Annotated in this window: 42 protein-coding genes (2 of these 42 cut by a window edge); 16 read left to right on the top strand and 26 right to left on the bottom strand. The window is 58.7% G+C overall.

Annotated elements, in window-relative coordinates:
* The 9 genes in view from hutH to V6L79_RS01185 are tightly spaced (at most 9 nt apart) and all read right to left on the bottom strand, a layout consistent with a single transcriptional unit that may run on beyond the window.
* Nucleotides 1-1,123 carry the 5' portion of a histidine ammonia-lyase gene (gene hutH / locus V6L79_RS01225; RefSeq protein ID WP_261740051.1) on the bottom strand. Its footprint begins 422 nt before the window's first position, so only the first 1,123 of its 1,545 coding nucleotides appear in the window; the start codon lies at nucleotides 1,121-1,123; its stop codon lies off the left edge, out of view.
* Nucleotides 1,104-2,042: a glycosyl transferase gene (locus V6L79_RS01220; RefSeq protein ID WP_261740050.1), complete on the bottom strand. Its 939-nt coding sequence runs from the start codon at nucleotides 2,040-2,042 to the stop codon at nucleotides 1,104-1,106. Before V6L79_RS01220 ends, hutH begins: the two co-directional genes overlap by 20 nt.
* Nucleotides 2,039-2,773, bottom strand: a complete 735-nt coding sequence (locus tag V6L79_RS01215) for a glycosyltransferase family 2 protein (RefSeq protein WP_338579708.1) — start codon at nucleotides 2,771-2,773, stop codon at nucleotides 2,039-2,041. The genes V6L79_RS01220 and V6L79_RS01215 overlap by 4 nt, the downstream gene beginning before the upstream one ends.
* Nucleotides 2,766-4,436: an AMP-binding protein gene (locus V6L79_RS01210; protein WP_338579707.1), complete on the bottom strand. Its 1,671-nt coding sequence runs from the start codon at nucleotides 4,434-4,436 to the stop codon at nucleotides 2,766-2,768. The genes V6L79_RS01215 and V6L79_RS01210 overlap by 8 nt, the downstream gene beginning before the upstream one ends.
* Entirely contained in the window at nucleotides 4,433-4,978 is a 546-nt protein-coding gene (locus tag V6L79_RS01205; protein WP_261740047.1) for a hypothetical protein, read from the bottom strand. Before V6L79_RS01205 ends, V6L79_RS01210 begins: the two co-directional genes overlap by 4 nt.
* Entirely contained in the window at nucleotides 4,975-5,229 is a 255-nt protein-coding gene (locus V6L79_RS01200; protein WP_133076715.1) for an acyl carrier protein, read from the bottom strand. Before V6L79_RS01200 ends, V6L79_RS01205 begins: the two co-directional genes overlap by 4 nt.
* A 9-nt stretch (nucleotides 5,230-5,238) precedes the next feature.
* The gene (locus V6L79_RS01195; protein ID WP_261740046.1) at nucleotides 5,239-5,499 is read right to left on the bottom strand and encodes a phosphopantetheine-binding protein; all 261 of its coding nucleotides are present in this window, start codon (nucleotides 5,497-5,499) and stop codon (nucleotides 5,239-5,241) included.
* A complete protein-coding gene (locus V6L79_RS01190) occupies nucleotides 5,474-6,283 on the bottom strand; it encodes a lysophospholipid acyltransferase family protein (protein WP_321836550.1) in 810 nt (269 codons plus the stop codon). The genes V6L79_RS01195 and V6L79_RS01190 overlap by 26 nt, the downstream gene beginning before the upstream one ends.
* Complete coding sequence (locus V6L79_RS01185; protein ID WP_338579706.1) at nucleotides 6,259-7,035, bottom strand: beta-ketoacyl synthase chain length factor; 777 nt, start codon at nucleotides 7,033-7,035, stop codon at nucleotides 6,259-6,261. The genes V6L79_RS01190 and V6L79_RS01185 overlap by 25 nt, the downstream gene beginning before the upstream one ends.
* A gap of 247 nt (nucleotides 7,036-7,282) precedes the next feature.
* On the opposite strand from V6L79_RS01185, the gene V6L79_RS01180 reads away from it, so the two are divergent.
* Nucleotides 7,283-8,056: a ParA family protein gene (locus tag V6L79_RS01180; protein ID WP_261740044.1), complete on the top strand. Its 774-nt coding sequence runs from the start codon at nucleotides 7,283-7,285 to the stop codon at nucleotides 8,054-8,056.
* Here V6L79_RS01180 and trxC read toward each other — a convergent pair.
* Together trxC and V6L79_RS01170 are read right to left on the bottom strand one after the other, a co-directional pair.
* Nucleotides 8,053-8,493, bottom strand: coding sequence for a thioredoxin TrxC (gene trxC, locus V6L79_RS01175; RefSeq protein ID WP_261740043.1), 441 nt, complete (start codon nucleotides 8,491-8,493; stop codon nucleotides 8,053-8,055). The two genes, V6L79_RS01180 and trxC, sit on opposite strands and share 4 nt — an antisense overlap.
* 152 nt (nucleotides 8,494-8,645) lie before the next feature.
* Nucleotides 8,646-10,442, bottom strand: a complete 1,797-nt coding sequence (locus V6L79_RS01170; RefSeq protein WP_261740042.1) for an SLC13 family permease — start codon at nucleotides 10,440-10,442, stop codon at nucleotides 8,646-8,648.
* A 306-nt stretch (nucleotides 10,443-10,748) separates the two neighbouring features.
* Between V6L79_RS01170 and V6L79_RS01165 the strand changes: the two genes are divergently transcribed.
* Both V6L79_RS01165 and V6L79_RS01160 read left to right on the top strand, forming a co-directional pair.
* Nucleotides 10,749-11,036, top strand: a complete 288-nt coding sequence (locus V6L79_RS01165) for a type II toxin-antitoxin system HigB family toxin (protein WP_261740041.1) — start codon at nucleotides 10,749-10,751, stop codon at nucleotides 11,034-11,036.
* Nucleotides 11,037-11,041: 5 nt separating this feature from the next.
* Nucleotides 11,042-11,443 (top strand): type II toxin-antitoxin system HigA family antitoxin, encoded by a 402-nt coding sequence (locus tag V6L79_RS01160; protein WP_261740040.1) that lies wholly within the window; start codon nucleotides 11,042-11,044, stop codon nucleotides 11,441-11,443.
* Here V6L79_RS01160 and V6L79_RS01155 read toward each other — a convergent pair.
* The 4 genes from V6L79_RS01155 to V6L79_RS01140 all read right to left on the bottom strand — a co-directional run bounded on the left by V6L79_RS01155 (nucleotide 11,436) and on the right by V6L79_RS01140 (nucleotide 18,924).
* A complete protein-coding gene (locus tag V6L79_RS01155) occupies nucleotides 11,436-11,711 on the bottom strand; it encodes a DUF3077 domain-containing protein (protein ID WP_261740039.1) in 276 nt (91 codons plus the stop codon). The two genes, V6L79_RS01160 and V6L79_RS01155, sit on opposite strands and share 8 nt — an antisense overlap.
* Before the next feature lie 478 nt (nucleotides 11,712-12,189).
* Nucleotides 12,190-13,653 carry a protein adenylyltransferase SelO gene (gene selO / locus V6L79_RS01150; protein ID WP_338579705.1) on the bottom strand — a complete coding sequence of 488 codons (1,464 nt, stop codon included), beginning with the start codon at nucleotides 13,651-13,653 and terminating at the stop codon, nucleotides 12,190-12,192.
* Between the two features lie 145 nt (nucleotides 13,654-13,798).
* Nucleotides 13,799-17,146, bottom strand: a complete 3,348-nt coding sequence (gene mscK, locus V6L79_RS01145; RefSeq protein WP_338579704.1) for a mechanosensitive channel MscK — start codon at nucleotides 17,144-17,146, stop codon at nucleotides 13,799-13,801.
* Between the two features lie 35 nt (nucleotides 17,147-17,181).
* Nucleotides 17,182-18,924, bottom strand: coding sequence for a potassium/proton antiporter (locus V6L79_RS01140; protein ID WP_321834918.1), 1,743 nt, complete (start codon nucleotides 18,922-18,924; stop codon nucleotides 17,182-17,184).
* A 246-nt stretch (nucleotides 18,925-19,170) separates the two neighbouring features.
* On the opposite strand from V6L79_RS01140, the gene V6L79_RS01135 reads away from it, so the two are divergent.
* Complete coding sequence (locus tag V6L79_RS01135) at nucleotides 19,171-19,752, top strand: hypothetical protein (protein ID WP_338579703.1); 582 nt, start codon at nucleotides 19,171-19,173, stop codon at nucleotides 19,750-19,752.
* A 66-nt stretch (nucleotides 19,753-19,818) separates the two neighbouring features.
* Here the strand turns inward: V6L79_RS01135 and putA are convergent, their stop codons facing one another.
* Nucleotides 19,819-23,772 carry a trifunctional transcriptional regulator/proline dehydrogenase/L-glutamate gamma-semialdehyde dehydrogenase gene (gene putA, locus V6L79_RS01130; protein WP_261740034.1) on the bottom strand — a complete coding sequence of 1,318 codons (3,954 nt, stop codon included), beginning with the start codon at nucleotides 23,770-23,772 and terminating at the stop codon, nucleotides 19,819-19,821.
* A 478-nt stretch (nucleotides 23,773-24,250) separates the two neighbouring features.
* Between putA and putP the strand changes: the two genes are divergently transcribed.
* Both putP and V6L79_RS01120 read left to right on the top strand, forming a co-directional pair.
* Nucleotides 24,251-25,738 (top strand): sodium/proline symporter PutP, encoded by a 1,488-nt coding sequence (putP, locus tag V6L79_RS01125; RefSeq protein WP_261740033.1) that lies wholly within the window; start codon nucleotides 24,251-24,253, stop codon nucleotides 25,736-25,738.
* Between the two features lie 169 nt (nucleotides 25,739-25,907).
* Nucleotides 25,908-26,744 (top strand): 23S rRNA (adenine(2030)-N(6))-methyltransferase RlmJ, encoded by an 837-nt coding sequence (locus V6L79_RS01120; RefSeq protein ID WP_016783239.1) that lies wholly within the window; start codon nucleotides 25,908-25,910, stop codon nucleotides 26,742-26,744.
* 162 nt (nucleotides 26,745-26,906) lie between these two features.
* On the opposite strand, the gene msrA is transcribed toward V6L79_RS01120, so the two are convergent.
* The 5 genes from msrA to aceE all read right to left on the bottom strand — a co-directional run bounded on the left by msrA (nucleotide 26,907) and on the right by aceE (nucleotide 36,454).
* Complete coding sequence (gene msrA, locus V6L79_RS01115) at nucleotides 26,907-27,554, bottom strand: peptide-methionine (S)-S-oxide reductase MsrA (RefSeq protein WP_261740032.1); 648 nt, start codon at nucleotides 27,552-27,554, stop codon at nucleotides 26,907-26,909.
* A 30-nt stretch (nucleotides 27,555-27,584) separates the two neighbouring features.
* Nucleotides 27,585-30,278, bottom strand: coding sequence for an EAL domain-containing protein (locus tag V6L79_RS01110; RefSeq protein WP_338579702.1), 2,694 nt, complete (start codon nucleotides 30,276-30,278; stop codon nucleotides 27,585-27,587).
* Between the two features lie 175 nt (nucleotides 30,279-30,453).
* A complete protein-coding gene (locus V6L79_RS01105; protein WP_338579701.1) occupies nucleotides 30,454-31,839 on the bottom strand; it encodes an alkaline phosphatase D family protein in 1,386 nt (461 codons plus the stop codon).
* A 323-nt stretch (nucleotides 31,840-32,162) separates the two neighbouring features.
* Nucleotides 32,163-33,800 (bottom strand): dihydrolipoyllysine-residue acetyltransferase, encoded by a 1,638-nt coding sequence (gene aceF, locus V6L79_RS01100; RefSeq protein WP_338579700.1) that lies wholly within the window; start codon nucleotides 33,798-33,800, stop codon nucleotides 32,163-32,165.
* An 11-nt stretch (nucleotides 33,801-33,811) separates the two neighbouring features.
* Complete coding sequence (gene aceE / locus V6L79_RS01095) at nucleotides 33,812-36,454, bottom strand: pyruvate dehydrogenase (acetyl-transferring), homodimeric type (RefSeq protein WP_261740028.1); 2,643 nt, start codon at nucleotides 36,452-36,454, stop codon at nucleotides 33,812-33,814.
* 383 nt (nucleotides 36,455-36,837) lie between these two features.
* Between aceE and glnE the strand changes: the two genes are divergently transcribed.
* From glnE to V6L79_RS01050, 9 genes are all read left to right on the top strand, one after another.
* Nucleotides 36,838-39,780: a bifunctional [glutamate--ammonia ligase]-adenylyl-L-tyrosine phosphorylase/[glutamate--ammonia-ligase] adenylyltransferase gene (gene glnE / locus V6L79_RS01090; RefSeq protein WP_261740027.1), complete on the top strand. Its 2,943-nt coding sequence runs from the start codon at nucleotides 36,838-36,840 to the stop codon at nucleotides 39,778-39,780.
* Between the two features lie 118 nt (nucleotides 39,781-39,898).
* A complete protein-coding gene (locus tag V6L79_RS01085) occupies nucleotides 39,899-40,822 on the top strand; it encodes a branched-chain amino acid transaminase (protein ID WP_261740026.1) in 924 nt (307 codons plus the stop codon).
* 58 nt (nucleotides 40,823-40,880) lie between these two features.
* Nucleotides 40,881-41,915, top strand: a complete 1,035-nt coding sequence (waaF, locus tag V6L79_RS01080) for a lipopolysaccharide heptosyltransferase II (protein WP_261740025.1) — start codon at nucleotides 40,881-40,883, stop codon at nucleotides 41,913-41,915.
* On the top strand, nucleotides 41,916-42,977 hold the full coding sequence (gene waaC, locus V6L79_RS01075) for a lipopolysaccharide heptosyltransferase I (RefSeq protein WP_261740024.1): 1,062 nt from the start codon (nucleotides 41,916-41,918) through the stop codon (nucleotides 42,975-42,977).
* Complete coding sequence (locus tag V6L79_RS01070; RefSeq protein WP_261740023.1) at nucleotides 42,977-44,098, top strand: glycosyltransferase family 4 protein; 1,122 nt, start codon at nucleotides 42,977-42,979, stop codon at nucleotides 44,096-44,098. The genes waaC and V6L79_RS01070 overlap by 1 nt, the downstream gene beginning before the upstream one ends.
* Nucleotides 44,098-44,904 carry a lipopolysaccharide core heptose(I) kinase RfaP gene (gene rfaP / locus V6L79_RS01065; protein WP_261740022.1) on the top strand — a complete coding sequence of 269 codons (807 nt, stop codon included), beginning with the start codon at nucleotides 44,098-44,100 and terminating at the stop codon, nucleotides 44,902-44,904. Before V6L79_RS01070 ends, rfaP begins: the two co-directional genes overlap by 1 nt.
* Nucleotides 44,904-45,638, top strand: a complete 735-nt coding sequence (locus V6L79_RS01060; protein WP_261740021.1) for a lipopolysaccharide kinase InaA family protein — start codon at nucleotides 44,904-44,906, stop codon at nucleotides 45,636-45,638. The genes rfaP and V6L79_RS01060 overlap by 1 nt, the downstream gene beginning before the upstream one ends.
* Entirely contained in the window at nucleotides 45,635-46,387 is a 753-nt protein-coding gene (locus V6L79_RS01055; protein WP_338579699.1) for a lipopolysaccharide kinase InaA family protein, read from the top strand. Before V6L79_RS01060 ends, V6L79_RS01055 begins: the two co-directional genes overlap by 4 nt.
* Nucleotides 46,387-47,835 (top strand): lipopolysaccharide kinase InaA family protein, encoded by a 1,449-nt coding sequence (locus V6L79_RS01050; protein WP_338579698.1) that lies wholly within the window; start codon nucleotides 46,387-46,389, stop codon nucleotides 47,833-47,835. Before V6L79_RS01055 ends, V6L79_RS01050 begins: the two co-directional genes overlap by 1 nt.
* 157 nt (nucleotides 47,836-47,992) lie before the next feature.
* Here the strand turns inward: V6L79_RS01050 and V6L79_RS01045 are convergent, their stop codons facing one another.
* The 5 genes from V6L79_RS01045 to V6L79_RS01025 all read right to left on the bottom strand — a co-directional run bounded on the left by V6L79_RS01045 (nucleotide 47,993) and on the right by V6L79_RS01025 (nucleotide 55,802).
* Nucleotides 47,993-48,715, bottom strand: a complete 723-nt coding sequence (locus tag V6L79_RS01045) for a membrane-targeted effector domain-containing toxin (RefSeq protein ID WP_338579697.1) — start codon at nucleotides 48,713-48,715, stop codon at nucleotides 47,993-47,995.
* The gene (locus tag V6L79_RS01040) at nucleotides 48,712-49,833 is read right to left on the bottom strand and encodes a hypothetical protein (RefSeq protein WP_338579696.1); all 1,122 of its coding nucleotides are present in this window, start codon (nucleotides 49,831-49,833) and stop codon (nucleotides 48,712-48,714) included. Before V6L79_RS01040 ends, V6L79_RS01045 begins: the two co-directional genes overlap by 4 nt.
* A 364-nt stretch (nucleotides 49,834-50,197) precedes the next feature.
* Nucleotides 50,198-52,276 carry a TonB-dependent receptor gene (locus V6L79_RS01035; RefSeq protein ID WP_338579695.1) on the bottom strand — a complete coding sequence of 693 codons (2,079 nt, stop codon included), beginning with the start codon at nucleotides 52,274-52,276 and terminating at the stop codon, nucleotides 50,198-50,200.
* A gap of 152 nt (nucleotides 52,277-52,428) precedes the next feature.
* The gene (locus tag V6L79_RS01030; protein ID WP_338579694.1) at nucleotides 52,429-52,878 is read right to left on the bottom strand and encodes a hypothetical protein; all 450 of its coding nucleotides are present in this window, start codon (nucleotides 52,876-52,878) and stop codon (nucleotides 52,429-52,431) included.
* Between the two features lie 32 nt (nucleotides 52,879-52,910).
* Complete coding sequence (locus tag V6L79_RS01025) at nucleotides 52,911-55,802, bottom strand: dermonecrotic toxin domain-containing protein (RefSeq protein ID WP_338579693.1); 2,892 nt, start codon at nucleotides 55,800-55,802, stop codon at nucleotides 52,911-52,913.
* A 281-nt stretch (nucleotides 55,803-56,083) separates the two neighbouring features.
* Here V6L79_RS01025 and V6L79_RS01020 point away from each other — a divergent pair, with 281 nt between their 5' ends.
* Nucleotides 56,084-57,671: the 5' portion of a carbamoyltransferase gene (locus V6L79_RS01020; RefSeq protein ID WP_261740013.1), read on the top strand. Its footprint extends 170 nt past the window's final position; the window shows 1,588 of its 1,758 coding nt (coding positions 1-1,588); the start codon lies at nucleotides 56,084-56,086; the stop codon falls past the right edge of the window.

Below are 57,671 nucleotides of genomic sequence, written 5' to 3'. Positions count from 1 at the left end.
TGCTCGGCAAGCCGTGGTTGTAGCGCACGTCCACCAGTAGCGCGAGTTGGCGGTCGAGCAGGTCGGCGACGTTGGCTACCAAGGTCTTGAGGCTGTCCATGGCAAAGGCGATATGCCCGCCGTAGAAGTGCCCGCCGTGGAGCACGCGTTCTTCTTCGGCGTCGATGATCGGATTGTCGTTGGCGCTGTTGAGTTCAATCTCGATAAACGAACGCAGCCAGTTCAGGCTGTCAGCCAGCACGCCGAGCACATGAGGCGCGCAGCGCAGCGAGTAGCGGTCTTGCAGGCGATGCAAGGGCGCGGTCGGGGCGTCGATGGCCAGGTCCTGGCGAATCCACGCGGCTACCTGCATTTGCCCCGGATGCGGTTTGGCGGCGAACAGGCGTTCGTCGAAGTGCTCGGGGTTGCCTTGCAGTGCCACCACATTGAGCGCGGTGATGCGGGTGGCAAGTTTGAGCAGGTAATCGGCGCGGGCATAGGCCAGGCACGCGAGGCCGGTCATCACGGCGGTGCCGTTCATCAGCGCCAGCGCTTCCTTGGGCCGCAATACCAGCGGGGTCCAGCCCAGTTCGCGGTGTACGTCGAGCGAAAAACGGCGCTCGCCCTTGAACAGTACTTCGCGCTCACCGGACAGGGTCGCTGCTACATAGGACAGCGGCGTCAGGTCGCCGCTGGCGCCGACCGAGCCTTCTTCGGGGATCAGCGGCAGGATGTCGTGGGCGATAAAAGCTTGCAGACGCTCCAGCAACTCGATGCGCACCCCGGACACGCCGTGGCACAGCGACTGCAAGCGGGCAGCGAGTACAGCCCGGGTGGCCTGGGCATCCAGCAGTTTGCCCAGCCCGCAACCGTGAAAGGTGTAGAGGTGACGCGGCAGGGCTTCGACGTGCTCCAGCGGCACCGCGACCACGCACGAGTCGCCGTAGCCGGTGGTCACGCCGTAGATCACGCCTTCCTTGTCCAGCAGCGAGTCGAGAAAACGGGCGCCCTTGGCGATACGTTCGCGGTACTCGGCGTCGTCCTGCAGTCGGGTCGGCGCTTGACGATTGGCCAAAGTCAGCACGTCTTCAATGCGCAATGGGGTTTGGCCGAAGGTTACTGGCTCATGCAGATGCGTCGTCATCGGTCTTCCAGAAAGGGTAAAAGTTAAACCATTGTTGCGGTGCCTGGAGGCAGTAATGCCCCAGTCGTTCGGCGTAGCGGGTGGCCCAATGGGCTATCACCTGCTCGCGGTCGCTGCGCCGCCAGAGTACGGCTTCGCAGAAGGGTTCGAGGGTGACTCGGTAGTGCCCTTCATGCTTGAGGCAAAACATCAGGTTGACCGGGCACTTGAGCAGCCCGGCCAGCAACCATGGCCCTTGCGGGAATGGCGCGGGGTGACCGAGGAAATCCACCAGCACATTGCGCCCGCCATGCAGCGGCACACGGTCACCGGCTATCGCCAGCCATTCGCCGTTTTCAAGGCGCTGATTGAGTTGCAGCATCACGGCCGGGTTGAGTTCGCTGACCTGAATCAGCCGCAAATGGCTGGCCCCGGCTTCACCCAGCAGGCGATTGAATTGTTCGGCGTGCTTGGTGTGAACCAGCACGTTCATGGTCACCTGTTCGCCCAGCTCTGCCAGCGCCCGGCACACTTCGAGGTTACCCAGGTGTGCGCCCACCAGCATCTGCCCGCGTTCCCCGCGCAACTGATTGCGCAGCAGGGCGGGGTCGACGATTTCAATGTCTTCGATCTTGAGGCGGCCATTCCACACATCGAGCTTGTCGAGCAGGGCATCGGCAAAGGCCATGAACTGTCCGAACACGCGCCAGCGGGAGGGGCGCAATTGGCTTTGCCCGCTCCAGTCGGCCAGCCGTTGCTGGTATTGCCAGATGCTGCGCCGGGCGCGGCCACCGAACAAAAAGAAGTACAACACGATGGCGTAAAGCACCGGGCTGAGCAGGCGTCGGCCCAGCAGTTTGACGCCGAAGGCGGTGAGCTTCATCAGCCGGAAACTGCCGCGCTCCTTATGGTCAGCCCAATGCTGTGGAGGCTCGCTCATGTTCGCCAGCGCCTCCACAGGATGCTCGGCAAGCGCAGCAACATGCCGAAAAACAGCTTGGTGTGCATACCGGAAATCAGCACGTTGTCGTGGAACAGACGAAAGTGCGAGAGGCCGTCCTGTGGGTAATGAACCTTGGTTGGCAGCCAGCGCATGGGCTGGTTGCGCCAGGCCAAACGCACCAGGATTTCGGGGTCGAAGTCCATGCGCTTGCCCAGCTTGACCGAGTTGATCAACGCCAGTGTCGGCCTCAGCGGGTAGACCCGGAAGCCGCACATCGAATCGGGAATTTGCAGTGACAGGCTGTTGATCCAGACCCAAACGTGGGTCAGGTAGCGCGCATACAAACGGCCCTTGGGCACGCTGGCGTCGTACTGTGGGTAACCGCAGATCAGCGCTTCTGGGTTTAGTTGTGAGACTTGCATGAACGTCGCGACATCACGCAGGTCGTGCTGGCCATCGGCGTCCACTTGCAGGGCGTGGGTGAAGCCCAGTTGTGAGGCTTCACGCAGACCGGCCATGACCGCGCCGCCCTTGCCTTGATTGACGGCGAGGCGGATGAGGAAAATGTTATCGCCCTGGGCAAGTTGTTCGAGCACCGCGCTGCATGCGGGGCTGCTGGCGTCGTCGACCAGCACACAAGGCAAACCAGCGGCGAGCAGGGCGTCGACCACGGCAGGCACGGCGGTTTCGTGGTTGTAGACGGGGATCACGGCGCAGGGGTTATGCATGAGCGGCCTCCAGCACGATGCGACCACTGGAGCAGGGCGCCGTGGCGTTGCGGTACGCGAAGTGCAGTTTGCTGCGTTCATGGTCAAAGCGCAGGGTCAGCTCAAGAACGTCGCCGGGGCGCACGAGTTGCTGGAACTTGAGCACTTCCATCCCGGCAAAGCGCGGCGGCAGGTCCAGCAGTTGCTGACTCAGTGCCATTGCCCACTCCACTTGCACCACGCCCGGCAACACCGGGGTTTTGGGGAAGTGGCCGCTAAAGTACGCCAGGTCCGGCGGGATCGACAGGCTAAGTATCCATTGGCCGTCATTTTCGATTTGGCTCAGCACTTCGGGCGTTTTCGGCCGGGGTGCCAGCAGTAACGCATCGACTTGGGTCTGTGGCAGCTTGCCCTGGCTGTTGAGCGGCAACTGGCGCAGCAAACGCCAGCGGCGCGGCAAGGCCAGCGCTTCGCAGTGCTGGCTCAAGTGCTGGCGCAGGATTTGGGTCAGGGCGCGTCTGCCGTGTTCACGCAGCGCAAACAGGCCGCTGTCACTGAGCACCAGCAAGGCGCCCAGCGAGGCGCGGTTTTCATTGACTACGCCCAAGCGGGCTTCGGCTACCCAGTAGTGGTTGACCAGCGCGTGCTCCAGCATTGGCAAGGAGATGCGTTTTTCTTCCAGCTTGACGATGCGGTCCAGGCGCCCGAGCAACTCGAAACGACCGTCGGCCTCGATGCGAGCGGCGTCAGCTGTATGTTCGATATGGCCCGTGGGCAAGTATGCCGAGGCGATGACTAGAGCGCCGTCTGCGCTCTGGCTCAGGTGTACATCGGCAAAGGGTTGCCACAGGTTTTGGCCCTGACGCCACGCGATACCACCGGTTTCCGAGCTGCCAAGGATTTCGGTCGGCCACTGGCCCAGACGTTCGAACAACGTTTGCGCCGCTTCGGCAGGCAAGGCCCCACCGGACGAAAACACCCGGCGTACGGGGCTTAAAGCGGGCCAGTCGAGGTTGTCGGCCATACGTTTTAGCAGGGCGGGACTGGCGACCCAAGCGAATGAACGGTGCTCGCGGCTGACGCGCTGCATGTCTTCGGGGAACGCCAGTTGCTTGCGCACAAAGGTGCGGCCCGCACACAGGGGCCACAACACGCGGAACAACAACCCATAAATGTGCTGCGCCGCGACGCTGGCGATGATGCACGCCTCGCCCAGATCAGCGCCCCACAGCTGTTCCAGCGCCAGAACTTCGTTGGCCATCTGGCGCAGGCTTTTGTCGATGCGCTTGGGTTCGCCGCTGGAGCCCGAAGTGCACAGACTGAGCTGGCACAGGTCCAGGTCCAGTTCACCGCCAGGCAGCGCGTCGCCGTACAAGGCTTGCAACTCGTCGCTTTGGGTTATCCACAGGTCAACCCGGTCATCCCAGCGCTGACGGGTTTGCGCTTGCAGGTCGGCGGGTAGCAGCACGCTGACCCCGGCCCGCCAGGCACCGAGTAAAGCCACGGCCAGTTCGCCAGCGTCTTCAAGGTGTACGGCAATGTGTTGCACGCCGCGCTGTTGAAGGCCGCCCGCCAGGCGCAGGGCCTGTTCGCTGAGGGTAGCGTGGCTCAGCGTGGGGTTAACCGTGACTCGGCGCTCTGCGTGCCCCTTGAGCAATAGCTGCTCAAGATTTATCCAATTCATGCCCGGCCTCTTACCTTTTGTCGTATCAGCCATTCAATGGCAAACAGCAGTCCCATCAGCCCGTAGGCGATCAGACCGTTGTACAACGTCCACCAGCTCAACGGCGCCCACAGCGTCAGACCGGCTGCGACTAACCCGTTGAACATAAAAAACAGGCACCAGACCTTGGTTACCTGTCGCGTGTAATGAATGGCAATGTCGGGTAGCACCGGCTCGCGCAAACGCGCCAGGCGTTCGATCATCGGCGGCCCGAACTTCAGGCTCAGGCCGAACAGGCTGAGCATGAGTGTACTGATCAGTACCGGGTACCAGCGTAATAATGCGGGGCTGTTGAACAGCGCCAGCAAGGCGCAAAACACCAGTGCGACCGCCGCCATCCACACACCGCCGGGGCGCCGCTCGCCGGTCAGGGCGCGGGCCAACCACAAGCTGCCCAGCAGTAGCGCGAACTGCCACGGGGCGAAATGGGCCATGCCGAAATGCACCGCGAAGGGGTACAGCAGGCCAGCCAGCAGCAGGCCAAGGCCAATCAGTCGACTCATGCGTCTGCGTGAACCAGACGGTAAACCGCCTCGACCACGTCATTTACGGTTCGCACCGATTTGAATTCTTCAGCGGCGATTCGCTTGCCGGTTTTGCGCTTGATGTGATCGATCAGGTCTACGGCATCGATGCTGTCGATTTCCAGGTCCTGATACAGGTTGGCGTCCAGGGTGACGCGCTCGGGTTCAAGTTCAAAGAGTTCAACCAGAGCGTCGCGCAGGGTATTGAAAATGTCGTCACGGGTTTGCATGGTTCGGTCTCAGGCGGCCTGTTTGGCGGTGACAAAAGCCGCAAGGCTGGCCACGTTGGAAAAGTGATTGCGAGTGTCTTTGGCGTCGGCGTCTATTTTGATGCCGTAGGTTTTTTGAATCGCCAGGCCCAACTCCAGTGCGTCGACTGAATCCAGCCCCAGACCTTCGCCAAACAGGGTCTGTTCGTCGCCGATGTCGCTGATGCTGATGTCTTCGAGGCCCAGGGCATCGATGATCAGCTGTTTAATGTCGCTTTTCAGATCGCTCATCTGTGGCGAGCTCCTTAATAAAATAGTCATGCACGAAGTCATTGAGCAGGCGCGAGGCTTTGGGCGGTGGGCCAAGCGCAGTAAAGGTATTTGGATCTATATCGGCCCCGACCCGAAAACTGAAGTGCACCCGCCGATTGGGTATGCGGTACCAGGGCTCGGCCTTGGTCAGCGTGGTGGGGCTGACCTTGATCACCACCGGGGTGAGGATCTTCGCACCCCGCAACGCTATCGAGGCGGCGCCGCGATGAAAGGCCGGGGGCTGGCCCGGCAGCGTGCGTGTGCCTTCCGGGAAAATAATCAGGGTCTGGCCTTCACGTAACGCTCCCGCGGCGCTCTCGAGCATGTCGACGCTGCCATCATTGCTGATGTACTGCGTGGCACGCACGGGGCTTCGGGTGAACGGGTTTTGCCAAAGGCTTTGTTTGACCACGCAATTGGCGTTTTTCACCAGCCCGATCAAAAAAACCACATCGATAAGCGACGGGTGGTTGGCGATGATCATCTGACCCGGGCGCCCCAGTCGTTCGGCCCCTTGCACGTCATAGGTCAGCACGCCCATGCGGGCCATCGTGCGGATAAACAGCCAGAACAATCGGCTTACGGTTGCTCGCACGCGCTCGCGGTGACGAACGGCGTCTCCTGGCAGACAACTGAGCACCGGGAAAATCACCAGGCGCAGGCACAGGCACCCCAGGCCGAACAGTGCAAAACTGATAGCTGTGGCGATCAGGCGCCAAATATAAGCATCGCGGCGGCTCACAGGCTGTGTTGCCAGTTCCAGACGCGGTTGTTCCAGACGTGTTGGAATGATGCCTGCCCATCGTGCAGGTGGCGTAACAGGTTCAGGGCATGGGGCCACGGGGCTTTTGCGCTGCCGGTGGCGGCGCTTGTGAGCGAAACCTGCCATTGCTTGCCCGGTGTCAGTAGCAAGCCGACGGCATAAGGGAAGGGCACATCATCGATCCAGCGCGCATAGGCTTGTGGCGGGTGTTCTTCTGTGATGATCAGCAGTACAGCGGGCGAGCCTTCATTCAACAGGGCGCAGGCCTCGATCAGGCCGTGTTCCAGGCCATCTCCGGCGGCGGCAAGTGCGGTCATCTCGCTGGTCTCGCCGCGCATGATCGACCACAGGCCAATCACCGCGTTATGCACCGAGAGGCTGAATTGTGTCGGAGACAAGGGCTGGTCGGCAGCCAGGTCGCTCAGGATGTCGAATGTGCGGGGGGTTTCACCGTGGCGCGAGGCAAAGACCAGCGGCAGGCCTTCATGGCCTTGTGCCAGTGGCCAGCCGACGCTGAACGCCATGCGCGCCATGCGGCTGAGCCGTCGGCGTTGCATCGCGGGTAAAAACGAGACGTCGGGTGCTGCGTCGCTGGCAGCGGGTACGCTGGGTTGCTGGCTCCAGGCTTGCCAATCGGCCACGCTGTCGAGGCCCGGAGCCCAGGCACGCCACGCGGCGATATTGAAATTGATCACTGGAGTTTCATCCCGCCCTTGCAGGCTTCCTTGATGCGAAAGTGGGCATCGATCCATGCCGCACCTAATACAGAATGACGACATTATCCCGGTGCAGTTGGCTGGTAGCAAATTTTGCTTACATTTCCAGTATGTTTCGTCTGTGATCTGAAAAAAATAGGGTCAATGCGCTTTAGGTGTGAGAGGTGTTTATTTGTTTTCTCAGATAAACGCCCAAAGGCTGTAGTTCATTTCGTAGCAAGGTAGCGAAGCCGCGCAAAGGCCATCTACACTCGGCTACTCATTGGTACACGGAGGTTTTGAAATGCGGCGCGTGGTGTTCAACCAAAAAGGCGGTGTGGGTAAATCCAGCATCGCGTGCAACCTGGCGGCAGTCAGTGCCAGCGAGGGTTACAGGACATTGCTGGTGGATCTGGACGCCCAAGCCAACTCCACTCAATACCTGACTGGCCTGACCGGCGACGATATCCCGATGGGGATTGCCGACTTCTTCAAGCACAGTTTGACGGCCGGAGTAGGTTCGAAGAAAAACCGGGTCGATATTTACGAAACGCCTTTCGAGAATTTGCACGTTGTTACCGCCACGAGCGAGCTGGCCGATTTGCAGCCCAAGCTTGAGGCCAAGCACAAGATCAACAAGCTGCGAAAACTGCTTGATGAATTGTCCGAAGACTATGATCGCATTTATGTCGATACTCCGCCCGCACTGAATTTTTACGCTGTATCGGCTCTGATCGCCTGTGATCGGGTATTGATTCCGTTTGATTGCGACAGTTTTTCACGTCAGGCACTGTATGGCTTGCTGGCGGAAATCGAAGAGCTAAAAGAAGACCACAACGAAGATCTGATGGTCGAAGGCATCGTGGTCAACCAGTTCCAGGCCCGGGCCAGCCTGCCGCAGCAAATGCTTGATGAGTTGATTGCCGAAGGGCTGCCGGTGCTGCCGATGTACCTCAGCAGCTCCGTGCGTATGCGCGAGTCACATCAGGCGTGTCAGCCTTTGATTCACTTCGACCCGCGGCACAAGCTGACCCAACAGTTTGTGGAGTTGCACGATTATCTGGATCAGAACGCTTAAGCGCTGATGCCCTGGCTGCGCAGCCAGGCGGTGAGTTGCTGCAAAGGTAACGCACCGCTCTGGCGAGCTACTTCACGGCCGTTTTTAAACAGTATCAGGCTGGGGATCGAGCGAATTCCCAATTGCCCGGCCAGTTGCTGATTGGCCTCGCTGTCGAGTTTGGCCAGTCGGCATTTGCCGATCAGCTGGCTGGCGGCTTGCTCAAATATCGGGCCAAAGGCTTTGCAGGGCCCGCACCACTCTGCCCAGACATCTACCAGCAATGGCAGGTCGCCTTTGATCTGGCTGGCATAGTCGGTTTGTTTCAAATCGAAGGGTAAGGCCAGTAGCACAGCATTTTTGCAGCGCCCGCATTTGGGGTGCTCGCCGATGCGTTCGGCGGGGATACGGTTAAGGCCGTTGCAGTGAGGGCAAGGGATCAGCAGCGGTTCGGTCATGGGTAAATACTCCACAAAGAGGGCTCTGTGTAGCCGCTGCCGCAGGCTGCGATAAGGGCCGAAGGCCCTTTGAAATCAGGAATGCTGCGCAATCCATCGCCGCCTGCCCCAGCGACTGCAGGTTCAGGGTGTGCAGTTCAGCAGACAATCCCTCAACCCGCCACCGGCGTCAGTGGCCAGATCCACGGGATCACCAGCATCGCCACGATCAGCATCAGCACATTCAATGGGATGCCGATGCGCATAAAGTCGCTGAACTTGTAACCGCCCGCGTTATACACAAAGGTGTTGGTCTGGTAGCCAATCGGCGTGGCGAAGCTGGCACTGGCGGCAAACATCACGGCCACCACGAATGGCCGCGGGTCGACGCCCAGTTGCTGCGCCACACCAATTCCGATCGGCGTCAGCAATACCGCCACGGCATTGTTGGAGAGGATCTCGGTGAGGATGCTGGTCAACAAATAGATAAACCCCAGCATCAGCAGCGGCCCGGCATGAGGGAGGGCGGCCATGGTCTGGTTGACCACCAGATTGATCAGGCCGACTTTATCCATCGCAATGCTGATGGCCAGCATGCCGAAAATCAGACTGAGGATTTTCCAGTCCACCGCCTTGTAGGCGTCCTGCACGTCCAGGCAACGGGTGGCGACCACGGTTACGGCGGCGATCAACGCCAAGCCTTCGATGGGCATGATCTCGAGTGCTGCGAGCAGCATCACCGCCAGCGTGGAAATGATTGCAATCGGCGCCTTGTCGCGGCGATATGCACGCTCAAGGACAGTATTGAGGCTGATCAAGTCGCCATTTTCGGCAAAACGACGAATTTGCGAAGGTGTGCCTTCGACCAGAATCACATCGCCAAATTGCAGGTGCAGGTCGTCGAGATTGCCTTGAATGTTTTCGTCCTGACGATGCACCGCGAGCACCGCAATGCCATATCGCGCTGTCAGGTCGAGGTCGCGCATGGGGCGGTGGCTGTAGCGGGAATTTCGCCCCACGATGGCCTCGGCGAGGATCACATCGTGGTTGCTGATGGTTTCGAACGCGTCGCCACGGTTAAAGGCCAGCACGCCGCTTTCGCGCAGTTCGACCACATTTTGTACTTGCCCGTGCAGCACCAGGCGGTCGCCGCTGCGCAACTGGGTGGTAGGTTCAGGCGTGGAAAGCTCTTGCTCGTCGCGAAAAATCTTCAGTACTTGCAGGCCGCTGCCACCATTCAGATCGGCTTCAGCCAGGGTCTTGCCGATCACGGGGGAATCGTGGGGCACCAGCAATTCGCTCATGAAGGTGCGCGTCAATTCCGGGCGCAGTTGCTTGGACAGGCTGTCGCGATCAGGCAGCAGGCGGTTGCTGAAAATCATTAGGTACACAAAACCCACGGCGGCAAACATCAGCCCGGCCTGAGTGATTTCGAACATGCCAAAAGGCGCGAGCCCGGCTTTGCGCGCGACCCCGTCCACCAGAATATTGGTCGAGGTGCCGATCATCGTCAGCATCCCGCCCAATACCGTGGCGTAAGACAGCGGGATCAGCAGCTTGGAAGGTGAACTGTGGGCGCGCTTGGCCAAGGCAATTGCCACTGGGGTCAAAATGGCCACCACGGGGGTGTTGTTCAAAAAAGCCGAAATCACCAGCGCGGTAATCATCAACCCGCCCAGAACCCGCAGCGGTTGGTCGCCCACCAGATTGCCCAGCCAGTTGCCCAGAGCATCAATGCAGCCGGTGCGTTCCAACGCGGCCGAGAGCACAAACATGCAGGCAATCGTGGCGGGGGCCGAGTTGCTGAGCACGCTCAACACTTCGTGGGGCGTGAGAATTTGCGTGACCAGCAGGGCGGCGACGGCAATGGCAGCCACCACATCGGCGCTCCACTTCTCGCGCACAAACGACACCAACAGCCAGACCAGCAAAGCGGCAACAAACAGCAGGGGGAGCGAGTCCCAGGACATGGGTCTTCCTTAATGCAACGAATCTCGTATGAGGTATCGGGCAGGCCAGAGCCGCCGCGCGGGCGTCACGATAATCAGGGTGGGTTAGTTCGTCTAAGACTGTTTGGGCAGGTTGTTATGCGATTTGGTTATGCCAGTGTCCAGGCGAAGTATTTGCACACACAGTGCTGAGCCAGTGGCGCATCCCCTTATCTAGGCTTAGACGCGAGACACCGACAGCACCATTAGTCAGAGAGGCGTTATCGCACATTGCGATTTGCTGATCTCTGGCTTAGCCTCCATAGCAAGATGCGATAGGGACGTTGCATGCGAGTGATAACAGCCAAGCGTATTTGGGAAGCGAAAGAACAATGGCCGCAATCGGCGAACGCTCTTGATGAGTGGTATCGCAAGATCAAGGTCCTCAACCCTGAAGACTTTGCCGCGTTAAGGTCGTTTTTCCCAGCCACCGACAAGGTAGGTTCGTTTCACGTTTTCAATATGGGAGGTAACAAGCTGCGGCTGATTGCCCTGGTGCGTTATCGGGTACAGCGCCTCTACATTCGTCATGTGCTGGATCACCGTGACTATGACAAGGGCAACTGGAAGGAGTAAGCACAATGAATGCATTGGTCGAACAGGCGGTAGAGCACTGGCAGTTTGTGTCACCCCTGCTGCGCAAACCAAAAAACGAAGCAGATTACGACGCGTTGGTTGCAGCCCTTGATCAACTGAGCGACTTGATCGGCGACGATGAAAGTCACCCCTTGATGAGCCTGGTGGACATCATCGGCGACTGGGTTGAGGCCTATGACCTTGAGCATCGACCGATGCCCAAGGCCAGCGGTGTCGATGTATTGCGCTCGGTGATGCAAGAGCACGGGCTGACCCAAAGCGATTTGCCGGGGGTTGGCACCCAGTCGGTGGTGTCCGAAATCCTCAGCGGCAAGCGCCAGCTCAACGTGCGACAGATTCGCTGGCTGGCGGATTACTTCAAAGTGCCTGTGGACATGTTTATCTGAGGCTTTGTGCCTGCGCCACGCGGTCTAGCGTGGCGTCAATCAACCCTTTACTCATTTCAATCAGTTGCAGGCTGGCGAACGTCAGGCTGTGGCTGGTTTGTGGGCTGGTGACCTGGCTTTCCGCACATAGAACGGTGGCACTGCCGAGCAATTGGGCGGCCAGTTCCAGCGCGAGGTTGATCGGGATGCCGGGGTTTACGGTGAACAGGGTTTCACCGCTAAAGCTGTGGCCGAAGGGGGTTGGGGTTTGGGTGATGATTTGGGGCATTGGAAAACTCCACTATGAGGTAAGAGTTACCACCGCTCGCCGTCAAACTTAAGGTGGCAACTGTGTGCAGGTTGACGGACCGGTCATAGTGGGACCCGGCGCACCCGAAGGTGCCCCACACACAGTCGCCATAACATTCATGCGGGCACGAGTGTGCCGAACGAATTTCTAGACTATGCGTTCCACTATGAAGAGCCCGACCGTCAAACCGGATCACGAATGTGTCGTGACGTTGGCGAGGATAGGGGCTGGTGGGGTAGGGGTCAATCGGGAGCGAGCCACAATCTCTGTGAGAGTAAATACTACGATTTGTAGCAGCTGCCGAGGAACGAGGCTGCGTTCGAGTGCGAAGCGCTCGCAAACCCGGAGTATCGGTGTTGCTTGACACACCGACGAGCCTGATTTTACGACGACTGCGCCGGAATGCCGTATCACGCCGAACGTAGCCTCGTTCCTACGGCAACTGCTACGCAGCGAGTTACGACGAACAACTGATTTCCAGATGCTTGCCCCACTCCGGTGGCCGCTCGGCATAGCTTTCCATACCCGCTTGCTCGGTAAATGGCTGGGTCAGCACCTTGTGCAAGCGCTGCACTTCGCTGTAATCCCCGGCCTGTGCCGCATCGATGGCCTTTTGTGCCAGGTAGTTGCGCAGGATGTACAGCGGGTTGACCGCGTGCATACGTTCGCGGCGGGCGCTTTCATCACTCACACCTTCACGGGCAACCCGGGCTACGTACTGCGCGGCCCATTCATCAAAGCCCTTGAGGTCGACAAATTCGTCACGCAGCTGCGCCACAGCCTGTTCGGCTGGCAAATCCCCCAAGCGACGGAAGAACAAGGTGTAGTCGATGCTGCTGCCTTGCATTTTTTGCAGCAGTGTTTCGATCAATTGTTGATCAGCGTCTTCGCCGGTGGTCAGGCCCAGACGGCGGCGCATCAGGTCGGTGTAGTGGGCCTGGTACAGCGGCAAGAACAACCCCAGGGTTTCACGCAGGGCTTCAACGCTGATAAACGGCGTTAACGCCTGGGCCAGTGCGCTGAGGTTCCACTGGCCGATAGGCACCTGGTTGCTGAAGGAATAGCGCCCTTCGTGGTCGGAGTGGTTGCAGATGAAGTTGGCGTCGAAGTCGTCGAGGAAGGCAAAAGGCCCGAAGTCGAAGGTGATGCCCAGAATAGACATGTTGTCGGTGTTCATCACACCGTGGCAAAAGCCGTAAGCCTGCCATTTGGCAATCAGCTCGGCATTGCGCTCGACGATCTCGCGGAACATCGCCAGATACGGCTCGGGTTGCTCCAGGCACTCGGCAAAGTGCATCGCCAGTACGTGCTCGCCCAGTTGCTTTTGCTGCTCGGGGCGCTTGGTGTAATAGAAATATTCGAAATGCCCGAAGCGCACATGGCTCGGTGCCAGGCGCAGGACCATGGCGGCGCGTTCCTGGGTCTCGCGCCATACCGGGGTGTCTGAGCCGATCACGCACAGGGCGCGGCTGCTGGGGATGCCCAGCGCATGCAGCGCTTCGCTGGCAAGGAACTCGCGGATCGATGAACGCAGCACCGCGCGGCCATCGCCCATGCGCGAGTAAGGGGTCATGCCGGCGCCTTTGAGGTGCAAGTCCCAATGCTCGCCCGCATCGTTGTAGACCTCGCCCAGCAATAGCCCGCGGCCATCGCCCAGTTGCGGGTTGTAGGAGCCGAACTGATGGCCGGAGTAGACCGTGGCGCGAGGTTCGGCATCGGCCCACAGGGTGTGGCCGCCAAACAGTTGGGCGAATACCGGGTCCTGGGCAACAGACGGGTCGAGATCCAGTATTGCCAGAGCGGCCTCGCTCGCGACTACCAGCCGCGGTGCGTCGATAGGCTCGGGCAGTACGTGGGTTGAAAACGCGTCACCCAGCCGAGCAAAGCGGTTATCAAAAGTCAGTTCGTCGAGGGCTTTCAATGACCGTCTCCAGTAAAGGGTTAAAGCGTGTGCAAAACCTGTAGCCGCTGCCGCAGGCTGCGATGGGCATCGAAGCAGCCTTCAAAAAACTGAAGGTCCTGCGGCCCTTATCGCAGCCTGCGGCAGCGGCTACAAGGTGTATGTATTAATCGAGCTTGCCCAGTTGCGGCTTTTGCTGCGGTGGTGTGGGTTCCACCGGCGCTTCTGGCCCAACGGGCACCAGCTTGTATTCCTGGCCCTGCAAGTTCTTGAGGTACACCTCCATCTGCTGGAACGAGATGTTGATGTGGTGGTTCTTGAATTCGCGGTTGATAAAGCGGTTAACTTCGTCGATCACCGGGTTACGGTCACCCAGATCACGAACGTGCATGCGCAATTCGTGGTCCAGGGTGCTGGCGCCAAAGTTCAGGAAGTACACGTGGGGCTCAGGGTCTTTGAGCACTCGCGGGTTTTCTTGCGCGGCCTTGAGCAGCAAGTGTTTGACCAGGTCCAGGTCGGAGCCGTAGTCGACCCCCAGCTTCAGGGTGACGCGGGTGATGGTGTCGGTCAGCGACCAGTTGATCAGTTGCCCGGTAATAAAGGTTTTGTTCGGGACGATGATGTCTTTGCGGTCGAAGTCGGTGATGGTGGTCGCACGGATGCGGATCTTGCTCACGGTGCCCGACAGGTTGCCGATGGTGATGGTGTCGCCAATCCGTACCGGGCGTTCGAACAGGATCATGATCCCGGAAATAAAGTTGGCGAAGATTTCTTGCATCCCGAAGCCCAGGCCCACCGACAGTGCGGCCACCAGCCATTGTAACTTGTCCCAGCTCACGCCCAGGGTCGAGAGGGTCGAGACAAAGCCGATGCCGATGATCACGTAGGTCAGCAAGGTGGTAGTGGCATAGGCGCTGCCCTGGCCCAGGTCAAGGCGCGATAGCACCAGCACCTCCAGCAGACCGGGCAGGTTGCGCGCCAGCGCGATGCTGATGCCGATGATGACCAGCGCACCGATCACGTCGCCGATGCTGATGGGCACCATGCTCATGTTGGCGCCGCTGCCGCTGGTGTACTCGTACAGGGTGATGTTGTCCAGGTAGGAAAATACCGAGATCAAGTCGGCCCACACCCAATACAGAATGCCAATAAAGCCCGCCAGCAGGGCCAGACGGATCAAACGCAGAGACTGTTGGTTGACCTGTTCGATGTCTAGCGTCGGCTCTTCGATGACGATGTCGTTGCCTTCGCCTGCTTCCTTGGCAGCTTGGCGCTTGGCCAGTGCACGCTGGTAGGCCAGGCGCCGTGCGGCTACCGCCAGGCCACGGACAAAGGCGGCTTCGACCACCAGCCAGAGCATCAGCAGGTAGAGGGTGTTGATCAGGCGGTCGCTGAGCTTGAGCGCGGTGTAGTAGTAGCCAAAGCACACGGCAACAAACAGCGCGAGCGGCAACAGCGCGAAAGCAAAACCGAGCAGCTTGCGCAGGCGATAGGCTTTGGTCGCCGTCTCAAAGTCGTTGAGCAACAGGCGGCACAGCAACCAGGCCATAGCGGCATAGCAGCTCAGTACCACGAGGATGCCCAGTACATCGTCTGCCAGCGCCGCCGGTTGCTGCTCGGCAAAGGCGACCACGGCCACCAGGGCCAGCACTACAAAGCCGAGCTTGCGGATCCAGTTCTGGAGGAACGCAACCAGTGGTTTTTCCCAGCGAAAATGCAACTCGGCCACGCCACCGGGTGCCAGGATCCGGTACGCGGTGTAGAACACCAGCCAGGCTTCGGCCATCTGGACCAGCGCCGCGCCGGTATTGGCGTTCATGCCGCGGGCATCGGTTTGCAGGGCATAACCGCACAGGGCCAGCGCCAGGGAAAGGGGCATTGCCAGCAGGATGTTGATCAGGATCGCCAACGGCGTGTGCCATTGGCTGTCACGCTTGAAGTGGCCAATGTCCTGATGGATTTTGTTCAACTTGCTGTAGAGGTATTTGCGCTTCCACAGCAGGGCCGCTACCACCAGCAAAAACGGTAGAAACAATAGCGGCCGTTCCACCAGGCCTTCTGCCAGCTCGGTGACGCTGGAACCCCAAGGCAGGATGGTAATTTGCTGTACCAGTTGGCTCGGGGCGGTTTCCAGCCATTCCAGGTCCAGCGGCTTATTGCTGGGGATCCAGAACATTTGCTCGTCCAGCGTGGCGCGCAGGCTTTGGGCGGTGCTGAGCAGTTGCTTCTGGTTCAGTTGCAGGGTGATCGATTCGTTGAGCACCGAGCTTAACTCGCGATTCAGGCGGTCCAGCAGATCGCTGCGGGTGTTGACCAGTTCGAGCAGGGTTTTACGCAGCTGCGGAGTGACTTGATCGGCGGGCTGGGTCGACAGCAGGTTATCGACGTAGGTCGTGGGGTTGCTGATCAGCTCGCGCTGCTGGTTGATTTCAAACTGGTATAGACGAATGTCGGCGATTTCGTCTGCCAGATTCTTATCCATTTTTTGCAGGCGCGGCAGGGCTTGCTTCTGCTTATAGAGAATCTTGGACAGCAACAAACTGCCCTTGAGCACGTTGATTTGCTCATCCAGTGCTTGATCGCTTTGAGTGACGTTGTCCAGTTGTTGCTTGGTTTCGAGGTTCTGCTGGGTGACTTCGTTGAGGCGGTCGGTACTGCGCAGCAAGTAGTCAGAAAGCTTGAGGTTGATTGCGCTTTCGGTTGCCAGCAGGCTGCTGCTGCCGGATTTTTTTGCCTCAAGGGATTGCTCGGTGACGGTTTGTTGCGACTGCGCCAGACGCTTTTGGTTGATCAGGGTTTGCAGGTCCTGGATTTCTTGATCCTGGCGCGTGGTTTTTTCCAGCAGCAGATCATGCTGGCTGCCGCTCAGGTCTTGCAGCAGGCTGTTACCGGCCAGCTCCTGGCGACGCAGTGCTATCAGTACGGTGAGCGAGGCGGCTTCAGCATTGAGCTGGTTGCGTTGATCGGGGGTGAGCAGCTTGCCGTTGTCGCGCCCTGTTTTCAGGGTGGTGCTGATCTGCTGGATGCGCGTCTGGCTGGCGCTGATTTCGGCCTGCGCCCGCTCTGGCCGGGTTTGCGCGGCAATGCTCTGGCTGTTGGCAATGGCCAGTGCTTTTTGCAACTCGCCCTGTTGCGTGGTGCGTTCAGCCAGCAGTTGTTCCAACTGTGGTACGGGCAGGTCACTGTAACGCTGCGCCACGGGTATGGCTTTGCTGGCCTTGAGGCGGGATAGTTCACGCTGGTTTTCGCTGGTCTGGCGAGGTGCACTGCTGAGCAGTTGTTTCACGTCGTTCAGGCGCTGCTCGTAATCGGCTTTGTTGGCCAGCAGGGCAAGGGTCTGCTGGAGCACTGCTTGCAGCGCTTTAAGGTCGGCGTCCGGCAGCTTGCGATCAGCAATTTTGTCGAGGCTTTGCTGTACCGCTTCTGCGGTAGGCGGTTCGGCCGCGTGTAGCGTGCCGACACAAAGGCTCAGACCGAGCAGGACGGTTGCGAAAAACGTGCGCAGAGTTGGCATAGATACCGGTCAGACAAAGGTCAGAAAGTTGGAGTTTAGAGGAACAGCCCGGGCCCCGGTGCACTTCCTTCGGGGAATCTGACGCCTACTTTGGCGATCTTGTTCCCGTCCATGACGGCGACGGTCCAAATGGTGTTGTTCCATTCCACCTGGTCGCCGACGACCGGAGCGCCGCCAACTTTCTGAGCAATAAAGCTGCTGAGTGGAATGTTGGGGTCGATGCCGTCCAGCTTCAGGCCGTACAAGGCCGATACAGCACCCAGTTGGGCGTCGCCTTCGAGCACAAAGTCGCCGAAGAAACGCAAATCCAGGCCGCGGCTCGGCGGCTGGCTGAACAGTTTGCCCAAGGCTGGCAAGTTGTGTTCGTGGCCGATCACGCAAAGCAGATCGCCAATTTCCAGCGTCGTACTACCCGACGGATGGAGCAGTTTTTGATCGCGAAACAGGGCTGCGATGCGGGTGCCATCGGGCATTTTCAGTTCCCGCAGGGCCGCGCCGATGCACCAGTTTTGTGCGTCGAGACGGTAAACAAACAATTCCCACTCGCTGGTGACATGCACTTCAAGGGCCGAACGGGAGACGGGGGCCAGGTCTGGCGGTACGGTCACCTTCAGCAGCTTGGCAACCCACGGCAGGCTGGTGCCTTGCACCAGAAGGGACACCAGCACGATAAAGAACGCCAGGTTGAAATACAGTTGCGCATTGGGCAGCCCGGCCATCAACGGGAATACCGCCAGAATGATCGGCACCGCGCCACGCAGGCCTACCCACGCGATAAAGGCTTTTTCACGGCCGTGGAAGGCCTTGAAGGGCAGCAGGCCCACCATCACCGACAGCGGACGGGCGAACAGGATCATCCACAGCGCCAGCGCCAGTGCCGGAATCGCGATAGGCAGCAGGTCGTGCGGCGTCACCAGCAAGCCAAGGACCAGGAACATGCCGATCTGTGCCAGCCAGGCCATGCCGTCGAGCATGTGCAAAATGCCGTGACGGCTGCGAATCGGGCTGTTGCCGATCACTAGCCCGCACAGGTAAACCGCCAGGAAGCCGCTACCGTGCAGGGCGTTGGTCAGGGAAAAGACCACCAGCCCGCCTGCGATCACCAGAATCGGGTACAGGCCGTTGGCCAGGTTGATCCGGTTGACCATTTGCAGCATCAGCCAGCCACCTGCCAGCCCGACTGCGCCGCCGATACCGAACTCACGCAGCAGATTTAGCAACAGGCTCCAGTGCAGACCGGTTTCGCCGCTGGCCAGCATGTCGATCAAGGTCACGGTGAGGAACACCGCCATCGGGTCGTTGCTGCCGGATTCGATCTCGAGGCTGGCGGAAACCCGCTCGTTCAAGCCCTTGCCACCCAGCAACGAGAACACCGCCGCCGCATCGGTCGAGCCGACAATGGCGCCGACCAGCAGGCCCTGGATCAGGTTGAGGTTGAACAGCCAGGCGGCCATCAGGCCGGTGAGCCCGGTGGTGATCATCACCCCCACCGTGGCTAGCGACAGCGCCGGCCATAACGCCACGCGGAAACTGGAGACCCGCGTGCGCAAGCCGCCATCGAGCAAAATCACCGCCAGGGCGAGGTTGCCCACCAGATAAGCGGTGGGGTAGTTGTCAAAAATAATGCCGCCGCCATCGACACCCGCCGTCATGCCCACCGCAAGGATGATGACCAAAATCGGGATGCCCAGACGCGAGGACAGGGAACTTACCAGGATGCTTGCACCTACCAGCAACGCGCCGATCAAGAACAGGCTGTTGATGGTCGTCGCATTCAAAGGCAGTACTCCAGGAAACTCAAAAAGACAGGGCGCAAACCAAACATGCAGTCTGCGTGCCAGCGATTCTAACCTGCGTTATTGGCGGGCTGTCAAAAAGGTTTTGAATGAATTTCAGCATGTGCTTTTTTGGTGCCACGCAGTTGATGATTTGGTTTTTTCTTACAGGGTAATGGGAATCTGACTGCATTTTTATGTTGGGCAAATTGTGTCTACTGCGACCTCCCACTTGTGCATGGATGTGATATGAACCCTGCAACTGCGGCTGACGGTACGTTAGTGGACAAAAAATCGCGGCCTGATGACGAGCGAAGCACGCTGTATGTCGTGTCTGTCACCAAGTTTATTTTGCTGTATGCGCTGACGGCGGGCGGGTACGTATTTTATTGGTCGTACCGTAACTGGGCGTCATATAAAGAAGTGAGCGGAGCACCGATCATGCCGTTGATGCGTGCCGTGTTCTGGCCGTTCTTTATTCTTTCGCTGTTTGACAAGGTTCAGAACGGCCTGGACATGACGGGGCGCTCATACTTCTGGCACCCGGAGACCCGGGGCTTATTGATCATGCTGCTGGTCATGTTCGCGGTGCTGGTGTCGCTGTTCTTTAACCGGCCTACGGATACGGTGTTTGTGTTTGTCGCCAACGTTGTGTTGATAGCCAGCTGCTGTGCGATGTTTGTCGAGGCTCAGCGTGCGATCAATATGCTGGGTGGCGACCCGCAGGGCAGCCACAACAGCGCGTTCACTTGCTCCAATGTTGTGTGGATGGTTGTGGGTGTGCTGTACATGGCCTTCGTTGCCTATCTCGTGTTTATGTTCGAAGGCTGATTTTTTGATGTAAAAAAACCGGGCAACCTTTTCAGGTGCCCGGTTTTTTATTGCCCGTTCAAACCATCAACCGATGGTCATCAAGCTCGCGTTACCGCCAGCAGCAGCAGTGTTGACGCTGAGTGCGCGCTCGATCACCAGACGTTCCAGAGCGATGTTGGTTTCGCCTTGGGACAGACCTTGCACGCCCACAATGGCGCCGGTGCGCTGGGCCACTTGCTGGCACACGTCGCGCAACTGATCGCAGTCGCCGTGGTGCAGTACGGCGTCGAAGATCACTTCGTCCTTGGTCCAGTCAGCCACCAGAGTGATGCGTGCTTGCACCTCTTTTGGCAAACGGGTGACCAAGGCCTTGGCCAGCTCGCTTTGCGGCAGTACAGCGGTGCTACCCACGGCCAGTACGGCAGCCAGTTGGGTCAGCAGGTCGCTTTCGACTTCAGCCAGGCACAGCACGTGTTCACGCGGCAAGATTGCGTAGCTGTTGCGCTCGCCGGTCGGGCCGTTGAGCAGGCGCGTAATGCCGCTTTGCGAGTGCGTAGCGTACTCGGTGCACAGTTCGGCCAGTGCTGGTTGCTGGTTGCTGGTGGCCCAGGCTTGCAGCGCGCTGAGCGGTTTGCTCATGGCGTCGCGGGCCTGGGTGTCCGGTGCGGTAATGGCGTCGACCTTGGCGAACGACTGCTCGATCGCATTGCTTGGGCGGGTCGACAGCAGACGGTACATGTACAGCGGACCACCGGCTTTAGGGCCGGTGCCCGACAGGCCTTCGCCGCCGAACGGTTGTACACCGACCACGGCACCTACGATGTTGCGGTTAACGTAGACGTTACCGGCATTGACGTTATTGACCACTTTGGCAATGGTTTCGTCGATGCGGGTGTGTACGCCCAGCGTCAGGCCATAACCCGAAGCGTTGATCTGTGCGATCAGTTGGTCGATGTCTTTGCGCTTGTAGCGCACCACGTGCAGCACGGGCCCGAAGATTTCACGTTCCAGCTCGTCGAAGCTTTCCAGTTCAATCAGGGTCGGCATGACGAAGGTGCCGCGTTTGCTCTCTTCGATATCGGCAATGGCCATCTGGTAAACAGTGCGCCCTTTATCGCGCATGCCCTGGATGTGTTGCTCGATCCCGGCCTTGGCTTCGGCATCGATCACCGGACCAATGTCCACGTTCAGACGTTCCGGGTTGCCCATGCGCGATTCGGCCATGGCACCTTTGAGCATTTCGATTACGCGGTCTGCAGAATCTTCCTGCAGGCACAGTACGCGCAGCGCCGAGCAGCGCTGGCCGGCGCTGTCGAAGGCCGAGGACACCACATCGATAACCACTTGTTCGGTCAGTGCCGAGGAGTCAACGATCATGGCGTTCTGGCCGCCGGTTTCGGCGATCAGCGGGATAGGACGGCCTTGAGCATCCAGGCGGCCTGCCACGTTGCGTTGCAGCAAGCGTGCAACTTCGGTGGAGCCGGTGAACATCACGCCTTTGACCCGATCGTCGCCGACCAGGCGTGCGCCCACGGTTTCGCCACGGCCCGGCAGCAATTGCAGCACGCCCTGCGGGATGCCTGCTTCGAGCAGGATGCGCACAGCCTGAGCGGCAACCAGCGGAGTTTGTTCCGCCGGTTTGGCCAGTACCGGGTTACCGGCAGCCAAGGCAGCAGCGACCTGGCCGCTGAAGATTGCCAGCGGGAAGTTCCATGGGCTGATGCAGACCACCGGGCCCAATGGGCGGTGGGCATCGTTGGTGAAGTCGTTGCGCGCCTGCACTGCGTAGTAACGCAGGAAGTCGACGGCTTCGCGCACTTCGGCAATGGCGTTGGCGAAGGTCTTGCCGGCTTCACGGGCCAGCAGGCCCATCAGTGGCTGGATCTCGGCTTCCATCAGGTCGGCGGCACGCTCCAGGATCGCAGCGCGTTCAGCGGGCGGGGTGGCCTGCCAGATCGGTGCGGCACTCAGCGCGCACTGGATGGCCTTGTCGGCGTCTTCAACAGTGGCTTCTTGTACATGACCGACCACGTCACGCAGGTCGGCCGGGTTGAGTACCGGTGCAGAGGCTTCGTTGCTGGAGTCGCAACCGAGCATCGGCGCGGCTTTCCAATCGTTGTGGGCAGTGGCCAGCAATGCACAGGACAACGACGCCAGGCGGTGTTCGTTGGACATGTCGATGCCGCTGGAGTTGGCGCGTTCGCTGCCATACAGGTCACGCGGCAGCGGGATACGCGGGTGCGGCAAACCGAAGCCGCCTTCCGTTGTAGCCATCTGCTCGATCTGGCTCACCGGGTCGGCCACCAACTGGTGGATCGCGATGGTGTGGTCGGCAATGCGGTTAACGAACGAGGTGTTGGCGCCGTTTTCCAGCAAGCGACGAACGAGGTAGGCCAGCAATGTTTCGTGGGTGCCAACCGGGGCGTACACACGGCACGGACGGTTCAGTTTGCCGTCGGAAATCTTGCCTACAACCTGTTCGTAAAGCGGTTCGCCCATGCCGTGCAGGCACTGGAACTCGTACTGGCCGGTGTAGTAGTTCTGGCCGGCGATGTGGTAAATCGCCGCCAGGGTTTGGGCGTTGTGAGTGGCGAACTGCGGGTAGATCGCTTCTGGAACGGCCAGCAGTTTTTTCGCGCAAGCGATGTAGGACACGTCGGTGTACACCTTGCGGGTGTAGACCGGGTAGCCTTCCAGGCCTTCGACCTGGGCACGCTTGATTTCGCTGTCCCAGTACGCGCCTTTCACCAGGCGGATCATCAGGCGATGACGGCTGCGACGAGCCAGGTCGATCACATAGTCGATCACGTACGGGCAACGCTTCTGGTAAGCCTGGATCACGAAACCGATACCGTTCCAGCCAGCCAGTTGCGGTTCGAAGCAGAGGCGCTCCAGCAGGTCGAGCGAGATTTCGAGGCGGTCGGCTTCTTCGGCATCGATGTTGAGGCCGATGTCATAGTGCTTGGCCAGCAGGGTCAGCGACAGCAGGCGCGGGTACAGCTCGTCCATCACGCGCTCGTACTGGGCGCGGCTGTAACGCGGGTGCAGGGCCGAGAGCTTGATGGAGATGCCCGGGCCTTCATAAATGCCACGACCGTGGGACGCTTTGCCAATCGAGTGGATGGCTTGCTCGTAGGACGCGAGGTACTTTTGCGCGTCATGTTCGGTCAGTGCAGCTTCGCCGAGCATGTCGTAGGAATAACGGAAGCCCTTGGCTTCAAAGCGCGTGGCGTTGGCCAGGGCTTCGGCGATGGTTTCGCCGGTCACAAACTGCTCGCCCATCAGGCGCATGGCCATGTCGACGCCCTTGCGGATCATCGGCTCGCCGCTTTTGCCGATGATGCGGCTCAGGGAGGAGGTCAGGCCTGCTTCGTTGTGCGTCGATACCAGCTTGCCGGTCAGCAGCAGGCCCCAGGTCGCGGCATTCACGAACAGCGACGGGCTGTTGCCCAAGTGCGGGTGCCAGTTGCCGGTGCTGATCTTGTCGCGGATCAGGGCGTCGCGGGTGCCTTTGTCCGGAATGCGCAGCAGCGCTTCGGCCAGGCACATCAGCGCCACGCCTTCCTGGGATGACAGGGAGAATTCTTGCAGCAGGCCTTGCACGATACCGGCACGGCCACCGGCGCTCTTCTGGTTGCGCAGTTTTTCGGCAATGGAGGCGGCCAGGGCTTGCGTAGCTTCAGCCATCGGGGCTGGCAGGCGGGCCTGCTCAATCAGCATCGGCACCACTTCGGGTTCCGGGCGACGGTAAGCAGAGGTGATCGCTGCGCGCAGTACCGATTGCGGCAGGATGCTTTCTGCAAACTCCAGGAAGCACTGATGCGCGTGATCGGCGTGTGCGTCGTCGGCGTCATCGCTGGCGCTGCCAGGGATACCGCTCAGCTCGCTAAGGGTTGCACCACCCTCGAGTTTCTCCAGGTAATTGAAGATTGCCTGCTTGATCAGCCAGTGTGGCGTGCGATCAATCGAGGTCGCGGCAGCCTTGAGGCGCTCGCGGGTTGGGTCGTCAAGTTTGACCCCAAGGGTGGTGGTAGCCATATTTTTATCCTCATGGGTGCCACATTTGCGTGGCAGCAGCTGGCGGCAAGATTAGCGCTGCGCCGGGAGAGGTGCAACCTAGTGCAACCCGTTTTTTTACAGATTGTTCGACACTTCGTCAGGAATATTTCAACACAGCCGAAAGGGTGCGTCGGCTTGGTGCTATTTCGATGGTTTTGCGCTGTTTTTGCTCCGAAAAGGAGCAAAAATACTGAATTGAGACGAAAAGGCGACAAGGTGCAACTTAGGTGATAGAAACTGGTTGCACCTTATTTGCTTTGTTGCATAGCATTCGCGCCCAAGGTGCAACCGGCTGCAGGTTAGATTTTTCTTCCTGCGTTATGGTTCATCAACTGATGATTTTCCTGGGGAAACGTCAGTCATAAATGCGCGGCAAGGTTAATCGTCTCAAACAGGACGTTTGTGAGCGTACGGCCAGACCGCCGCTAAACATAAAAACAATGCCAGGGCTTTTTAAATGAGTGTTAGTAACCCAACCCTGATCACATTCGTGATCTATATCGCGGCAATGGTGCTGATCGGCCTTATGGCCTATCGCTCCACCAACAACCTTTCTGACTATATTCTCGGTGGCCGTAGCCTGGGCAGTGTTGTAACTGCGTTGTCCGCTGGCGCCTCCGACATGAGCGGCTGGCTGTTGATGGGTTTGCCGGGCGCGATTTACATGTCCGGTTTGTCGGAAAGCTGGATCGCCATTGGTCTGGTGACCGGTGCTTATCTGAACTGGTTGTTTGTTGCCGGTCGCCTGCGGGTACAGACCGAACACAACGGTGATGCGCTGACCCTGCCGGATTACTTCTCCAGCCGTTTTGAAGATAAAAGCGGTTTGTTGCGGATTATCTCGGCCATCGTGATTCTGGTGTTCTTCACCATCTACTGCGCTTCCGGCATCGTGGCCGGTGCCCGTCTGTTCGAAAGCACCTTCGGTATGCCTTACGAAACTGCTTTGTGGGCCGGTGCTGCGGCGACCATTGCCTACACCTTTATCGGCGGCTTCCTGGCCGTGAGCTGGACTGACACCGTTCAAGCCACCCTGATGATCTTCGCGCTGATCCTCACGCCGATTATCGTGCTGCTGGCCACTGGCGGCGTGGACACCACGTTCCTGGCCATTGAAGCTCAGGATCCAAGCAACTTCGACATGCTCAAGGGTACTTCCTTCATCGGCATCATCTCGCTGATGGGCTGGGGTCTGGGTTACTTCGGCCAACCGCACATTTTGGCGCGTTTCATGGCTGCTGATTCGGTCAAGTCGATCGCCAAGGCGCGCCGTATCTCCATGACCTGGATGATCCTGTGTCTGGCCGGTACGGTCGCTGTGGGCTTCTTCGGTATCGCTTACTTCTCGGCACACCCGGAAGTAGCAGGCCCAGTGAACGAAAACCCTGAGCGTGTGTTCATCGAGCTGGCCAAGCTGCTGTTCAACCCATGGATTGCCGGTGTACTGCTGTCGGCCATTCTGGCTGCGGTCATGAGTACTCTGAGCTGCCAGTTGCTGGTGTGCTCCAGTGCCCTGACTGAAGACTTCTACAAGGCTTTCCTGCGCAAAAATGCATCCCAGATGGAACTGGTATGGGTCGGTCGCGCCATGGTGTTGCTGGTTGCGCTGATCGCTATCGCTCTGGCGGCCAACCCTGAGAACCGTGTTCTGGGTCTGGTGAGCTATGCGTGGGCAGGCTTCGGTGCTGCTTTCGGTCCAGTGGTACTGATCTCGGTACTGTGGAAAGGCATGACCCGCAATGGTGCGTTGGCCGGTATTCTGGTCGGTGCCTTCACCGTGATCGTGTGGAAGCATTTCGCTCTGTTCGGCCTGTACGAAATCATCCCGGGCTTTATCCTGGGCAGCCTGGCCATCGTGCTGGTGAGCCACACTGGCAAAGGCCCGACCAAGGGCATGATTGAGCGCTTCGATGCTGCTGAGAAAGACTTCAAGCTGAACCGCTGATCAGGTAAGCGCATGCGCTGACTTGAGGGTGTTCTAAAACGGCCTGTCTCCTGGTGAGACGGGCCGTTTTTTTTTGCCAGCGGGTTTTCACCGTATCTCGGAAAAACCGCCTGGCACCTGACGTCAGGATGTGTACAAGGTAAACTTCACCTCCTGCGCAGGAGCAACCATGAATTATCGTCACGCCTTCCACGCCGGCAACCACGCCGACGTTTTCAAACATATCGTCTTGACCCGCCTCATCGCCCTGATGTCGCGCAAAGAGCAGCCTTTTGCCTACCTCGATACCCACGCCGGTATTGGTTTGTACGACCTCAAGGGCGATCAGGCCAATCGTACAGGCGAGTATCTGGAAGGTATCGCACGGTTGTGGGGTCAGAAAGACCTGCCTGCGGTGACTGACGATTACATGCAGGTGCTGCACAAGATGAACCCGGATGGCGAGTTGCGCTATTACCCGGGCTCACCGGAGTGGGCTCGACGCTTGACCCGTTCCCAGGATCGCGTGCTGTTGAACGAAAAACACCCCGAAGATGGCGTGTTGCTCAAAGACAACATGAAGGGTGACCGCCGTGTTGCCGTGCATCTTGGGGAAGGCTGGCATGTGCCGCGGGCGCTGCTGCCAGTGGCCGAGAAGCGTGGGCTGATGTTGATCGACCCGCCGTTCGAGAAGCTGGATGAAATGAAGCGCTGCGCCGAATCGTTGAAAGACGCGATTAGCCGCATGCGTCAGACCGTTGTGGCGATCTGGTATCCGATCAAGGACAAGCGCCAACTGCGTCGTTTTTATCAGGACCTGGCGGGTTCAGGTGCGCCGAAACTGCTGCAGGTAGAGTTGTTCGTTCATCCGCTGGACACGCCCAACAGCCTCAATGGCTCCGGTTTGGCCATTGCCAACCCGCCTTGGGGTCTGGAAGAGGAGCTGCGTGAACTGCTGCCGTGGCTGGCCAAGAAACTGGGGCAAACCCAGGGCGGCTGGCAGATGGAGTGGTTGATCGCGGAATAACCTGTAGCAGCTGCCGAGCTTGCGAGGCTGCGTCCGGCGGCGTAGCCGTCGCAAAGTCAGAGTCTGCGTACTGTCAGTTGAATCGCATTCTATGAATTTACGATTGCTTCGCAACCGAACGCAGCCTTCGGCAGCGGCTACAGTGGGCGGCTTGGTGTTAGATCAAATCGGGCAGGTCACGCCCGTGCCGCCAATGCCGCAATAGCCTTGTGGGTTTTTCGCCAGGTATTGCTGGTGGTACGCCTCGGCGAAGTAGACCGTGGGGGCCTGTTCGATTTCGGTGGTAATGGTGCCCAAGCCAGCCTTGTCCAGCTCAGTCTGGAACACTTTTTTGCTCTCCAGTGCCTCTTCCAGTTGCTCAGGCGTGGTGCAGTAGATCACCGAGCGGTACTGGGTGCCGATGTCGTTGCCCTGACGCATGCCCTGGGTCGGGTTATGCAGTTCCCAGAACATTGCCAGCAATTGTTTGTAGCTGATGATCTCTGGCTCGTAGACCACCAGTACCACTTCGGTATGGCCGGTCAGGCCCGAGCAGACTTCTTCGTAAGTCGGGTTTGGCGTGTAGCCGCCTGCATAACCGACCACGGTGCTGACAACGCCTTCGCGTTCCCAGAACTTGCGTTCTGCGCCCCAAAAGCAGCCCAGACCAAAAATCGCAAAGTCCACATTTTTCGAGAATGGGCCCAGTAACGGCTCGCCGGTGACGTAATGGGTTTCGGGTAGCTGTACGTGGGTGTCGCGGCCCGGCAGGGCTTGTTCTTTAGTGGGTAGCACGTTTTTATTCACCAGGATTTCCGAGCGCAAGACCATGGTTCAAGTCCTCTGTCAGAGTGTAGGAAGTCAGGCCGCTGGGCCACGGGGGTAGCGTTTGAGCTTTTCTATCAATTCGCTGCCGGGGATCGGACGGTCGAACAGATAGCCCTGGCCCACATCGCAACGATGGCGGCGCAGGAATGCCAACTGTGCAGCGGTTTCAATGCCCTCGGCAACCACTTTGAGCTTGAGGTTGTGAGCCATGGCGATAACCGCTGAGGTAATTTCCATGTCGTTCTGGTTGTCAGGGATGTCTTTGATGAAGCTACGGTCGATCTTGATGATGTCGATCGGGAATTTTTTCAAGTAGCTGAGCGAAGAGTACCCGGTGCCGAAGTCGTCCATGGCCAGGGTCAAGCCGAGCTTTTTCAGCTGGTCGAGTTGCAGGCGGGTGTCGTCGGTGGCTTCCAGCAGCAGGCCTTCGGTCAGCTCCAGCTCCAGCAGTGCGGCCGGCAGCTGTTCTTCCTTGAGGATGCTCGCAATCGAGGCCACAAGGTCGGGGTCGGAAAACTGTTTGGGTGACACGTTGATCGCCACTTGCAGGTGGCCAAGCCCAGCCAGGCTCAGTTGCTTGCTCATGCGGCAGGCCTGGCGGGCGACCCATTTGCCAATGGGGATAATCAGCCCGGTTTCTTCGGCCACACTGATGAACTGGTCGGGGCGGATCATCCCGTTTTTGGGATGGTTCCAGCGCAGCAGGGCTTCCATACCCAACAGTCGCCCGCTGCGCAGGCACAGCTTGGGTTGATAGAACACTTCGAGTTCGTTTTGGGTCAGCGCGCGGCGCAGGTTGTTCTCGACAAACAGCTTGTAGCTGGCTTCGGCGTTCAAGGCTTCGGTGAACACTTGCACCTGATGCTTGCCGCAGGCCTTGGCCTTGTGCAGGGCCAGACCTGCGTTGCGCATCAGGGTTTGCGGGTCGCGACCGTGCAAGGGCGCGCAGGCAACGCCGACCGAACCGGTAACGCTGATCAGCTGGTTGTCGACGAACATCGGTTTATCGAGGGTCATCAGCAGTTGGCTGGCAATTTGCTGTCCGGTCGTCAGGTCGGTGTCGTCCAGCAATACCGCGAACTCATTACTGGCAAAACGCGCCAGGCAATCACTGGGGCTCAGGCTGTTGCGCAGGCGGCGGGCCAGGCTGATCAGTAGCTTGTCGCCGGTCTGGTGGCCGAGGCTGTCATTGATGCGCTTGAAGTTGTCGATATCCACCAGCAGCAGGCAGACCGAGGAGTTGCTGTTGCGGGTGAAGCATTCATCGAGGTTGCGGATAAAGGCCGGACGATTGCCCAGATTGGTCAGGTTGTCGGTATACGCCAGGCGTTCGATGCGCTGCTGCGCCAGCTTGGCGTCGGTGATGTCCTCGTAAATACCGATGTAGTGGGTCAGTTCTCGGTTGTCGCCATAGACCTTGGAAATCGACATCTGGCCCCAGTACGGTTCCAGGTTTTTACGCCGACTTTTGAATTCGCCCTGCCAGCTGTTGCCGTTGCTCAGGCTGGAGTGGGCATCGAACAGCAGTTCGCTGAGGTTTTCCAGTGCGGGCAGCTCGGACAGTTTGTGCCCCTGGACTTCCTCGGTGCTGTACTGGGTGATGGCCGTAAAGCTGGGATTTACGTACTCGACCACACCGTCGCAGTTGACCAGCAAGAAGGCGTTGGCGCTTTGCTCGACCGCACGCTGGAACAGGTGCAGGGCGTTGGTGGCGGTACGCCGATTATGGTTGTTGATGACCTGGGCAAACTGGTCGGCCAACTCACCGGCAAAGGCGATTTCATCGGCCTGCCAAGTGCGTGTCTTGCCGACTTGTTCCAGGCACAGCACACCGACCACCTGGCCATCGATACGGATGCCTGCGTCGAGCATGGCATTGGCTTCGGAGCGTCCCAGGCTGGCCACCAGCTTGCGGGTGCGCGGGTCGCGGCCAGCGTTCGGAGCATCGATCGCGCGGCTGGTGTGCAAGGCTTCGAGGTAGTCGGGGAATTGGCTGGCGTCGAAGGTGTCTTGCGCAGTATGGGCCTGGGTACCGCGCTGAAAAGCCGATACCGGCAGCAGTTGGCTGCCCTCGAGGTTCCACAGGCTGGCGCCGTCAATTTGATAAATATCACAGGCGCTGCGGGTGATCAGCTCGGCGGCTTCTTGCAGCGAGTTGTGCTGGCTGTATCGGTGGCGGGCCAAGCGCAGGATTAAATCCTGCTGGGCACGTACGCGCTCCAGGTGCTGGAGTTGTTCTTGCTGGGTACTCTGGTTGAGCGCCAGAGCGATTTGCAGGCGGCTATTTTGTGTTTCGAGTTCAACGACAGGGGCGGGCGACGGGCTGGTCTTGGGGTCTGCAATCACCAGTAAGTAGCCGCGCACCAGGTGCCGGTTGTGCTGCTTGTAAGCCTCGCCCAGCTCCATCAGGCTCAGTGGGCCGAAAGCGGTGTGCAAGGTGTAATGGACAATGTAATGGGACGAGGTTCTGAGCTGGTGTTCAATTGCATCGTGCAAGCGATAGCGAGCCAGGGGCTCCATCAGGCTGGCGTAGGGTGAGCCAACCAGCGCGCACAGCTCTGCCGCGGGCATGCCAAATTGGCGCTCGCAGTGAGGGTCGAGGTAGAGCATGGCCCAGCTGGCTTCATTCAGCCGTTCGAAACGCAACATGCCGAGCCTGGAAGGCACGGGTAGCTGGGTCACGACCTCGGCTGCCATACGGGGGGCAGCATCGGGTTGGCTTTTCATTGGGGCACTCGCTTCACAAATGCGGATTGCGCACGGGCAGTCACCCTGTTTCTGTGGTTTGCGGCAAGGTTGCATCATGCTCACGGTGCTGACAAGTGATCATAAAGGCCAAGTGCTATAAGGGCTTATCGGCCGGCCAGCAGATTCCTGCAGGCCGAACGGCAAGGTTTGGCATTTATGTTAGTGCAATGATTACCGACTCGATGATCCGGCCCTTTTTATTGTGAAAATCGACCTTGAGCTGTTTGCCTTCAATGGTCAGGCAGGCGAAGTTGTCTTCGCTCACCACACGACTGGTGAGGCGCGGCGAGTAAGTGCTTGTGCCGACCGTGGTCAGGGGGGCGTTGAAGATCAGGTCGCTGGCGCTGGCATACGTCAACAACCGGGTGTTGCACAGTGGTGAAGACACCACGCTGTGTACGACAAACCCCGGGCTTTTGCTGTGGGTCAGTTGGCAGGTGAGGGAGCCGTGGATGTCCCCGGAGACGAACACCACGTTCTTGATGGCGTTGGAGCGAATGGTCTCGAGGATCCGGTTGCGCTGCGCTGTGAATGCCTTCCATGCGTCGTCACCGTGCTGCTGGTCGGGCATGAGCAGGACGCTGCTGACGATAAATTTCACCTTGGCCGTGCTATTGATCAACCATTTACGCAGTGCATATTCCTGTTCGGTACCGATCATGCTTTTGGCATTGGCGGACAAGTTACGTTCAGTGCGGCAGTCCATGACAAACCAGTCGATATCGCCATCGGCAAACCAATACCAGTAGCGGCGCAGATCACGATTGATACGCCCGTCGGGTAGCAAGTCGTGGGCCGGGCCGTGGCTGCATTGATAGATCTCATAGGCAGTCATGGCATTGTTGTAGAGCGCCCGATCGTCGCTGCCCCGATTGGCCGGCCAGTTATCTTCGATTTCGTGGTCGTCGAGAATCATGTAGGTCGGTGTGCCAGCCATCAGGTTGCGAATGTAGGGCTGCGAAAACGCTGCCTGGTATTTCTCGCTTATGGCGGCGTATTCGCGATCAGGCAGCAGGAAATTCAGATCGTCGACATACACCTGATCGCCGGTCATCACCACCGCATCCAGAGGGCGCTGGCGGTTCAATGCGCTGATGGAGCTGAAGATCTCGTCCCCCAGCTCCGGCGCCGAGGCTATGCCCCCGGTGAGCCGCAGGTAGCGGCACGAGCCAACCACATAGCGACGTACACGGCCGGGTTTGCTGGAGGTGGTCTTGAATGTGTAAAAGTACGCGGGCCACTGGAGCGGGATTTTTTTGACGGTTTCAGGTGTGTGGTCGTGGCGTGTGGTGGTGAACCAGCCAGCCTGGTACTCGTAGCGGGTGTCGGCGCTTAGCCCGTTCAAGACCAGGGTGTCGGACATGTCGAATTCAGGGCTCAGCCTTGAATATATACCGGCAGACCACTGGCTTTGGCCGACCTTTCGATGACGGATACCGGCAAATACTGCGTTGTTTTTGTCCGGCGCGCCGCGCACAAAAATACGGGCGTTATGAGTGGTGGTATAGCCCAGGACAGGGCCAACGGTTGGTCTGTTCACATCGAAATCCTTTCTGATGTTTGGCGATCAATGTCGCGTGATAAAAGTCCTTTGGTTAACCGTAGAAGTGAGTGACTGGCTGGCCCATTCCCGGAATCAGCGCGGGTTGTAGTGCGGGTGAGATACCGGGTGTGGGAGTTTTTTAAATTGCCAGATCAAAAGCCCCTCACCCGAGCCCTCTCCCTGTGGGAGTGTTGGAGTGAGGGGCTGTTAAAAGCGCAGGCAAAAAAAAGCCCCGCCAAATGGCGGGGTTGAGGTACGAGCGTGGCGCTCGGAAAACTGTGCGCTACCCCGGCCCTCGGTGAGGAAGGCCGGGGCGTGGCTTACAACAGGATAGTGCGGATATCGCCCAGCAAGTCGCTCAGGCGCTTGGTGAAGCGTGCAGCGGCAGCGCCGTTGATCACACGGTGATCGTAGGACAACGACAGCGGCAACATCAGTTTCGGCTGGAAGGCTTTGCCGTCCCAGACTGGCTGGATGGTTGCCTTGGATACGCCGAGGATCGCCACTTCCGGTGCGTTGACGATCGGCGTGAAGCCGGTGCCGCCAATGTGACCGAGGCTGGAAATGGTGAAGCACGCGCCTTGCATGTCGTCTGCGGTGAGCTTCTTGTCACGGGCCTTGGCAGCCAGTGCAGCCGCTTCAGCAGCCAGTTGCAGCAGGCTCTTCTGATCAACGTTCTTGATCACAGGTACCAGCAGACCATCCGGGGTGTCTACGGCGAAGCCGATGTTGACGTACTTCTTGCGGATGATTGCTTTGCCGCTTGGCGCCAGCGAGCTGTTGAAGTCCGGCATTTCCTTGAGCAGGTGCGCGCAGGACTTGAGCAGCAGAGGCAGGACGGTCAGTTTCACACCGGCTTTTTCTGCGACGGCTTTCTGCGCGACGCGGAAGGCTTCCAGCTCGGTGATGTCAGCCTGGTCGAACTGAGTCACATGCGGGATGTTCAGCCAGCTGCGGTGCAGGCTCGACGCGCCGATTTGCATCAGGCGAGTCATGGCCACTTCTTCCACTTCACCGAAGCGGCTGAAGTCCACGACCGGGATCGGCGGAATACCAGCACCACCGGTTGCACCGGCGGCTGGAGCTTCCTTGGCCTTCTGCATCATGGCTTTGACGTAAGCCTGCACGTCTTCTTTGAGTACACGACCGTGCGGGCCGCTTGAGCTGACCGCGTTCAGCTCAACGCCGAACTCGCGGGCCAGTTGACGCACGGCTGGGCCGGCGTGAACTTTGGCACCCTTTGGCGCAGGCGCGGCGGCCGGGGCAGGTGCTGCCTCGGTTTTCGCGGCTGGTGCAGGGGCAGCAGCAGGCGCTTGTGCTGTGGCCGGTGCTGGAGCAGCGGCTTGGGCAGGAGCAGCCGGCGCAGCAGCGCCTTGAACCTTGAGCTTGAGGATGAAGTCGCCAGTGCCGACTTCGTCATCCAGCTTGACCGAAATGCTCTCAACCACACCGGCGGCTGGCGATGGAATTTCCATGCTGGCCTTGTCGGATTCGAGGGTGATCAAAGATTGATCAGCCTCAACGGTATCGCCGGCCTTGACCAGGATTTCGATGATTTTGGCTTTGCCCGACGAACCGATATCCGGGACATGAATGTCCTGAATGGTGGCAGCGGCAGGTGCAGCAGCGGCCGGGGCCGCAGCCTCGGCAACAGGGGCGGCGGCAGGCTTTTCAGCCGCAGCGGCAGTGGCAGCCGGAGCTGGTGCTTCAGGTGCCGTAGCGGCGCCTTCGACTTCCAGTTCCAGCAATTCGTCGCCTTCTTTCAGGCGGTCGCCCAGCTTGACCTTCAGGCTCTTGACGATACCGGCTTTAGGAGCAGGGATTTCCATGCTCGCCTTGTCCGATTCCAGCGTCAGGATGCTCTGATCGGCTTCGATGCGGTCGCCGACTTTTACAAACAGCTCGATGACTTCACCGTCGCCGCTGCCGATGTCAGGTACTCGAATGAGTTCGCTCACAAATATTCTCCTCAGCAGTCCAGTGGGTTGCGTTTTTCCGGGTTGATGCCGAACTTGACGATTGCTTCTGCAACCACCTTAGGTTCGATATCGCCACGGTCAGCCAGTGCTTCCAGGGCTGCCAACACCACGAAGTGACGGTCTACTTCAAAGAAGTGACGCAGTTTTTTGCGGCTGTCGCTGCGGCCGAAACCGTCAGTGCCCAGCACTTTGAATTCCTTGACCGGTACCCACTGGCGAATCTGTTCGGCGAACAGCTTCATGTAGTCGGTAGAGGCAATAACCGGACCTTTACGGCCAGTCAGACACTCTTCGACGTAGCTCAGCTTAGGCTTCTGGCCAGGGTGCAGACGGTTGCTGCGCTCAACGGCCAGGCCGTCGCGACGCAGTTCGTTGAAGCTGGTAACGCTCCAGACGTCAGCGCCAATGTTGAACTGCTCACGCAGAATGATCGCCGCTTCACGGACTTCACGCAGGATGGTGCCGGAGCCCATCAGCTGAACGTGGTGTGCCGCTTCTTTGGTGTCTTCTTCGAGCAGGTACATACCCTTGACGATGCCTTCCTCGACACCGGCCGGCATGGCTGGCTGCTGGTAAGACTCGTTCATCACGGTGATGTAGTAGAAGACGTCCTGTTGCTCTTCGGTCATCTTCTTCATGCCGTCCTGAATGATCACCGCCAGCTCATAGCCGTAGGTTGGATCAAAGGTGCGGCAGTTCGGGATGGTACCGGCCAGGATGTGGCTGTGACCGTCTTCGTGCTGCAGGCCTTCACCGTTGAGCGTCGTACGCCCGGCGGTGCCGCCGATCAGGAAGCCACGGGTGCGGCTGTCGCCAGCGGCCCAGGCCAGGTCGCCAATACGCTGGAAGCCGAACATCGAGTAGAAGATGTAGAACGGCAGCATCGGCTGGTTGTGGTTGGAGTACGAAGTACCGGCAGCGATGAAGGAGCTCATGGCGCCTGCTTCGTTGATGCCTTCTTCGAGGATCTGACCTTTTTTGTCTTCGCGGTAGAACATCACTTGGTCTTTATCGACTGGCTCGTAGAGCTGGCCGACGGAAGAGTAGATGCCCAACTGGCGGAACATGCCTTCCATACCGAAGGTACGGGCTTCGTCCGGGATGATCGGAACGATGCGCTGACCGATTTCCTTGTCCTTGACCAACTGCGCCAGGATGCGCACGAAAGCCATGGTGGTGGAGATTTCACGGTCGCCGGAACCGTCAAGGATGGCCTTGAGGCTTTCCAGTGGCGGGGTCGGAATGCTCATGCTCTTGGCGCGACGCTGAGGTACGAAGCCGCCCAGTGCAGTGCGACGCTCGCTCAGGTAGCGGGCTTCAGCGCTGCCTTCTTCCGGTTTGAAGAATGGCAGGTTTTCGATTTCGTCGTCTTTGACCGGAATGTCGAAACGATCGCGGAACAGCTTCAGGCTTTCAACATCAACTTTCTTGGTGTTGTGCGCAGTGTTCTTCGCTTCGCCAGCACCGGTGCCATAACCCTTGATGGTCTTGGCCAGGATCACGGTAGGCTGGTTCTTGTGGTTGACCGCTTCGTGGTACGCCGCGTAGACCTTGTACGGGTCGTGGCCGCCACGGTTGAGTTTCCAGATCTCGTCGTCGGACAGATCAGCAACCATCGCCTTGAGTTCTGGCGAGTTGAAGAAGTGTTCACGTACGAACGCGCCGTCTTTGGCTTTGTAGTTCTGGTACTCGCCGTCGATGACTTCGTCCATGCGACGTTGCAGGATACCGTCAACGTCCTTGGCCAGCAGTGGGTCCCAGAAACGACCCCAGATGACTTTGGTCACATTCCACTGAGCACCGCGGAACACACCTTCGAGTTCCTGGATGATCTTGCCGTTGCCGCGAACCGGGCCATCAAGGCGCTGCAGGTTGCAGTTGATAACGAAGATCAGGTTGTCGAGGTTTTCACGGCCTGCCAGGGAGATGGCGCCCAGAGATTCCGGCTCGTCACACTCGCCGTCGCCCAGGAAGCACCAGACTTTCTGACCTGCAGGGATGTAACCGCGAGCTTCCAGGTACTTCATGAAGCGCGCCTGGTAGATCGCCTGGATCGGGCCAAGGCCCATCGATACAGTCGGGAACTGCCAGAAATCAGGCATCAGCCAAGGGTGCGGGTAGGACGACAGGCCCTGACCGTCCACTTCCTGGCGGAAATTGTTCATTTGATCTTCGGTGATCCGGCCTTCCATGAACGCACGGGCATAAACGCCTGGCGAGGTGTGACCCTGGAAGTAGATCAGGTCGCCGCCGTGCTCGTCGGTCGGGGCCTTGAAGAAGTAGTTGAAGCCGATGTCATACAGGGTTGCACTGGAAGCGAAGCTGGAGATGTGACCGCCCAGGTCAGAATCTTTCAAGTTCGTGCGCATCACCATGGCCATGGCGTTCCAGCGAACCAGCGAGCGAATGCGGCGTTCCATGAACAGGTCGCCAGGCATGCGTGCTTCGTGGGTTACAGGAATCGTGTTGCGGTAAGGCGTGGTGATGGCATACGGCAGCTGCGAACCGGTGCGGGTAGCGAGCTCACCCATACGGGTCATCAGGTAGTGAGCGCGGTCTTCGCCTTCTTTATCGAGAACCGATTCCAGGGCGTCCAGCCATTCCTGGGTTTCGACGGGATCGAGGTCTTGCATGGCTTGCTCCAGGGCGGATAGGCTTCCAGAATCGGTTGCCTGAGTTTGCGACTGGCCTTGTGGGCAGACGACATAAATTCTTGGATGGCCGGAGGTTGATTCCAGCGGCGTGTAGTTTTACTACAAATCGTCGGCCATTTCAGCCTTTCAAGTGTGTGACTCAGTAGTAAAACTACAGGAAAGGTCTCGGTGGCCACCTGTTTGGTTGTGCGAAAAATCGATATTGTTGGTACGTTTTTTAGTATTCAGGCTGTAATTCGAAGGCTTGTTGCTAAACAAAATGCTGTTCCAGCTATTTATAACCTTTGTTCGACAGTCGGATTAAACCGCTGTTTCTTCCTGTCACCGTACTCGGCAACACCTTCGCCGATCAAGGATAGACCATGAGCCTTCCGTCGCTTGCCCCAATTCCAGCCCTTTTACAGCCTCTCGCCAGCCGTGCCGAACACTCTTGGCGTACGGCGGTCGCCGGGCTTGAAGGTGAGCACGGGCTTGATGACTGGTCGACGGAACGCTGGTCGGCATTCAGTAGGGTCAGTGCGGCGAGCGACTTCTTTATTGAACAGTCGTTACGTGACCCTTTGATGTTGCTTGAACTTGTGCGCTCAGGGGAACTGGACCGTAGCTTTGTCCCCGGCGAGCTGTGCGGGCAAATTGCCGCCGTCACCCAGGCTGCTACCACCGATGATGAGCTGGGCCGTGCGCTGCGTCGCCAACGTACCCGTCAGCAGATCCGGATTATCTGGCGTGATATCAACCGTCAGGCCGATTTGATTGAAACCTGCCGCGACCTGTCGGACATGGCCGATGCCAGCATTGATCAGGCCTATCGCTGGTTGTATCAGCGCCATTGCCAGCAGTTCGGCACGCCCACCGGGCACCGCAGTGGCGAGCCCCAGCAGATGGTGATTCTGGGCATGGGCAAGCTCGGCGCGGTAGAGCTGAACCTGTCGTCGGACATCGACCTGATTTTCGCCTACCCCGAAGGCGGGGAAACGGTGGGCGCCAAACGGGCTTTGGACAACCAGGAGTTTTTTATCCGCTTGGGTCAGCGCTTGATCAAGGCGCTGGACCCGATGACCGTCGACGGTTTTGTGTTTCGCGTCGACATGCGCCTGCGCCCGTATGGCTCGTCCGGGGCGCTGGTGCTGAGCTTTAATGCGCTGGAGCAGTACTACCAGGATCAGGGCCGCGACTGGGAGCGCTATGCAATGATCAAGGCCCGGGTCGTGGCCGGTGATCAGGTGATGGGCGCGCAGTTGCTCAGCCTGTTGCGCCCGTTTGTGTATCGCCGTTACCTGGATTTTTCGGCGATTGAAGCGCTGCGCACCATGAAGCAACTGATCCAGCAGGAAGTGCGGCGCAAAGGCATGGCCGACAACATCAAACTGGGGGCGGGCGGAATTCGTGAAGTGGAGTTTATTGCCCAGGCATTCCAGTTGATCCACGGCGGCCGTGATCTCAGTTTGCAGCAGCGGCCTCTGCTTAAAGTGCTGACCACCCTGGAAGGGCAAGGCTATTTGCCGGGCGCGGTAATCAGCGAGCTGCGCGAAGGCTATGAATTTTTGCGCTACACCGAACACGCGATTCAGGCCATTGCCGACCGCCAGACCCAAATGCTGCCCGACACCGAACAGGATCAGGCGCGTATCGCCTTTATTATGGGCTTTGACAGCTGGTCGGCATTCCATGAGCAATTGATGGCGTGGCGTGGCCGCATCGACTGGCATTTCCGCCAGGTTATTGCAGATCCTGATGAAGAAGAGGTCATCGACGAGGGTGAGTTGATCGTCGGCGGTGAGTGGTTGCCGCTGTGGGAAGAAGTTCAGGACGATGCAGCTGCCTGTGCCCAGTTGGAGGAGGCCGGGTTTGTCGACGCGCCAAAGGCCTTGAAGCAACTGGCAAGCCTGCGCTCCAGCCCGCAATTGCGCGCCATGCAGCGTTTGGGGCGTGAGCGTCTGGACGCCTTTATTCCGCGTCTGCTGGCGCAAGCGGTGGAGCACGCCAACCCCGATCTGGTGCTGGAGCGGGTGTTGCCGTTGGTCGAGGCAGTGGCCCGTCGCTCTGCTTATTTAGTGTTGCTGACCGAAAACCCCGACGCGTTGCGCCGTTTATTGACGCTGTGCGCGGCCAGCCCGTGGATCGCCGAGCAAATCACCCGCTTCCCGTTACTGCTCGATGAGTTGCTCAACGAGCGTCGCCTGTTCAAGCCCCCGCTGGCGCCAGAGCTGGCCGCCGAGTTGCGTGAACGGCTTACGCGTATCCCCGAGGACGACCTTGAGCAGCAGATGGAAGCCTTGCGAAACTTTAAGCTGGCCCACCGCCTGCGAGTCGCCGCATCCGAAATCGCCGGTAGTCTGCCTTTAATGAAAGTCAGCGATTACCTGACCTGGCTGGCCGAAGCGATTCTGGAACAAGTACTGGCTCTGGCCTGGCGCCAGACGGTGGCCAAGTTCGGCACCCCGCAACGTGCAGACGGCAGCCTGTGCGACCCTGGCTTTATTATTGTCGGTTACGGCAAAGTCGGCGGGATCGAGCTGGGGCACGGTTCGGACCTGGACCTGGTGTTTATCCATGATGGCGACCCGAATGCTGAAACCGACGGCGCCAAGCCCATTGACGGCGCGCAGTTTTTCACCCGGCTGGGGCAACGGATCATCCATTTGCTAACGGCCCAGACCAACTCCGGCCAGTTGTATGACGTTGACATGCGTTTGCGTCCGTCAGGCGCATCAGGATTGTTGGTCAGCTCACTCGGTGCTTTTGAACGCTATCAGGAGAGCGAGGCCTGGACCTGGGAGCATCAGGCGTTGGTGCGCGCGCGGGTGCTGGTGGGTTGCAAGCAGGTGGGCGCCGCGTTTGAGAACGTGCGTGCCAGCGTATTGGGCCGCGAGCGTGACTTGCCTACCCTGCGCCAGGAGGTCAGCGAGATGCGGGCCAAGATGCGTGGCAACCTGGGCACCCGTATCACTGCTGCCGGAACCGCCGAAAATGCCTACGAGGCCACGGTGCCATTCGACCTCAAGCAGGACGCCGGAGGTATCGTCGATATTGAATTTATGGTGCAATACGCGGCCCTGGCCTGGTCCAGGGAACACCCGGCGTTACTGCGCTACACCGACAATATCCGCATTCTGGAAGGGTTGGAGCAGGTGGGGCTGATGCCTGCCACCGATGCCAGCCTGTTGCGCGAGGCTTACAAGGCCTTTCGCGCCGTCGCCCACCGCCAAGCCTTGCAAAAAGAGGCCGGGGTGGTCACGGGGGATCAATTTGTCGTCGAACGTCAACACGTCCGGCGCATTTGGTCCGAGCTAGGATTGAGCTAGTTTTTTAGCTTATACACAGAATTAGAGCTGTAAGAACGTATCCGGCGGGTCCATAAGCCCCGTCCAATTTGCCTGACACCCAGTGGTGCAGGTGCTGGATTCTTTGAGGAGCGTAATGATGTCGATGGCTGATCGTGATGGTGTGATCTGGTATGACGGCAAGCTGGTGCCGTGGCGTGATGCCACGACGCACGTGCTGACCCATACATTGCACTACGGCATGGGCGTGTTTGAAGGTGTACGCGCTTACGAAACCCCGCAGGGCGCGGCGATTTTCCGCTTGCAGGCGCACACTGACCGCCTGTTCGATTCGGCCCACATCATGGGCATGAAGATCCCGTTCAGCAAAGAAGAAATCAACGAAGCGACCCGCATTGCGGTGCGTGAAAACAACCTCGACAGCGCCTACATCCGTCCGATGGTGTTCTACGGATCCGAAGCCATGGGCCTGCGTGCCACTGGGCTTAAAGTCCATGTGATCATCGCGCCGTGGAGTTGGGGTGCCTACATGGGCGCCGAAGCGCTGGAAGTCGGGATCAAGGTGCGTACCAGCTCCTTTACCCGTCACCACGTAAACATTTCCATGACCCGGGCCAAGGCCAACGGTCACTACATCAACTCGATGCTGGCCCTGCAGGAAGCGATTTCCGGTGGCGCTGACGAAGCACTGTTGCTGGACCCTGAAGGTTTTGTTGCCGAAGGCTCGGGCGAGAACGTATTCCTGGTCAAGGATGGCGTGATTTACACCCCGGACGTAACGGCCTGCCTGAACGGCATCACCCGTAGCACGATCCTGACCCTGGCCACCGAGCTTGGGTACAAGTTTGTTGAAAAACGCATCACCCGCGACGAGGTCTACATCGCCGACGAAGCATTCTTTACCGGCACTGCCGCTGAAGTAACGCCAATTCGCGAAGTCGACGGGCGCCTGATCGGTATCGGCCGTCGTGGCCCGATCACCGAAAAACTGCAAAAAGCTTACTTTGACCTGGTAACCGGCAAGACTACGGACCACCCAGAGTGGCGTACACTGGTTAAGTAAAGCGATATGGCATCACAGCAGGGAGGCGAATGCCTCCCTTGCTTGTTTATGGAAACTTATGAATATTTTGATCGTTGGGCCCAGCTGGGTCGGTGACATGGTGATGGCGCAGACACTGTTCCAGTGCCTTAAACAGCGCCACCCGCAGTGCGAAATCGATGTGCTGGCCCCCGAGTGGAGCCGGCCCATCCTTGAGCGCATGCCTGAAGTTCGCAAGGCCTTGAGCTTTCCGCTCGGCCACGGCGCGCTCGAACTGGCCACGCGACGCAAGATCGGCAAGTCCCTCAAGGGCCAATACGATCAGGCAATTTTGTTGCCCAACTCGCTGAAATCGGCCCTTGTGCCGTTCTTCGCGGGTATTCCCAAACGTACCGGCTGGCGCGGCGAATTCCGCTACGGCCTGCTTAACGACGTGCGCAAGCTCGATAAAGAACGCTACCCGTTGATGATCGAGCGTTTTATGGCACTGGCCTATGAGCCGGGGGCAGACCTGCCCAAGCCGTACCCGCGTCCTGATTTGCAGATTGACCCACAAAGCCGCTCTGGCGCGCTGAGCAAGTTCGGCCTGGAGCTGGACCGCCCGGTACTGGCGCTATGCCCGGGTGCCGAATTTGGCGAGTCCAAGCGTTGGCCGTCGGAGCATTACGCCAAGGTCGCAGAACAAAAGATCCGCGAAGGCTGGCAGGTGTGGTTGTTCGGTTCCAAAAATGATCACGCGGTGGGCGAAGATATCCGCTCACGGCTGATCCCTGGGCTGCGCGAAGAGTCGGTCAACCTCAGTGGCGAGACCTCGCTGGCCGAGGCTATTGATTTGCTCTCATGTGCCGACGCCGTGGTGTCCAATGATTCGGGGCTGATGCACGTGGCCGCAGCGCTGAACCGCCCGCTGGTGGCGGTCTATGGTTCCACGTCACCGGGCTTTACCCCGCCTTTGGCTGATAAGGTCGAAATCGTGCGTCTGGGCCTCGATTGCAGCCCGTGTTTTGATCGTACCTGCCGCTTCGGCCACTACAACTGCTTGCGCGAGCTGATGCCTGCACCTGTGGTTGAAGCCTTGCAGCGTTTGCAGGGCTCACCGGTCGAGGTCAACTAAGTGCGGGTTCTGTTGGTCAAAACCTCATCCCTTGGGGATGTGATCCATGCCTTGCCCGCGTTGACCGATGCGGCACGGGCGATTCCAGGGATCACCTTTGACTGGGTCGTGGAAGAAGGCTTTGCCGAAATTCCGACCTGGCACCCGGCTGTGGGCAAAGTGATTCCAGTGGCAATCCGCCGCTGGCGCAAAAACATCTGGGACACCATCAAGAGCGGTGAGTGGCGGCGTTTCAAGCAAAGCCTGCGTGCCGAAAAATACGATCTGGTGATCGATGCTCAAGGCCTGGTCAAAAGTGCCTGGCTGACCCGCTATGTAAACGCCCCGGTGGCCGGTCTGGATAAAGACTCTGCCCGTGAGCCGCTGGCCAGCCGTTTTTATCAGCGCCGTCTGGCCGTGGCCCGTGGGCAGCACGCGGTCGAGCGTTTGCGTCAGCTGTTTGCGGTGGCGTTGGGGTACGACCTGCCCAAAGGGCTGGGCGATTACGGCCTCGATGTTGAACGCCTGATTGAACTGCCGCGCAACAAGCCTTACGTGCTGTTTTTGCACGGCACCACCTGGGACACCAAACACTGGCCCGAAGTGTACTGGCGCGATCTGGCCTTGCGCATGGGGCACATGGGTGTCGAAGTGCGTCTGCCGTGGGGTAACCCGGCAGAGAAAGCTCGCGCCGAACGCATCGCCAGTGGTCTGAACAATGCGGTGGTGCTGCCCAAACTGAACCTGGCCGGTGTTGCCAAGGTACTGGCCAGTGCCAGCGCCTGCGTGGCGGTCGATACCGGGCTGGGGCACCTGGCGGCAGCATTGGATGTGCCGACCATCTCCCTGTTTGGTCCCACCAATCCGGGGCTGACCGGCGCCTATGGCAAGGTGCAAATCCACCTGGCCAGCGATTTTCCGTGTGCGCCGTGCCTGCAGAAAAAATGTACCTACACTCCGACTGCACAGGACCAGCAGCGGTTTGATCTGAAAAACGAGTGGCCTTTGTGCTTTACCCGTTTGAACCCTGAGCGTGTCGCAAGTCGATTAAGCACGTTGTTACTGGCTGAGGAACTGCGCTGATGCAACTGGCTTTTGTGCTGTACAAATATTTCCCGTTTGGCGGACTGCAACGTGATTTCATGCGCATTGCGCTGGAATGTCAGAAGCGCGGCCATCAAATTCGCGTCTACACCATGATCTGGGAAGGCGATATCCCGCCGGGTTTTGAAGTGCTGGTGGCGCCGGTCAAGGCCTTCCACAACCATACCCGCAACGAAAAAATGCTCGCCTGGATGCAGGCTGACCTAGCCAAACGCCCGGTGGACCGCCTGATCGGTTTCAATAAAATGCCGGGTCTGGACGTGTATTACGCGGCCGACGGCTGCTTCGAAGACAAGGCGCAAAACCTGCGCCATTCGTTCTATCGCTTCTTCAAGCGCTACAAGCACTTTGCCGAGTACGAGCGGGCAGTGTTCGACAAGCACGCGAAGACTGAAATCCTGATGATTTCCGAAGTCCAGCAGCCGCTGTTTATCAAGCATTACGACACCCCGCTGGAGCGCTTCCATCTGCTGCCGCCGGGTATCGCCCTGGACCGCCGTGCACCCGCTAATGCCGCCGAGATTCGCGCCGAGTTCCGGCGCGAGTTCAACCTGGCAGACGACGATTTGCTGCTGGTACAGATCGGTTCCGGGTTCAAGACCAAAGGCGTGGATCGCAGCCTCAAAGCCCTGGCGGCCTTGCCTGGCGAGCTTAAAAAGCGCACTAAATTATTTGTCATTGGTCAGGACGACCCCAAAGTCTTTCAATTGCAGAGCGCTACCCTGGGGCTTGGCGATCATGTGCAGTTCCTCAAGGGCCGCAGCGATATCCCGCGTTTCCTGCTGGGCGCCGATTTGCTGATCCACCCGGCGTACAACGAAAACACCGGCACCGTGCTGCTTGAAGCGCTGGTGGCAGGTTTGCCGGTGCTGGTCAGTGCCGTCTGTGGCTACGCCCATTACATTAGCGACGCTGATTGCGGCCGTGTACTGGACGAGCCGTTCGAGCAGGCGCAACTCAATGAATACCTGACACACATGTTGTCCGACGATGCTGCGCGCGCGGCCTGGAGCCAAAATGGCCTGGCCTACGCGCAGACGGCCGACCTCTACAGCATGCCGCAGCACGCTGCGGATGTGATTCTGGCGGAGCAACACTGATGAAACTGATTCTTGCCGAACCGTTCAAGAGCTTGTGGGCAGGACGCGATGCGTTCACCGAAGTCGAGCGTCTGGAAGGCGAGGTTTACCGTGAACTGGAAGGCCGACGTACCTTGCGTACCGAAGTCGACGGACGCGGTTTCTTTGTGAAAATCCACCGTGGTATTGGCTGGGGTGAAGTCTTCAAAAACCTGCTGACGGCTAAGCTGCCGGTCCTCGGTGCAGGCCAGGAGTGGCGAGCCATCAAGCGCCTGCACGAAGTCGGCGTACCGACCATGACGGCGGTCGCCTATGGCGAAAAGGGCAGCAACCCGGCGGCGCAGCACTCGTTCATCATCACCGAAGAGCTGGCGCCGACGGTCAGCCTCGAAGACTTCAGCCTCAACTGGGTCAAGCAGCCGCCGCAACCCAAGCTCAAGCATGCGCTGATCGCCGAAGTGGCGCGTATGACCGGCATGATGCACCGCGCCGGGGTTAACCATCGCGACTGCTACATCTGCCACTTTTTGCTGCATACCGACAAGCCGGTTACGGCCGAAGACTTCCGCTTGTCCATTATTGACCTGCATCGCGCGCAAACCCGTGCAGTGATCAGCAAGCGTTGGCGTAACAAGGATCTGGCGGCGCTGTACTTCTCGGCGCTGGATATCGGCCTGACGCAACGGGACAAACTGCGCTTCCTGCGTGGTTATTTCCAGATGCCGCTGCGCAAGATACTGCGCGATGAAGCACACCTGCTGGCGTGGTTGGAAGGCAAGGCGAGCAAACTCTACGAACGCAAACAGCGTTATGGAGATGCACTGTAATGGCGGGTTGGAATCTGGAACCCGCTTACAGCGCGTTGGCATCTGATTTCGGCAGTCTGGAGGCGGTGTTTGCCTTGCAGGGCGAGCACCTGACCCGCGATCCGTTATCGGAAGTGATTCGTGTCGAGCGTGGCGGGGTCAATTACTACGTCAAGCGTTACACCGGCGCGGGCAAAGGCTTGCGCCGTTATTTGGGCCGTCCGCGGGTCAAGTCCGAATGGCAGAACCTCAAGCGTTTTGCCAAATGGGGTATTCCCACCGCCGAGGTAGTGGCCTGGGGCCTTGAACGCAGTGGTTTTGCCTATTCGCGTGGCGCCATGATCACTCGCGAACTGCCCAACACCCGCGATTTGTCGGAGCTTGCCGACAAGCATGATCCGCTGCTCAAGGATCGCGCGTGGGTCGATTGCGTTAGCCGCCAGCTGGCGCGCTATACCCGAATCATGCACGACCATCGCTTTACCCATAACGACCTGAAGTGGCGCAACCTGCTGATAGACGACCAGCCCAAGCTGTTCTTGATCGACTGCCCTAACGGCGATTTCTGGCGCGGCTTCTGGCTCAAATATCGCATCACTAAAGACCTGGCGTGCCTCGACAAAGTGGCCAAATACCACCTGTCCTACACCCAGCGGTTACGTTTTTATTTCCAATACACCGGGCGCACTACGCTCAATGCGGCAGACAAGGAACGGGTCCGTCATATCGTGCGCTTTTTTGAGGGCCGGGAATGACTGATTTTATCGCGGATGCCGACCGAGCCTTGCTTGAGTGCAACGGCCTGGCTGACTTTGATGCATTGTGGTCCGTGCAACTGGAAGCGGTGGACGAACCCAACACCAGCGGTGGTGGTTGGAGCAGCGTGTTTCGCATGGACCTCGAAGGCCAGGGGTTTTACCTCAAGCGCCAGAGCAATTACCTGACACGCACGCTGCACAGTCCGTTTGGCGAACCGAGTTTCGCCCGCGAATTCCGCAATATTCAGCGTTATGAGCAAATGGGTATCCCGGCGCTGGAAGCGGTGTTTTTTGGCGAGCGTAAAGTGGCTGGCGAACGCCGAGCGGTGCTGATGACTCGGGCACTTGATGGTTGGAATGACCTTGATTCGCTGCTTGAGCAATGGCCGCAACTGAGCAACGACCAGCAGCAGGCGATTTTGCGCGAGTGCGGCCAGTTGGCCCGTCGCCTGCACGCCGCGCGTCAGGTGCATGGCTGTTTTTACCCCAAGCACATCTTCTTGCAGGCCGCTGGCGCGGGTTATCGCGCCCAACTGATCGATCTGGAAAAAACCCGGCCCTTGTTGCTGGGCCAACGTGATCGGGTCAAGGACATCGAGCCGTTGCTGCGCCGGGCGCATGTCTGGACTGACGCCGATGTGCGCGTCTTGCTCGCGGCCTATCTGGATCAGCCGGTCGACAGTGGTCTGGTCGATGCCTGGCTGGCGCGGCTGAATGTGCGCCGCAGCCACAAAGGAGGTCGCTGATGCGTTTGTCCGAACTGCAAAAGGCCGGTCGTGCACCGGGCTTGCCGCTGAGTATGGAACTGGCCGACGCGGCCGGCCCTGCGCAATTGCAGCTGTTGACCTTGCTGCGGGTATTGCCGGGGCAGCGCTATGTCGGTGCCGGGGTATGGCGCGGGCGTACCGTGCTGGCCAAATTGATGGTGGGCAGCAAGGCGGCACGCAATTTTCAGCGCGAGTTGACGGGCGTACGCCTGTTGGCTGAACAGGGTTTGACCACGCCACAGTTGCTGGCCGATGGCTTGCAGGAAAGCGAGGGCGGCTGGTTATTGTTCGAATTTATCGAAGACGCGCAAAGCCTTGATCAGGCCTGGAAGGCGGTGCAGGGCTTGCCGGTTTTGGCGGATGAACAAGCGGCTGTGCTGGGCGAGGCTTTGGCTGCGATTGGCCAGATGCACCTCAAAGGGTTGTGGCAGCAGGATCTGCATCTGGACAACCTGCTGCGCCAGGGCGGTAAGTTGTATTTGATCGACGGTGCAGGCATTTGCGTCGAAGAGGCGGGCAAACCGCTGTCGCGGCAGAAAGTGCTGGAAAACCTCGGGGTGTTCTTCGCCCAGCTCCCCAAAAATCTTGAGCCGTTTATCGAAGAGCTGCTGGTGCATTACCTGCTGAGCAACGGCGAACACGCCTTGCCGCTCGAGGCGCTGCTCAGGCAGGTCGAGAAGGTACGTGCCTGGCGCTTGAATGATTACTTGAACAAGGTCGGCCGCGATTGCTCGCTGTTTAGCGTGCAGCGCGGGGCCTTCGCCCTGCGCGCTGTTTTGCGCGAAGAAGAACCCGCCATGTTGCCTGTACTGGCCAAGGCCGATGCCTTGCTCGATCAGGGCCATCTGTACAAAACCGGCGGTGCGGCAAGTGTCGGCAAAGTTGAAGTGGCCGGTCGCACCCTGGTGGTCAAGCGCTACAACATCAAGGGTTTTGCCCACTGGCTCAAACGCTTCTGGCGTCCGAGCCGGGCCTGGCATTCGTGGCGTGAAGGCAATCGGCTGGCGTTTCTGGGCATTGCCACGCCCAAGCCGCTGGCGCTGCTGGAAACCCGTTTTCTGTGGCTGCGCGGCAAAGCGTATCTGGTCACCGAGTATTTGCCGGGGCCCGATATCATCGAGCGTTTTGCGCCGTATGTTGAGCGCGGCGATGCCCCGGAATCCGAATTGCAGGCGCTGGACCAGTTGTTTGCCGATTTGATTCGTGAGCGTATCAGCCACGGTGATCTCAAGGGTCATAACGTGTTCTGGGCTGATGGCCGCTGGGCACTGATCGATCTGGATTCGATGTGCCAGCATCGCTCGCCGGGCAGCTTCGCCTCGGCCTACGCCCGCGACCGTGCGCGCTTCATGCGTAACTGGCCAGCTGGCAGCGCATTGCATCAAGTGATTGATGGGCGCTTACCCAAAACCATAGTCGAGGCTTAGGCGCGCACTTGTAGCCGCTGCCTTTGTTCCTCGTCAGCGGCTTGAGATACTTCAAACGTGGGAGCGAGCCTGCTCGCGAAGATCATTCGCGAGCAGGCTCGCTCCCACAATTTTTTGACCTGGAACAGAGTATCTACAGGTGGGTCGCTGAGCGCGCCTACTTCACATAGGTCATGCCCATAGCTGCCAGATTGATGGCCAAATCCTGGGCTTGAGCAAATCGCACGTCATGCACGTCTGGCCATTCGGGCCTTTGCAGGTAGACCTTGCCATCGGGGTCACAGAGCAGTGGTGTCTCGATCAGCTCAGTCGTGGCGCTGCGATGAAACAGCGTTGGCCCGTCGATGGGATGGTTGTTAAAGGTGTACTGGTTGACTTGGTTGAGCAAACGTTCGATTTCCTGGCGCTGGCGCGGGCCCCAATACGTTCGGCTAGCGCTCACTTCCACAGAGAGACGCAAGTCAGTCTTGTAAAAGGCGAGGCTCAAGGGGCCATTTTTCATGAAGGTGACACGGCCTTTATCCGGGCCAATGCCGGTCGGTTGGCCCGGTAACGTGTCCATGACTTTCATCCCGATGCCGCCATTCAATTCGGCCAGGCCGGGTATGCCTTCAAAGGTATTGACATGGGTACTGCCGACCAAGGCTACCCATTTATGGGCGCCGTGCTCTGCCTGATGGGCGCGGATCGTTTCAGAGCCATAAAAGCTGAGCGCCTTGCAGCGTTTCAAGTGATAGTCCCGCTTGCCGATTATGTTGTAGCTGGAGGCACAGTCGAGGGCGATGACTCTGATCCCGTGCGATCGGGCGGCGGTGACCAGGGTCAGGAAGGTGTAAGCCGGGTGGCTGTCGAGGCCTTCGCGCTTGTACAGCTGTTTCAAAAATTTGTTGAGCTTGTGGCTGATAATGCCGCTTCTGGCATTGATATCCAGATCGACCTGATGGAAGTCGGTTTGCAGGTGAGGGCGGCACTGGCCCACGCGTGATCGATATTGGCCAGTTGCGCCTGAATCAATGCCCCAGCACGCTCTGCAAAGACGTGACCGTGTATTTCGCGGTAGCCCAGGCTGTGAGCGTGGCCCTGTATAGGTGGGTGTTCCTGGGTAGGTCGAACACTGAGCAGCGCCTTGCTTTGTACCTCGTCCCCTAGCCGTAATCGCAGCTCCAGATCCAGTGCCTGCAACGAGCTGAACGCCTGTAAGCCGCTGTCTGGCAGGTACAGCAGGGCTAAATTGGTGGCCGCTGGAGATGGCAAAAAACTCGGCGTTTCAAAGTTTGTCGAGAGTGAATCGATACCTGATGTTCCCGCCCGGGTCAGTACAAAAGCACCAGGAAGCGGCCAGTCGAGTGCGGGGAAAGGCCCGCGGATGAGTATTTCGTAAACCCCTGTGTAGTTGGCGTGCTGACGGTCGATTCGATCCTGACTGCGGGATGTCTCGAGTACGTCGAGCACGGTTTGGCTTTCTGTTGCGCTAAGTGTCTGGTCACGTAGCCTCAGCGACTGTTCAGCTTGAACCAAACCCATGAAAAACCGCCTCAGCCATTCACGGGGCGTTCGGTTCTCCAGGCCAGGGTGGGGGGTTTTCCAAAAGTGCGTGAGTGTATTGGTTAAGCACCATTTGAGGTGCTGGATGAGATAGTCGACAAAGGTTTCCAGTACGGCAACGGGCATTTGGGGAATAAGGTGCTGCCTGTCTGTTGAGTCGGGCACGCGATAAACCTGGCTTGTGCCTATCAGGTAAACGGGGGATTCACCGGTCAGGTAGCGGGTATTGAGAATTTCCAGCAGTGAGTGAGAGATTAGTTGTTCGTCCTGACCCGGTTCGTCGACGTCAGTCAGGCCGGTCAGATAAATCTCATTGATGCGAATGTCCGCAGGCAGCCCAGGGAAAAACGGGTGCAGATGGTACTGGAAGGCAGCTTCCAGATTCGGTACGAGTTTTGAAAATGCCAACAGCTGTTGCTCGGCATCCTTGAGTGGAGTTGAAGAGAGGGGCATGGCTGTGCATTCCTTTACTGAGGTCGACGTGCGTGATGCAGGTCGTACATGCAGGTAAAGGAACCACAGGGCTTTTTTGGAAGAGTGTTAGATAGATATGCCCACCACAACAACGACATCAAGCCCTACGCCTGATCGCTTTTTGTAGCCGCTGAGGAGCGCAGCGAGGCTGCGTCCGGCTGCGAAGCAGTCGTAAATTCAGACGCCTCGCTAGTGCTTGACCGGGAACAGAGTAGCTACAGAGATACTTCAAGCGTGGGAGCGAGCTTGCTCGCGAAGATCATTCGCGAGCAAGCTCGCTCCAACTGGGGGGCTTGACCTAGAACAGAGTCTCTACATTGGGTAGCCGCAGGTCGCGGGTTTATTAGAAGCTGTACTGCGCCCCGGCGCCCGCGTACCACGAGCGGCCCGGTGCGGCTTCGTAGTAGCGCTGATTGCCATCAGCCACGATCACCGAACCCACGTACTGGCGGTCCAGCAGGTTGTCCAGGCGCAGGGTTTGGTGGAAGGTCCAGTGCTCTACTTTTTGCTCAAACTTCGCCCGCCAGTTGAACACGCTGTAGGCCGGTGCTGCCTTTTGGGTGTTGGTGTCTTCGACATACACCTTGCTGCGGTACATGCCTTCGATTGCAGTGCTGACCCAATCCGTGGGTTTCCAGTTCACTTCGGCAAACAGGGTGGTTTGCGGTACGCCCGGCAGGTAGTTGCCTTTGTCCACGGTGCCTTTGGTGCTGGCGAAGTCGCTGTCGTAGGTGGCTTGCAGGCGGGTGTAGGCGAGGGTAGTGGTCCAGTGTTCGCTGAGCTGGCTTTCGACGCCCAGTTCGAAACCTCGGCGCAAGGTGCGCCCGGCGTTTTGATAAGTCGTACGCCCACCGGTGTTGCTCTGTACCACCAGCTCATCTTCGGTGGTGATCTGGAATACAGCAGCATTGATCCGCGTGTTACTGATCTGTGCCTTCAAGCCCATTTCATACTGGGTGCTTTCAGAGGGCTTGAGGCCAAAGTTGAAGCCCTGGCCACTTGGTGAGTAGGCCAGTTCGGCTTGGGTCGGTGTTTCAAACCCTTTGCCCGCACTCACATATCCATGCAGTTCAGGGGTAAAGGCGTACATCACGCTCATGGAGGGCGTGGCTTTTTCATAGCGCTTGGTGCCGCTGTCGTCGCCATTGCTCAAGAATTGATCGTCGACGTCCATTTCCATGGTGCTGTAGCGCAAACCGGCCTGTACGGTCCAGTTGTCCAGCGCCCAGTTGGCCTGCACGTAGGGGTCGAGGCTGCGGGCGGTGTCGACTTCGTCGCGTACCAGTGCACCTTTAACGCCCAGTTGGTTGCCAACGAAGTTGTTGTAACCGTGACGGCTGTCCTGGCTTTGGTCGAAGTCCAGGCCGCCGATCAGGGTCAGGTCACCCGGCACGCCGTATACCGGTTGCAACCAGCGCAGGCTGCCGCCGTAGAACTTGCGGTCGAACTGAACCACGCCGCCGCCTTGGTTGTTGCTGGGCGTACCCTTGGGAATCGCCAAATACTGAATCACACTACGGGTGCCGGTATAGGCATTGACCTGCAAGGTGGCGTCACCGATGTAGCGCTCGTAGTTCAGGCCCAGTTGCTGATGATCGATACTTTTACGAGTGTTGTAGGTAATCGCATTGGGTGTGACCGAGCGCGGGTCGGCTTTGTAAGCGGCCCAACTTTGGCCCAGCGGGTCTTGCGTGCCGTTTTGCTCGAGGCTGCTATAGATCAGCGCCAGCTTGCTGTCTTCGTCAGGCTTCAGGTTGAGCTTGGCAAAGGTCTGGTCGCGGCGGGCGGCGCTGTGGTCGCGGTAGCCGTCGGTGTCCATGCGCGAGGCATCGAGCACAAAGCCCACGTCATCGGTGGCGCCTTCAGCCGTCAGGTGATTCTTGCTCATGCCGTCGCTGCCGATCAGGGTTTCGGCACCGATACGCGGTGGGCCTTCGCCGTCACGGGAGAACATCTGAATCACCCCTCCGGCGTTGCTGCCGTAAAGGGTTGCGGCGGGGCCGCGCAGCACTTCGATACGCTCGGCAGTGTCGAGGTTGAACGTGGCCGCCTGACCTTGGCCATCAGGAGTGCTGGCCGGGATGCCATCGGCGATCAACTTGATGCCGCGTACGCCAAAGGCCGAACGGGCGCCAAAGCCTCGGGACGAAATCTGCAAGTCCTGGGCGTAGTTCTGGCGGTTTTGCACCACCAGCCCTGGCACGCGGGACAGTACCTCGGACGCGTTAATGCCCAATTGGCCGTCGCTGATTTGTTGCTGGCTGATGCTGTCGACCGAATACGGCAGGTTAAAGCTTTGGCTGGCACTGCGCGAGCCGGTGATGACGCTGGGATCGAGTTCCAGCGGTTCGGCCAGCGCTGGGGGCGCAATAAAAAGACCAGGCAGCAGCAAGGCAAGGCGGGCGGGTACAAAAAATTTCATGAGGGTTATGGCGGTTCCGTGTGACGCGACCCGTCCGGGCGACGGGCATCAGGCTAGCAGAGGCCGCGCATTTTAGCGGCTGAGGGAGCGATAGCCAGCAAAAGTAACCGGTCAGGACAAAACACGGTTGTCCTGACTGGTGTTGTGGTGGGCTACCAGTTCACGAGCTGCATGCCTTTTTCTTTCAAGTCGCTGACCAGGCTGTCAAAGATGTCATAGCGCTTGAGGTGGATATCTGGCCAATCGCCAAGCTCGATAAAAAACTGGCCGTTATCGCTTTGGATTCGGCTGCGCAGGATCTCCTGGTCAAGGGTGCGCTGGATCAGCTCCGGGCCGTCCAATGAAGAGTTTCCAAACATGAACTCGCCGGGCTGAGCCAGCATTGCTTCGATTTGTGCCTGGGAAAATGCCGGTCGATCAGGCGCAATGCCGGGTAACTCGATCTCCAGCCAATAATCGTTTTTCAAAAACAGGTAATCGGGTTGCTCAAAGCTCGGAGGTATCACCGCCCCCAGGTTCTGCTGCAAACCGTGGCCTTGGCCCGGGGCCGCATCGGAAACACGTACGCCGATGGCGCCCTCCAGTTCTGCCAGCCCGGGCACGCCCTGATACGTGTTGGCGTGGGAATTTCCAGTCAGGGCGATCCACTTGTGGGTGGGGTTCTGGCTCCGATACCCACCCGGTACACGCCTTTGGTATCAGGTGTTTTGCCCGCCAGGTTGACGTCCGTGATTACTGCTCTGTCGATTGCGCGTTGGATACCGCTCTTCTGACTGAACAGGTGCGGTGCAGGATCAATGTCCCATCTGCCTGCCGAAAGCTCGTGCACGGGCACGCGGTACTGCGCATCGGGCTGTCTTTCGTCAATGACCCGCCAGGTTTCGTCCAGGCTGTCGTAATGGCTGCGATACACATTGCCTGTCCTGTCCTGAACGTATTGGGCTGGCGCAGTGCCTTCAGCCGAGACTGTCTCATACACACCGGCACCGTATTCCTCGCCAGTGCGCAGCCTCAGCCCGGTAAGGACGGGGGCGCTTGCCCCGGCAGTGTTGAGCCTGGGAACAGGTTGTTTGATTCGTGCGCGGATGGAGCGACTAAAGACCGAGGAGCCGGCAAAGTCCGAGGCGCCATCGGTCAGATGACTGATTGACCCCATAAAATGCAGAAGGGCTTCTGATTCTTCGTCCCGTTGCAGGGCGTCATAGCCTAGCGCCAACTGGTAGAAAAACCGCGCGGCGACAATCGGCAGCAGTATCCGGGTGGGCAGGGCAAACGATATGACATCAATCGCCGTCAGTACCGCCTCTTTGGCAGTATTGAGGTTGCTTTCATAGGTTGAGGTCGATTGCTCGTCCGCCTCCCTGAGCGCATGCAAGGCTTCAGTGTCATAAGACGCTTCGAAAGCGTGGTGATTGATGATTCGCAACTGAGTGTTGCTTGTGTCCAGCCCTTCTCTGAACAACGGCTTGATGTAGGCCTGCTGTGCGGAGGTCACCCGGCTCAGGAGGTAGTTGTGAAATAGCGGCTGCGACAGGATGCGAGCCAGATCACGGTGCGAACTGGCTACCACAAACCAGGTGTTTTCTGGTGCATCGGGCAGATAACAAAGCAATTGTGTTGAACCGGTGCAACTGAACACCAACAATCCCGGCAGTGTCTTGTAGCGCAATACCAGCCAGAGTGATTTGATCTGGGCTCCCTTGACCAATGGACGGTTTTTATCAACCGGGTGATCCAATACGGCTTGAACCCAGGCGGCATGATCTTCAGTCAGAATGCCCGACAGCCGCGCTTCAATCAGATCCAGATTGAGCTGTGCGGCCTTGAGTGCGGCATAACGCTCTTTGCGCCAACGGGCCTGGGGTGAATTCACGAGCAAATACATGAGCCTGGCTTTGTAGTTTTCGCCCACATCCAGTTGGCGCACCAGTGCCTTGATGTAGCTGTGAGTCAGGACGGTGTGGGGTTTGCCTTGGGCGTCGGTGATACGTGCGGTCAGGGCAAATGTGACATCCCATATCCCGACGTTGGCGAGCGCCAGTTCGCTCAGGCTGTGTCTTGTCGTGTGATAGCTGATGGTTGGCCCGGTGCGGCCGATACTCGCCCCTGCGGGGAAACCGGAACCGCTGACAGGGTTGATCACGGCGCCTGTCTGCAGGGCTTCGGTGGTGGAGATAAAAATGTTGTCGGGGTCGACTTCAATTCCGTGGTCAGCTTTGATTTGTTGTTTGAGTTGCAAACGCGCATAGCCCAACAGGGTGCTTTTTTTCCCACTTTGCGCGATGGGGAAGGCCTCTGTGGTTTCGCAAGCCAGCCGCTCATGACTTAGCCTTTCAACGGCCAGGCGCCATAGGTTTTTGTCTGCCTCGCTGGCGGTTTTAAGCCAGACCGGGAGTCGAGTTTCATGCAGCCGGGTATGGCGTGCTTGCAAGATGCTTGCGGGTTTTAACAGCATGCTTGAGTTCAGCGACTGATCCATCAGGCTGTTCAGTTGCTCAAGGGTGACGTTCTCTTTGCGCGTGCGGGCCATTGACCAGGCATGGCGCATGTCGCGTTTTTGCTTGTCGATCAGTTGTTCAACGTAGAGCGTCTGGGGAGGCTTGTCCCGTACCGGGCGGTAATCCACATGTTGGTGGGCAAGGGCGCGGTCACGATCCTGGGCCAGAACGCAATTGAGTAATGTCTCGCGTTGGTAGGTGTCCTTGAGTCGCTCGCCCAGCTCCTGGGTCAGCGCTGTAAGCGTGGTGAAGGTTTCCAGGCCTTGACTGGGGGTGAAGAGCACCACCGTGCGCGGTATTTCGTCTTGCACCACGCGCAGTTGCGAGTTATCGGTCACCACGGTGGGCAGGTTTTTCGTGGTTATTACGAAAACGCCATGCAGCGGCACAGCACTTTGAGCCGGCTGGCCATTGAGCCATAGCGAATAGAAGGCGAAGTCGGCCCGGGCGGGCGGCCTGGAGGGTGAATGGAACATCTGGTAGACGGCATCCAGGCTGGCAGTGTCGAAGGTTTTGTCTGCATGGCGCACAGTCGCTTCTGCCCGGATCAGGTCGAAAACATAACCGGACAACCAGTCTTTCGGAGTGAGTGACTTGATCTCCTGGCGTGGTGTTTGCCAAAAGTCGTTCAGTCCATCCTGCACGCACTGCTCGAGGTCGTAGGTGACAAAGGCGAGGAATTTTGTGAGCTGTTCAGCGGTTATTGCAGTGACCCGATCCTGTTCATCGAGGGTGTGCGCGTAGCTGTAGATCTTCGTGGTGTGCTGATCGAGGGTCGGCACTTGCTGATCGAGGTAGCACTGATCGATAAGCATGCTGATGGATTTACTGATGATGACGGGCGATTGCCCCGGTTCTGACGGTCCTGCTTGATTGATGAAAAGCCAGTTGGTACAGGCATCTTGCGCAAGTAATGGGCAGTAGCGCCGCAGGCTTTTCTCCATGGCGATTTCAAGGTCGGGAAAGCTTTGCCGCAGAGTGGACAGTTCTTTGTCGGCTTGTGTGAGCAGTGCCAGGTTGTCAGGCATGGTTTTATCCTGTGGTTTGGTGAGCGCAAAAAACACGCAAAAACTTCGTCACAGGTAATCGCAAAGCGATGGGTGGCTGGGCTTATATATATGTTGCCCTCGTGTGAAGTAGCGGCACCAGGCACCCATAAGCCCCGCTGGCAGGGCGTGGCAAATAGCGCTGGGTCATTCGTTCGCGCTTTACGCTATAATCCCGCCCTTTAGTTGTTCCTCGCGTTGCGGGGGGCACACCATTTTTTCAGGCGCCCGCCGCCTGCCTGCATTCAAAAGAGGCCCAACCTGTGGCATTGACGATTCTTGGCCTGTCCGGCGCCCTTAGCCATGATCCCTCAGCAGCCCTCTATATCGACGGCAAGCTGGTAGCGGCGGCTGAAGAAGAGCGCTTCGTACGCGATAAGCATGCAAAGAACCGCATGCCCTACGAGTCCGCGAAATTCTGCCTTGAGCAAGCGGGTATCAAACCTTCCGACGTTGACGTTGTGGCGATCCCTTTCGCCCCGATCAGCTTGTTCGGCAAGGCCCGCTGGCACTACGCCAAGCGCTACTGGTACGCCCCGGATCGCGCCCTTGACGCGATCCTGATGGGCAACCGTCGCTACAAGCGCTATCGCAACAAGATTGTGTTCTGCCTTGAGCAACTGGGCTTTGATCCGAAGAAAATCAAGATCGAACCGGTTGAGCACCACTTGGCTCACGCTTCCAGCGCTTACCACTGTTCGGGTTTCAAAGAGAAAACCGCGATCCTGGGTATCGACGGCAAGGGTGAGTACGCCACGACCTTCTTCGGTTATGGTGAAAACGGCAAGATCACCAAGATCAAGGAATTCTTCGACCCGGATTCCCTGGGCGGTCTGTACGGCGCGATCACCGAGTTCCTCGGTTTCGAGATGCTGGACGGCGAGTTCAAGGTGATGGGCATGGCACCATACGGCGACGCGAGCAAATACGATTTTTCGCGTTTGGCTTCGTTTGAAAACGGCGAACTGGTGATCAACACCGAGTACGCCAATGTCATCGGCCTGCGTCGTTACAAAGAAAAGGGCAAGGGGTTCTACTTCTCGCCAAAACTGATCGAGTGGCTGGGGCCAAAGCGCGAAGGCGATATCGCCGACGAGCCGTACATCCACTACGCGGCCAGCATGCAGGCGCTGTTTGAAAAACTGTCGCTGCAGATGATCGATCACTACCTGGGCGACATTCTTAAAGAGACCGGCAAGATGGCCTTTGCGGGCGGCTGCGCGTTGAACGTGAAGCTGAACCAAAAGATCATCGCCCGTCCTGAAGTCAAAGAGCTGTTTGTACAGCCTGCATCCGGCGATGCCGGTACTGCAGTGGGTGCGGCGGCTTATGTGTCTCACGCTCGCGGCGTGCCGGTCGAGAAGATGGAACACGTCTACCTCGGCCCTGCGTACAGCAACGAAGATGTGATCGCGGCCTGTGCCCGTCACCCGGGCAAGCCTGCGTATCGCAAGATCGAGGGCACCCCGGAGAAGATCGCCAAGATCATGGTCGACGGCAATCCGGTGGCCTGGTTCCAGGGCCGTATGGAGTTCGGTCCGCGTGCACTGGGCGGTCGTTCGATCATTGGTTGCCCGAGCAGCGAAGGCGTGGCAGACCGCATCAACGAACAAATCAAGTTCCGTGAGCGCTGGAGGCCTTTCTGCCCGTCGATGCTCGACACCGTTGGCCCGCAGATGATCAAGGTCGATCATCCGGCACCGTTCATGACCTTCACCTTTGAAGTGTCGGACGAGTGGAAATCCCGCGTGCCAGAGGTTGTCCATGAAGATGGCACCTCCCGCGCCCAGGTGCTCAAGCGCGAATACAACCCGCGCTACTACGACATGATGAAGGCGCTGGAAGTGCTGA

Origin of the sequence: Pseudomonas sp. ML2-2023-6, from assembly GCF_037055265.1 — a bacterium.
Taxonomy (GTDB): domain Bacteria; phylum Pseudomonadota; class Gammaproteobacteria; order Pseudomonadales; family Pseudomonadaceae; genus Aquipseudomonas; species Aquipseudomonas kulmbachensis.
Note: the sequence above shows the minus strand (reverse complement) of the source record. Positions and strands in the feature narration are given on the sequence as shown.

What these genes read in the sequence shown, in the direction of transcription:
- putA (WP_261740034.1), bottom strand. Translation starts at nt 23,772, where the DNA reads ATGGCTACCACCACCCTTGGGGTCAAACTTGACGACCCAACCCGCGAG.
- trxC (WP_261740043.1), bottom strand. Translation starts at nt 8,493, where the DNA reads ATGACCGAACCGCTGCTGATCCCTTGCCCTCACTGCAACGGCCTTAAC.
- V6L79_RS01195 (WP_261740046.1), bottom strand. Translation starts at nt 5,499, where the DNA reads ATGAGCGATCTGAAAAGCGACATTAAACAGCTGATCATCGATGCCCTG.
- V6L79_RS01200 (WP_133076715.1), bottom strand. Translation starts at nt 5,229, where the DNA reads ATGCAAACCCGTGACGACATTTTCAATACCCTGCGCGACGCTCTGGTT.
- glnE (WP_261740027.1), top strand. Translation starts at nt 36,838, where the DNA reads ATGAGCCTTCCGTCGCTTGCCCCAATTCCAGCCCTTTTACAGCCTCTC.
- V6L79_RS01215 (WP_338579708.1), bottom strand. Translation starts at nt 2,773, where the DNA reads ATGCATAACCCCTGCGCCGTGATCCCCGTCTACAACCACGAAACCGCC.
- V6L79_RS01035 (WP_338579695.1), bottom strand. Translation starts at nt 52,276, where the DNA reads ATGAAATTTTTTGTACCCGCCCGCCTTGCCTTGCTGCTGCCTGGTCTT.
- V6L79_RS01205 (WP_261740047.1), bottom strand. Translation starts at nt 4,978, where the DNA reads ATGAGTCGACTGATTGGCCTTGGCCTGCTGCTGGCTGGCCTGCTGTAC.
- V6L79_RS01180 (WP_261740044.1), top strand. Translation starts at nt 7,283, where the DNA reads ATGCGGCGCGTGGTGTTCAACCAAAAAGGCGGTGTGGGTAAATCCAGC.
- V6L79_RS01070 (WP_261740023.1), top strand. Translation starts at nt 42,977, where the DNA reads ATGCAACTGGCTTTTGTGCTGTACAAATATTTCCCGTTTGGCGGACTG.
- V6L79_RS01120 (WP_016783239.1), top strand. Translation starts at nt 25,908, where the DNA reads ATGAATTATCGTCACGCCTTCCACGCCGGCAACCACGCCGACGTTTTC.
- V6L79_RS01060 (WP_261740021.1), top strand. Translation starts at nt 44,904, where the DNA reads ATGGCGGGTTGGAATCTGGAACCCGCTTACAGCGCGTTGGCATCTGAT.
- msrA (WP_261740032.1), bottom strand. Translation starts at nt 27,554, where the DNA reads ATGGTCTTGCGCTCGGAAATCCTGGTGAATAAAAACGTGCTACCCACT.
- aceE (WP_261740028.1), bottom strand. Translation starts at nt 36,454, where the DNA reads ATGCAAGACCTCGATCCCGTCGAAACCCAGGAATGGCTGGACGCCCTG.
- V6L79_RS01185 (WP_338579706.1), bottom strand. Translation starts at nt 7,035, where the DNA reads ATGGATCGATGCCCACTTTCGCATCAAGGAAGCCTGCAAGGGCGGGAT.
- V6L79_RS01170 (WP_261740042.1), bottom strand. Translation starts at nt 10,442, where the DNA reads ATGTCCTGGGACTCGCTCCCCCTGCTGTTTGTTGCCGCTTTGCTGGTC.
- V6L79_RS01040 (WP_338579696.1), bottom strand. Translation starts at nt 49,833, where the DNA reads ATGCCCCTCTCTTCAACTCCACTCAAGGATGCCGAGCAACAGCTGTTG.
- V6L79_RS01155 (WP_261740039.1), bottom strand. Translation starts at nt 11,711, where the DNA reads ATGCCCCAAATCATCACCCAAACCCCAACCCCCTTCGGCCACAGCTTT.
- mscK (WP_338579704.1), bottom strand. Translation starts at nt 17,146, where the DNA reads ATGCCAACTCTGCGCACGTTTTTCGCAACCGTCCTGCTCGGTCTGAGC.
- V6L79_RS01085 (WP_261740026.1), top strand. Translation starts at nt 39,899, where the DNA reads ATGTCGATGGCTGATCGTGATGGTGTGATCTGGTATGACGGCAAGCTG.
- V6L79_RS01025 (WP_338579693.1), bottom strand. Translation starts at nt 55,802, where the DNA reads ATGCCTGACAACCTGGCACTGCTCACACAAGCCGACAAAGAACTGTCC.
- V6L79_RS01160 (WP_261740040.1), top strand. Translation starts at nt 11,042, where the DNA reads ATGAATGCATTGGTCGAACAGGCGGTAGAGCACTGGCAGTTTGTGTCA.
- rfaP (WP_261740022.1), top strand. Translation starts at nt 44,098, where the DNA reads ATGAAACTGATTCTTGCCGAACCGTTCAAGAGCTTGTGGGCAGGACGC.
- V6L79_RS01220 (WP_261740050.1), bottom strand. Translation starts at nt 2,042, where the DNA reads ATGAGCGAGCCTCCACAGCATTGGGCTGACCATAAGGAGCGCGGCAGT.
- V6L79_RS01110 (WP_338579702.1), bottom strand. Translation starts at nt 30,278, where the DNA reads ATGAAAAGCCAACCCGATGCTGCCCCCCGTATGGCAGCCGAGGTCGTG.
- V6L79_RS01055 (WP_338579699.1), top strand. Translation starts at nt 45,635, where the DNA reads ATGACTGATTTTATCGCGGATGCCGACCGAGCCTTGCTTGAGTGCAAC.
- V6L79_RS01165 (WP_261740041.1), top strand. Translation starts at nt 10,749, where the DNA reads ATGCGAGTGATAACAGCCAAGCGTATTTGGGAAGCGAAAGAACAATGG.
- V6L79_RS01210 (WP_338579707.1), bottom strand. Translation starts at nt 4,436, where the DNA reads ATGAATTGGATAAATCTTGAGCAGCTATTGCTCAAGGGGCACGCAGAG.
- waaF (WP_261740025.1), top strand. Translation starts at nt 40,881, where the DNA reads ATGAATATTTTGATCGTTGGGCCCAGCTGGGTCGGTGACATGGTGATG.
- V6L79_RS01050 (WP_338579698.1), top strand. Translation starts at nt 46,387, where the DNA reads ATGCGTTTGTCCGAACTGCAAAAGGCCGGTCGTGCACCGGGCTTGCCG.
- putP (WP_261740033.1), top strand. Translation starts at nt 24,251, where the DNA reads ATGAGTGTTAGTAACCCAACCCTGATCACATTCGTGATCTATATCGCG.
- V6L79_RS01135 (WP_338579703.1), top strand. Translation starts at nt 19,171, where the DNA reads ATGAACCCTGCAACTGCGGCTGACGGTACGTTAGTGGACAAAAAATCG.